The 56957-nt window shown below is 71.1% G+C and carries 47 protein-coding genes and 1 pseudogene (2 of these 48 only partly in view); 23 read left to right on the forward strand and 25 right to left on the reverse strand.

What is annotated here, in order from left to right; genetic code table 11:
• Together ACIPSJ_RS17505 and ACIPSJ_RS17510 are read left to right on the forward strand one after the other, a co-directional pair.
• Window positions 1-239, forward strand: partial view of a potassium channel family protein gene (locus ACIPSJ_RS17505; RefSeq protein WP_355714151.1) — the end only. 859 nt of this gene lie to the left of the window's left edge; 239 of the gene's 1098 nt are visible here — the last part of the coding sequence; its start codon lies beyond the left edge, outside the window; it ends in the stop codon at window positions 237-239.
• A 25-nt stretch (window positions 240-264) separates the two neighbouring features.
• Window positions 265-1245, forward strand: coding sequence for an NAD(P)H-quinone oxidoreductase (locus ACIPSJ_RS17510; protein WP_401346633.1), 981 nt, complete (start codon window positions 265-267; stop codon window positions 1243-1245).
• A gap of 60 nt (window positions 1246-1305) precedes the next feature.
• On the opposite strand, the gene ACIPSJ_RS17515 is transcribed toward ACIPSJ_RS17510, so the two are convergent.
• Complete coding sequence (locus ACIPSJ_RS17515) at window positions 1306-1800, reverse strand: hypothetical protein (protein WP_401346635.1); 495 nt, start codon at window positions 1798-1800, stop codon at window positions 1306-1308.
• Between the two features lie 185 nt (window positions 1801-1985).
• Here ACIPSJ_RS17515 and ACIPSJ_RS17520 point away from each other — a divergent pair, with 185 nt between their 5' ends.
• Entirely contained in the window at window positions 1986-2528 is a 543-nt protein-coding gene (locus tag ACIPSJ_RS17520; RefSeq protein ID WP_355714143.1) for a bacterial proteasome activator family protein, read from the forward strand.
• 77 nt (window positions 2529-2605) lie between these two features.
• Here ACIPSJ_RS17520 and ACIPSJ_RS17525 read toward each other — a convergent pair whose 3' ends face one another.
• Window positions 2606-4249, reverse strand: a complete 1644-nt coding sequence (locus ACIPSJ_RS17525) for a protein kinase (RefSeq protein ID WP_401346637.1) — start codon at window positions 4247-4249, stop codon at window positions 2606-2608.
• Between the two features lie 330 nt (window positions 4250-4579).
• On the opposite strand from ACIPSJ_RS17525, the gene ACIPSJ_RS17530 reads away from it, so the two are divergent.
• Entirely contained in the window at window positions 4580-6166 is a 1587-nt protein-coding gene (locus ACIPSJ_RS17530; RefSeq protein ID WP_401346639.1) for a protein kinase, read from the forward strand.
• A gap of 52 nt (window positions 6167-6218) precedes the next feature.
• Here ACIPSJ_RS17530 and ACIPSJ_RS17535 read toward each other — a convergent pair whose 3' ends face one another.
• The gene (locus tag ACIPSJ_RS17535; RefSeq protein WP_401346642.1) at window positions 6219-7262 is read right to left on the reverse strand and encodes a phosphotransferase; all 1044 of its coding nucleotides are present in this window, start codon (window positions 7260-7262) and stop codon (window positions 6219-6221) included.
• Window positions 7263-7772: 510 nt separating this feature from the next.
• Between ACIPSJ_RS17535 and pdhA the strand changes: the two genes are divergently transcribed.
• From pdhA to ACIPSJ_RS17550, 3 genes are read left to right on the forward strand one after another with little or no spacing between them, the layout of a single operon-like run.
• A complete protein-coding gene (gene pdhA / locus ACIPSJ_RS17540) occupies window positions 7773-8975 on the forward strand; it encodes a pyruvate dehydrogenase (acetyl-transferring) E1 component subunit alpha (RefSeq protein WP_401346644.1) in 1203 nt (400 codons plus the stop codon).
• Between the two features lie 2 nt (window positions 8976-8977).
• Window positions 8978-9955 carry an alpha-ketoacid dehydrogenase subunit beta gene (locus ACIPSJ_RS17545; protein ID WP_359211374.1) on the forward strand — a complete coding sequence of 326 codons (978 nt, stop codon included), beginning with the start codon at window positions 8978-8980 and terminating at the stop codon, window positions 9953-9955.
• Window positions 9956-9965: 10 nt separating this feature from the next.
• Window positions 9966-11378, forward strand: a complete 1413-nt coding sequence (locus ACIPSJ_RS17550; RefSeq protein ID WP_401346646.1) for a dihydrolipoamide acetyltransferase family protein — start codon at window positions 9966-9968, stop codon at window positions 11376-11378.
• Window positions 11379-11694: 316 nt separating this feature from the next.
• Here ACIPSJ_RS17550 and ACIPSJ_RS17555 read toward each other — a convergent pair.
• Both ACIPSJ_RS17555 and ACIPSJ_RS17560 read right to left on the reverse strand, forming a co-directional pair.
• Window positions 11695-11976: pseudogene (locus ACIPSJ_RS17555) on the reverse strand (DNA-binding protein); the annotation flags it as partial.
• Window positions 11977-12107: 131 nt separating this feature from the next.
• Complete coding sequence (locus tag ACIPSJ_RS17560; RefSeq protein WP_359211366.1) at window positions 12108-13007, reverse strand: D-alanyl-D-alanine carboxypeptidase; 900 nt, start codon at window positions 13005-13007, stop codon at window positions 12108-12110.
• 196 nt (window positions 13008-13203) lie between these two features.
• On the opposite strand from ACIPSJ_RS17560, the gene ACIPSJ_RS17565 reads away from it, so the two are divergent.
• Window positions 13204-13854 carry a GntR family transcriptional regulator gene (locus tag ACIPSJ_RS17565; protein WP_393794583.1) on the forward strand — a complete coding sequence of 217 codons (651 nt, stop codon included), beginning with the start codon at window positions 13204-13206 and terminating at the stop codon, window positions 13852-13854.
• Window positions 13851-15170, forward strand: coding sequence for a nitrate/nitrite transporter (locus ACIPSJ_RS17570; protein WP_401346650.1), 1320 nt, complete (start codon window positions 13851-13853; stop codon window positions 15168-15170). Before ACIPSJ_RS17565 ends, ACIPSJ_RS17570 begins: the two co-directional genes overlap by 4 nt.
• Window positions 15171-15328: 158 nt before the next feature.
• Here ACIPSJ_RS17570 and ACIPSJ_RS17575 read toward each other — a convergent pair whose 3' ends face one another.
• Entirely contained in the window at window positions 15329-16093 is a 765-nt protein-coding gene (locus ACIPSJ_RS17575) for an SAM-dependent methyltransferase (protein WP_401346653.1), read from the reverse strand.
• Between the two features lie 56 nt (window positions 16094-16149).
• Window positions 16150-16974, reverse strand: coding sequence for a maleylpyruvate isomerase family mycothiol-dependent enzyme (locus tag ACIPSJ_RS17580; RefSeq protein WP_359211354.1), 825 nt, complete (start codon window positions 16972-16974; stop codon window positions 16150-16152).
• A 182-nt stretch (window positions 16975-17156) separates the two neighbouring features.
• Here ACIPSJ_RS17580 and ACIPSJ_RS17585 point away from each other — a divergent pair, with 182 nt between their 5' ends.
• Window positions 17157-17978 (forward strand): carbon-nitrogen family hydrolase, encoded by an 822-nt coding sequence (locus ACIPSJ_RS17585; protein ID WP_359211351.1) that lies wholly within the window; start codon window positions 17157-17159, stop codon window positions 17976-17978.
• A 36-nt stretch (window positions 17979-18014) separates the two neighbouring features.
• On the opposite strand, the gene ACIPSJ_RS17590 is transcribed toward ACIPSJ_RS17585, so the two are convergent.
• Window positions 18015-18509, reverse strand: a complete 495-nt coding sequence (locus ACIPSJ_RS17590; protein WP_359211348.1) for an LURP-one-related family protein — start codon at window positions 18507-18509, stop codon at window positions 18015-18017.
• Window positions 18506-19504, reverse strand: a complete 999-nt coding sequence (locus tag ACIPSJ_RS17595) for a GlxA family transcriptional regulator (protein WP_401346657.1) — start codon at window positions 19502-19504, stop codon at window positions 18506-18508. The genes ACIPSJ_RS17590 and ACIPSJ_RS17595 overlap by 4 nt, the downstream gene beginning before the upstream one ends.
• Before the next feature lie 53 nt (window positions 19505-19557).
• Here ACIPSJ_RS17595 and ACIPSJ_RS17600 point away from each other — a divergent pair, with 53 nt between their 5' ends.
• Window positions 19558-19950: a cupin domain-containing protein gene (locus ACIPSJ_RS17600; protein ID WP_359211342.1), complete on the forward strand. Its 393-nt coding sequence runs from the start codon at window positions 19558-19560 to the stop codon at window positions 19948-19950.
• Between the two features lie 66 nt (window positions 19951-20016).
• Complete coding sequence (locus ACIPSJ_RS17605; protein WP_401346660.1) at window positions 20017-21879, forward strand: NHL domain-containing thioredoxin family protein; 1863 nt, start codon at window positions 20017-20019, stop codon at window positions 21877-21879.
• 92 nt (window positions 21880-21971) lie between these two features.
• On the opposite strand, the gene ACIPSJ_RS17610 is transcribed toward ACIPSJ_RS17605, so the two are convergent.
• The 5 genes from ACIPSJ_RS17610 to ACIPSJ_RS17630 all read right to left on the reverse strand — a co-directional run bounded on the left by ACIPSJ_RS17610 (window position 21972) and on the right by ACIPSJ_RS17630 (window position 26987).
• A complete protein-coding gene (locus ACIPSJ_RS17610) occupies window positions 21972-22130 on the reverse strand; it encodes a hypothetical protein (RefSeq protein ID WP_355714095.1) in 159 nt (52 codons plus the stop codon).
• Between the two features lie 42 nt (window positions 22131-22172).
• Window positions 22173-23279, reverse strand: coding sequence for a glycosyltransferase family 2 protein (locus tag ACIPSJ_RS17615; protein ID WP_359211335.1), 1107 nt, complete (start codon window positions 23277-23279; stop codon window positions 22173-22175).
• A gap of 167 nt (window positions 23280-23446) precedes the next feature.
• A complete protein-coding gene (locus ACIPSJ_RS17620; RefSeq protein WP_359211332.1) occupies window positions 23447-23695 on the reverse strand; it encodes a DUF6458 family protein in 249 nt (82 codons plus the stop codon).
• Between the two features lie 84 nt (window positions 23696-23779).
• A complete protein-coding gene (locus ACIPSJ_RS17625) occupies window positions 23780-25078 on the reverse strand; it encodes a M18 family aminopeptidase (protein ID WP_401346663.1) in 1299 nt (432 codons plus the stop codon).
• A gap of 82 nt (window positions 25079-25160) precedes the next feature.
• Window positions 25161-26987, reverse strand: coding sequence for an acyl-CoA dehydrogenase (locus tag ACIPSJ_RS17630; RefSeq protein ID WP_359211326.1), 1827 nt, complete (start codon window positions 26985-26987; stop codon window positions 25161-25163).
• 176 nt (window positions 26988-27163) lie between these two features.
• On the opposite strand from ACIPSJ_RS17630, the gene ACIPSJ_RS17635 reads away from it, so the two are divergent.
• The 4 genes from ACIPSJ_RS17635 to ACIPSJ_RS17650 all read left to right on the forward strand — a co-directional run bounded on the left by ACIPSJ_RS17635 (window position 27164) and on the right by ACIPSJ_RS17650 (window position 32143).
• Window positions 27164-27646, forward strand: a complete 483-nt coding sequence (locus tag ACIPSJ_RS17635; RefSeq protein ID WP_359211323.1) for an SseB family protein — start codon at window positions 27164-27166, stop codon at window positions 27644-27646.
• A 199-nt stretch (window positions 27647-27845) separates the two neighbouring features.
• Window positions 27846-29786, forward strand: a complete 1941-nt coding sequence (locus ACIPSJ_RS17640; RefSeq protein WP_401346665.1) for a YncE family protein — start codon at window positions 27846-27848, stop codon at window positions 29784-29786.
• Between the two features lie 113 nt (window positions 29787-29899).
• The gene (locus ACIPSJ_RS17645; RefSeq protein WP_359211317.1) at window positions 29900-30877 is read left to right on the forward strand and encodes a pirin family protein; all 978 of its coding nucleotides are present in this window, start codon (window positions 29900-29902) and stop codon (window positions 30875-30877) included.
• A 234-nt stretch (window positions 30878-31111) separates the two neighbouring features.
• Entirely contained in the window at window positions 31112-32143 is a 1032-nt protein-coding gene (locus tag ACIPSJ_RS17650) for an AI-2E family transporter (RefSeq protein ID WP_359211315.1), read from the forward strand.
• Here ACIPSJ_RS17650 and ACIPSJ_RS17655 read toward each other — a convergent pair.
• Window positions 32140-34266: a SpoIIE family protein phosphatase gene (locus ACIPSJ_RS17655; protein ID WP_401346668.1), complete on the reverse strand. Its 2127-nt coding sequence runs from the start codon at window positions 34264-34266 to the stop codon at window positions 32140-32142. The genes ACIPSJ_RS17650 and ACIPSJ_RS17655 overlap by 4 nt on opposite strands.
• Window positions 34267-34469: 203 nt before the next feature.
• On the opposite strand from ACIPSJ_RS17655, the gene aspS reads away from it, so the two are divergent.
• The 3 genes from aspS (at window position 34470) to ACIPSJ_RS17670 (ending at window position 38447) form a co-directional block, all read left to right on the forward strand.
• A complete protein-coding gene (gene aspS, locus ACIPSJ_RS17660) occupies window positions 34470-36233 on the forward strand; it encodes an aspartate--tRNA ligase (protein WP_359211309.1) in 1764 nt (587 codons plus the stop codon).
• Window positions 36234-36373: 140 nt separating this feature from the next.
• Window positions 36374-37315, forward strand: coding sequence for an intradiol ring-cleavage dioxygenase (locus ACIPSJ_RS17665; protein ID WP_401346670.1), 942 nt, complete (start codon window positions 36374-36376; stop codon window positions 37313-37315).
• A gap of 172 nt (window positions 37316-37487) precedes the next feature.
• On the forward strand, window positions 37488-38447 hold the full coding sequence (locus tag ACIPSJ_RS17670; protein ID WP_401346672.1) for an intradiol ring-cleavage dioxygenase: 960 nt from the start codon (window positions 37488-37490) through the stop codon (window positions 38445-38447).
• Window positions 38448-38519: 72 nt separating this feature from the next.
• Here ACIPSJ_RS17670 and ACIPSJ_RS17675 read toward each other — a convergent pair whose 3' ends face one another.
• Complete coding sequence (locus tag ACIPSJ_RS17675; RefSeq protein ID WP_393544542.1) at window positions 38520-38996, reverse strand: hypothetical protein; 477 nt, start codon at window positions 38994-38996, stop codon at window positions 38520-38522.
• Window positions 38997-39231: 235 nt separating this feature from the next.
• On the opposite strand from ACIPSJ_RS17675, the gene ACIPSJ_RS17680 reads away from it, so the two are divergent.
• Entirely contained in the window at window positions 39232-40575 is a 1344-nt protein-coding gene (locus tag ACIPSJ_RS17680) for a polysaccharide lyase family 1 protein (RefSeq protein ID WP_401346675.1), read from the forward strand.
• A gap of 13 nt (window positions 40576-40588) precedes the next feature.
• On the opposite strand, the gene ACIPSJ_RS17685 is transcribed toward ACIPSJ_RS17680, so the two are convergent.
• From ACIPSJ_RS17685 to ACIPSJ_RS17700, 4 genes are all read right to left on the reverse strand, one after another.
• On the reverse strand, window positions 40589-41512 hold the full coding sequence (locus ACIPSJ_RS17685; protein WP_401346677.1) for a hypothetical protein: 924 nt from the start codon (window positions 41510-41512) through the stop codon (window positions 40589-40591).
• A 73-nt stretch (window positions 41513-41585) separates the two neighbouring features.
• Entirely contained in the window at window positions 41586-43076 is a 1491-nt protein-coding gene (locus ACIPSJ_RS17690) for a polysaccharide pyruvyl transferase family protein (protein WP_359211291.1), read from the reverse strand.
• Between the two features lie 139 nt (window positions 43077-43215).
• Window positions 43216-44931, reverse strand: coding sequence for a methionine--tRNA ligase (gene metG, locus ACIPSJ_RS17695; protein ID WP_359211288.1), 1716 nt, complete (start codon window positions 44929-44931; stop codon window positions 43216-43218).
• A gap of 125 nt (window positions 44932-45056) precedes the next feature.
• Window positions 45057-46778 (reverse strand): VWA domain-containing protein, encoded by a 1722-nt coding sequence (locus ACIPSJ_RS17700; RefSeq protein WP_401346679.1) that lies wholly within the window; start codon window positions 46776-46778, stop codon window positions 45057-45059.
• A 254-nt stretch (window positions 46779-47032) separates the two neighbouring features.
• Between ACIPSJ_RS17700 and ACIPSJ_RS17705 the strand changes: the two genes are divergently transcribed.
• Window positions 47033-49096, forward strand: coding sequence for a PhoX family protein (locus tag ACIPSJ_RS17705; RefSeq protein WP_401346681.1), 2064 nt, complete (start codon window positions 47033-47035; stop codon window positions 49094-49096).
• 21 nt (window positions 49097-49117) lie between these two features.
• Here the strand turns inward: ACIPSJ_RS17705 and ACIPSJ_RS17710 are convergent, their stop codons facing one another.
• Together ACIPSJ_RS17710 and ACIPSJ_RS17715 are read right to left on the reverse strand one after the other, a co-directional pair.
• Window positions 49118-51073 carry an FUSC family protein gene (locus ACIPSJ_RS17710; RefSeq protein ID WP_401346684.1) on the reverse strand — a complete coding sequence of 652 codons (1956 nt, stop codon included), beginning with the start codon at window positions 51071-51073 and terminating at the stop codon, window positions 49118-49120.
• Window positions 51074-51187: 114 nt separating this feature from the next.
• Window positions 51188-51976 (reverse strand): alpha/beta fold hydrolase, encoded by a 789-nt coding sequence (locus ACIPSJ_RS17715; protein ID WP_401346685.1) that lies wholly within the window; start codon window positions 51974-51976, stop codon window positions 51188-51190.
• A gap of 92 nt (window positions 51977-52068) precedes the next feature.
• Here ACIPSJ_RS17715 and ACIPSJ_RS17720 point away from each other — a divergent pair, with 92 nt between their 5' ends.
• Window positions 52069-53667: a PLP-dependent aminotransferase family protein gene (locus tag ACIPSJ_RS17720; protein WP_401347427.1), complete on the forward strand. Its 1599-nt coding sequence runs from the start codon at window positions 52069-52071 to the stop codon at window positions 53665-53667.
• On the opposite strand, the gene ACIPSJ_RS17725 is transcribed toward ACIPSJ_RS17720, so the two are convergent.
• From ACIPSJ_RS17725 to ACIPSJ_RS17735, 3 genes are all read right to left on the reverse strand, one after another.
• Window positions 53646-54236 carry an HAD family acid phosphatase gene (locus ACIPSJ_RS17725; protein ID WP_401346688.1) on the reverse strand — a complete coding sequence of 197 codons (591 nt, stop codon included), beginning with the start codon at window positions 54234-54236 and terminating at the stop codon, window positions 53646-53648. The genes ACIPSJ_RS17720 and ACIPSJ_RS17725 overlap by 22 nt on opposite strands.
• 113 nt (window positions 54237-54349) lie before the next feature.
• The gene (locus tag ACIPSJ_RS17730) at window positions 54350-55318 is read right to left on the reverse strand and encodes a hypothetical protein (protein WP_359211633.1); all 969 of its coding nucleotides are present in this window, start codon (window positions 55316-55318) and stop codon (window positions 54350-54352) included.
• Between the two features lie 389 nt (window positions 55319-55707).
• Window positions 55708-56148: a hypothetical protein gene (locus ACIPSJ_RS17735; protein WP_355714029.1), complete on the reverse strand. Its 441-nt coding sequence runs from the start codon at window positions 56146-56148 to the stop codon at window positions 55708-55710.
• A 115-nt stretch (window positions 56149-56263) separates the two neighbouring features.
• Here ACIPSJ_RS17735 and ACIPSJ_RS17740 point away from each other — a divergent pair, with 115 nt between their 5' ends.
• Window positions 56264-56957, forward strand: partial view of a PP2C family protein-serine/threonine phosphatase gene (locus tag ACIPSJ_RS17740; protein ID WP_359211270.1) — the 5' portion only. 428 nt of this gene lie beyond the right edge of the window; only the first 694 of its 1122 coding nucleotides appear in the window; the start codon lies at window positions 56264-56266; its stop codon lies off the right edge, out of view.

Genomic DNA, 56957 nt, shown 5'->3' on the forward strand with positions numbered 1-56957 from the left:
TCATCCAGCAGGGCAGCGGCCTGGACCTGGTCGAACGCCCGGCGGTCAAGGCCGAGGTCGGCAAGAGCCCCCGCGAGACGTCCGACCTGGTGGTCAGCGTCATCCGCGGCCATCGGGTGCTCGGCTACGACGATCCGGCCCTCGGCACCATCCAGCTCACGGACCGCCTGATCACCATCGTGCGAGCCTCCCCGGGAAACCACGTCGCACCCGACCTTCGCCCGCTGCCCCGGGCCTGAACAGGCAGGGAGTAGCGTCGGCCGTATGCATGCGATCACGATTCCCGAACCTGGTGGGCCCGAGGCGCTGGTGTGGGGCGAGGTCCCCGATCCGGTGCCGGCCGAGGGCGAGGTGCTGGTCGAGGTGGTGGCCAGTGCGGTCAACCGCGCCGACATCATGCAACGGCAGGGCTTCTACGACCCGCCGCCGGGCGCGTCCCCCTATCCCGGTCTGGAGTGCTCCGGGCGGATCATCGCGGTCGGCTCCGGTGTCTCCGGCTGGTCCGTCGGCGACGAGGTGTGTGCCCTGCTCGCGGGCGGCGGCTACGCCGAGAAGGTCGCGGTCCCGGCCGGGCAGCTGCTGCCGGTGCCCGAGGGCGTGGACCTCAAGCAGGCCGCCGCGCTGCCCGAGGTGGTCTGCACGGTCTGGTCGAACGTCTTCATGATCTCCCATCTGCGCCCCGGGGAGACGCTGCTCGTGCACGGCGGCTCCAGTGGCATCGGCACCATGGCGATCCAGCTGGGCAAGGCGGTCGGCGCCCGGGTCGCGGTCACCGCGGGCACCAAGGAGAAGCTGGACTTCTGCGCCGAGCTCGGCGCGGACATCCTCGTCAACTACCGCGAGCAGGACTTCGTCGCCGAGCTGAAGCAGGCCACCGACGGCGCCGGCGCCGACGTCATCCTCGACAACATGGGCGCCAAGTACCTGGACCGGAACGTGCGGGCCCTCGCCGTCAACGGGCGGCTCGCGATCATCGGGTTGCAGGGCGGGGTCAAGGGCGAGCTGAACATCGGCGCGCTGCTCGGCAAGCGGGCCGCGATCAGCGCGACCTCGCTGCGGGCCCGTCCGCTCGCCGAGAAGGCGGCGATCGTCGCGGCGGCGCGGGAGCATGTGTGGCCGTTGATCGCCGCGGGCCATGTCCGCCCGGTCGTCGACCGGGAGCTGCCGATGGCCGAGGCGGCGCAGGCCCAGCGGACGGTGGAGGCCAGCGAGCACATCGGCAAGGTCCTGCTCGTCGCCTCCTGACCTGCCGCGCCCGTCAGCGTCTGCTGGGCCCGTCGGCGCCTGCCGAGCCTGCCGGGCCCGTCAGCTCCGCCGGACCCGCAGGCCCACGAAGGCGAGGCCGAGGCCCAGGCCGATCAGGACCAGGCCGCTGCCCAGCGGGAGGACGTGCGGTGCGGGCTCGGAGGCGTCCTCCTGGCTGTGGGCCGCGGCCTGGTGGGCGGTGGCCGACGGGGACGCGCTGGGCGGTGCCAGGCCGGCCTCCTGGGCGGGCGGCCGGGAGGAGGTGGCCGGGCTCTCGTCACCGGTCCGCCCCGGTTCCGGCGATGTCACCGTCTGCTCGTCGGGGTCGTCGTCCGCGTCCTGCCCCTCGACCTTCACCGCCGGTCCCTGTGGCCGCCCCGGCCGCAGCCTGCCCTCACCGGCCAGGGTTCCGGCCCGGGAGGGCTCGGGGGTGGCCGAGGCGCTGGCGGAGTCGGAGGGCAGGGGCTCGGGGTCGTACGCGACGGCCGTGCCGTAGGGCAGCAGGACCGCCGCGAGGACCAGCAGCAGCCGGACGGGCAGGCGGACGGGAGTCACGTCGGTGACCTCCTGGAGCACAGTCGTTCAAGCCGACGTACTCCAGCCTCACATTCGTCATCGAACCCGGCATTTCTGATTCGGCCGATGGGTCTACGGCCGGTCCGGGGCGGCTCCGGGCGGTGGATCAGCCTCAACGGGGGGCACCACGGTGGTGAGGTGTACGGGTGCGAGAGAATGGCGGCATGGAGATGCCGAGGAACGAACGGTCCCCCGAGAATCCGCAGATCCTGGTCGTGGGCCAGGACGGAATGGCGCTCGGTGGCGGCAACGGGGACGAGGACTCCCGCGAGATCCCGGTGACGGAGATGGTGGAGCAGCCCGCCAAGGTCATGCGGATCGGCAGCATGATCAAGCAGCTTCTGGAGGAGGTGCGCGCGGCTCCCCTCGACGAGGCCAGCCGGGTCCGGCTCAAGGAGATCCACGCCAGCTCCGTGAAGGAGCTGGAGGACGGTCTGGCGCCGGAGCTGGTGGAGGAGCTGGAGCGGCTCTCGCTGCCGTTCACCGAGAACTCGACCCCCTCCGACGCGGAGCTGCGCATCGCGCAGGCCCAGTTGGTGGGGTGGCTGGAGGGCCTCTTCCACGGGATCCAGACGACCCTGTTCGCCCAGCAGATGGCCGCCCGCGCCCAGCTGGAGCAGATGCGGCGCGCGCTGCCGCCGGGCGTCGGCGGCCACGAGGGCGACGAGCAGGGCCCGGCCGGCCGCTCCGGCGGGCCGTACCTCTAGATCTCCCGAGACGGCGAAGGGCCCGGCGGACGACCGCCGGGCCCTTACTACTGCTGCCGCGCGTAGGGCGACTCGCCTCAGCCGGTGGCCGGGTTGCCCGTCGACACCTTGAGCTCGATGGTCGGCATGTCCTGCGGGTCGACATCCGTGCCCGAGGACGGGAACTGCTCCATGACCGTGCCGTCGCCGTAGGTGTTCTCGTCCACGTCGACGATCTTCATCTGCCAGCCGGCGGCCTGGAAGCACTCCTTGACCGACTTGATGTACTTGAACTTGAAGTTCGGGACCTGGATCTTGTCCGGGTCGTCGTACGACTCCTGCGGCTCGGTGCACTCGGTCTTCTCGACGGTCTTCGCGGTGTCCGGCCCGCGGTAGCCCGAGGCGTGCGAGGCCGAGGCGCTCGCGGAACCGGTGCCGCCGCCCCCCTGGTCGTCGTCGCCCCCGCCGCCGTTGTTCAGCGCCAGGGCGACGACCAGCCCGACCACCGCGATCAGCGACACCGCGATCGACCCGACGACCACCGGGCGGCTGCCCTTCCCACCGCCGACGGCGGCGGAAGCGGCCGTGGGCGTGATGGTGTACGGCGGCGGGGTCGACGGCGCGGGCTGGGCGTATCCGGGCGGCGTCTGGTAGCCGGCCTGCTGCGGATAGCCGTAGGCCGGAGCGGGGCTGGGAGCGGGGGCCGGGGTGCCGTACGGGTTCGGGGTCGGCTGGTACGGCGTCCGGACCGGTCCCGGAGGCGCCGGGGTGGCCTGGCCGACCGGCGGGAACACCGCGGAGCCGACGCCCGAGCCGCTCTGCGCCTGCGGGACGCCCGGGACGATGCTGGGCGCGGCCGGCTGGAGCGAGGCGGCCACCCGCAGGCACTCGTCGCGCATGGACTCGGCGGTCGGGAAGCGCTCGTTCGGGTTCTTCTTCAGCGCGCGGGCGACCAGCGCGTCCACGGCCGGCGGAAGGGACCGGTTGATCGAGGAGGCGGCGACCGGCTCCTCCTGGACATGCGCGTAGGCGATCGCCAGCGGCGAGTCCGCGTCGAACGGCAGCCGCCCGGTGACCAGCTGGAACAGCATGATGCCGACCGAGTAGAGGTCGGAGCGGGCGTCCACGCCGCGGCCCAGCGCCTGTTCGGGGGAGAGGTACTGCGGGGTGCCGACGACCATGCCGGTCTGGGTCATCGAGGTGACCCCGGACTGCATGGCGCGGGCGATGCCGAAGTCCATCACCTTGACGACCCCGCGCTTGGTCATCATCACGTTGCCGGGCTTGATGTCGCGGTGGACCAGTCCCATCTCGTGGCTGATCTCCAGCGCGGCCAGCACATCGGCGGTGATCTTCAGCGCCTTGTCGGCGGGCATGGCGCCGTACTGCCGTATGTCCTCCTCCAGCACCGAGCCGAGCGGGCGGCCCTCGACGTACTCCATGACGATGTACGGCATCGTGGAGCCGTCGAGCGCGTCCTCGCCGGTGTCGAAGACGGAGACGATGTTGGTGTGCGTGAGCTTGGCCACTGCCTGGGCCTCGCGGCGGAAGCGCTCGCGGAAGGCCTGTTCCCGGCCGAGTTCGGTGTGCAGGGTCTTGATCGCGACCTGACGGTCCAGGACCGCGTCGTACGCCAGGTGCACGGAGGCCATGCCGCCCTCGCCGAGCAGGTCGCGCAGCTGGTAGCGGCCGCCGGCCAGAGCCCGCCCCGTATAACGGCCGTGAGCGCCGTCCTGGCTCATTTTCCCCGTCCCCCGTTGGGTACTCAGGCACCCTTGTTGATCGAATGTCCCATTCCTGGGAAAGTTCCCGGCCAAGTCTGCCCGAGGGCACTGACACGTCAAGCGCGGTGCCCGTTCCGTGACCGTACGCGAAGGAAGAGCCGCGGAAGCGTTACAGCGGCCGTACGTCCGGTACACAGAATTTGCACGCCGGCGCGTGGTACGGGTTTGATGGCCGGTCCGTCCACGGGACGGAACCCGGACCTGGGGCTTGCGCGGAGGCTGTAGCGTGGCCGACGGAGACCGTGACAACACCGCGCGCACCGCGGGCAGAAACGACGGCGAGGACCGATGGCACAGACGCACAGCGCCCAGGGCCCGTCCGACCCCGAGGCGACTGGCGGCGGCATGTCAGACGCGCCGGAGATGTGGGGCAACCACGGACTGGTCGGCGACGGCCGGTACCGGCTGACCCATCGGCTCGGGCGGGGCGGCATGGCCGAGGTGTTCGCGGCCGAGGACGTCCGCCTCGGGCGGACCGTGGCCGTGAAGCTGCTCCGCGCGGACCTCGCCGAGGACCCGGTCTCCAAGGCCCGTTTCACCCGCGAGGCACAGTCGGTCGCCGGCCTCAACCACCATGCGATCGTGGCGGTGTACGACTCCGGCGAGGACGTCGTCGGCGGCCAGTCCGTGCCGTACATCGTGATGGAGCTGGTCGAGGGCCACACCATCCGCGACCTGCTGATCAACGCGGAGGCGCCGGGCCCCGAGCAGGCCCTCATCATCGTCTCCGGTGTGCTTGAGGCGCTGGCCTACTCGCACCAGCACGGCATCGTGCACCGGGACATCAAACCGGCCAACGTGATCATCACCCAGACCGGTTCGGTCAAGGTGATGGACTTCGGCATCGCCCGCGCCCTGCACGGCGCGTCCACGACGATGACGCAGACCGGCATGGTCATGGGCACGCCCCAGTACCTCTCCCCGGAGCAGGCCCTCGGCAAGGCCGTCGACCACCGCTCCGACCTGTACGCCACCGGCTGCCTGCTCTACGAACTCCTCTCGCTGCGGCCCCCGTTCATCGGTGAGACCCCGCTGTCGGTGGTCTACCAGCACGTCCAGGACATCCCGGTGCCGCCGTCCCAGAGCTCCGAGGGCGCCGCCCCGCCGGAGCTGGACGGCCTGGTCATGCGCTCGCTCGCCAAGGAGCCCGACGACCGTTTCCAGACCGCCGAGGAGATGCGCGGCCTGGTCCAGTACGGCCTGCAGATGCTCTACGACCAGGGCGCCCACACCGGCACCTGGAACACCGGGCCGGTCACCGTGCACGACGGCCGCAACGCCCAGGCGGGCGGGTTCGCCGGTACGACCGTGATGCAGCACCCGACGGCCGCCTCCGGGACCACGCAGATCCCGCAGCCGATCCTGCCGTCCGGCTACGGAGGCGGCGACGACGGCGGTTTCGAGGGCCACGGCAACCGGGGCAGCGGCCGCGGCAAACTGTGGATCCTGGCCGTCCTCGCGGTGATCGCCATCGCGGCGGGCGTCGCGCTGGCGCTGAACGGCGGTGGTGGCGACGGCGGCGGCGGGGGCGCCAGCGAGTCGCCCACCACCTCGCAGACCACCAAGGACGAGACGCCCAGCGCGAGCCCCTCCGACGAGGCGAGCGACACCGCCACGGACACCGAGACCGACAGCAGCGGCTCGGGCACCGGCAACGACAACGGGTACACGCCGTCCTCGACCCCGTCGTACACCCAGTCCCAGACGCAGAGCAGCGAGCCGAGCGACGAGCCGAGCGACCCCGCGACCTCCTCGGAGCCGACCGACACCGAGAGCTCCCCGGACGCGCAGCCGTCCGACACGACCGGCACGGACGGCGGCACCGGCGACGACGGCGGCAACTCGATCGCCGGCACCGGCGTGGGCGGCGGTTGAAGGACGGCCACGCCCTTCGGCAACTGAGAGGCGTGTCCGAGAAGCGGCGTGGTCATGTCACGAACGCGTCGCACACCGCGTCGTACTCCCTGGTCCACCACACGGCGAGCGCCGAGGCGGCCGGGAACTGGGGGTCCGCGCGGGTGTCGCCGCGCTCGTAGTGCCAGCGCAGCATCCAGAAGTCGTTGAGCCGTTCCCACCACACCCGGTGCACGGCCGCCGCGAGTTCCGAGGGCGTGGCCCCGGCCGCGCGCCGATACGCCCGCGCGTACGCCCGCACCTTCCGTAGATCGAGCGCCCCCGCCGGGCGGACGAAGAAGATCGCGGCGGCGCGTACGGCCTCCTCCGCGCGGGGCTGCACGCCCAGCCGGTCCCAGTCCACGATCGCGGCCGGGGCGTCGCCCTTGTAGAGCAGGTTGAACGGGTGGAAGTCGCCGTGCACCCAGCCCACCGAGGCACCGCGCGGCGGACGCCGGCCGGCGTGCTGTTCGAGCAGGGCACGGCGCTCCAGCAGCCGGTGGCGGGCGAGTTCGTCGAAGGCGTCGGCGGGGTGGTGGCCGCTGATCCGGCCGAGCAGGTCGTCGATGAGGGCGAAGGTGTCGGCCGGGTCGGCGCTCTCCACGGGATGGGGGCTGGTGGCCGGACGGGTGCGCCCCTTGGGGGGCATCACCCGCTCCAGACAGGCGTGCACGGCGCCCAGGAGCGCACCGAGCCGCGCGCACTCCCCGCGCGTGAGCTGTCCGCCGTGCCGGTGCCGGCCGTCGATCCAGGGGTGCAGCGCGTAGGCGTGACCGCCGACGACGGCGACCGTACGGCCGTCGCGGCGGGCCAGCGGCGGGGCGACCGGGACGCCGAGGGCGGCCAGCCGCTGGGTGGCCAGATGACGGCGCTCGATGGCGGCCGGGTCGGCGGTGTCGGGGTCGAAGTGGTGCTTGAGGAAGTAGTGGCCGCGGGTGGTGCAGAGGCGGTAGCCGCGGTTGAGCAGACCCTGTTCGACGGGCTCGCAGGCGAGCGCGGAACCGGCGGCGTACAGCCGGAGCAGGGCGCCCAGAGGGGGCGCGTGGGAGACGGGGGGTGGTACACATAAGCGCGGCACGCGGCAGATGCTAGGGCACCGGACGAGGCTGTGAGCTGGGGGTTGTCACAGGCAGTCGCCGACGGTCGCATTCGGTCACGCGATGGACTGCGGCGAACGCAAGTACGAAAGATGGGCCCGGGGGCGCGCGCGGGGGCGTATGGTCCCGGCGGAGCGCTCGGTGTCGCCGGGCGCGTACCCGGACTCTTCCCGTGACGTGGCCCGGCGGGATACCGTGCCGTTGCTCCGGCCTCCTGCAAGGCTCTGACCAGCGACCTTCCGGCCTGCGACGATTTACTAGGAAACCCAAGCAAAAAGTACTTGGATTTCCAAGCAAAATCGCAGGTCAGGAGGGGTTTCACAGAAATGTGGAGCACTGGGTAACGTGCATGTTGCAGGGCGCTCGCCGGGGCACCTGTCACGCCTGTTCCCGGCCGAGTGGCACACACCCCGTGCCATGGGTGTCGGAAGCAGGTGAGCCGCACTGGTTCACCCGGCAACCCCGGGGGCCGGACCGACGGAGGAGCACACGTGAGCGTGGACAGCAGTGCCGCGGGCAGCCCGCGACGCAGCGCCGCAGGCAAGGCCGGTACCACCGGCAGCAAGACCGGCACCAAGCGCACCACCAGCCGCACCACCACGAAGAAGAGCACCGATCCCCAGCTCGTGCAGCTGCTGACCCCCGAGGGCAAGCGGGTCAAGAACGCCGAGTACGACGCCTACGTCGCCGGGATCACCCCCGACGACCTGCGCGGCCTGTACCGCGACATGGTGCTCACCCGCCGCTTCGACGCCGAGGCCACCGCCCTGCAGCGGCAGGGCGAACTGGGCCTGTGGGCGTCCCTGCTCGGCCAGGAGGCCGCCCAGATCGGCTCCGGACGCGCCACCCGCGAGGACGACTACGTCTTCCCGACCTACCGCGAGCACGGCGTCGCCTGGTGCCGCGGGGTCGACCCGACCAACCTGCTGGGCATGTTCCGCGGCGTCAACCACGGCGGCTGGGACCCCAACAGCAACAACTTCCACCTCTACACGATCGTCATCGGCTCCCAGACGCTGCACGCCACCGGCTACGCGATGGGCATCGCCAAGGACGGCGCGGACAGCGCGGTCATCGCCTACTTCGGCGACGGTGCGAGCAGCCAGGGCGACGTCGCCGAATCGTTCACCTTCTCCGCGGTCTACAACGCCCCCGTGGTGTTCTTCTGCCAGAACAACCAGTGGGCGATCTCCGAGCCGACCGAGAAGCAGACCCGCGTCCCGCTCTACCAGCGCGCCCAGGGCTACGGCTTCCCGGGCGTCCGCGTCGACGGCAACGACGTGCTGGCCTGCCTCGCGGTCACCAAGTGGGCGCTGGAGCGCGCCCGCAGCGGCGAGGGCCCGACGCTCGTCGAGGCGTACACCTACCGCATGGGCGCCCACACCACCTCCGACGACCCCTCCCGCTACCGGGGCGACGAGGAGCGGCTGGCCTGGGAGGCCAAGGACCCGATCCTGCGCCTCCGCCGGTACCTGGAGGCCTCAAACCACGCGGACGAGGGATTTTTCGCGGAACTAGAGGCCGAGTCCGAGGCGTTGGGCAGGCGAGTGCGCGAAGTGGTCCGAGCCATGCCGGACCCGGACAACTTCGCCGTCTTCGAGAACGTGTACGCGGACGGGCACGCGCTCGTCGACGAGGAACGAGCCCAGTTCGCCGCCTACCAGGCGTCGTTCGCGGACGTAGAGGGGGCCTGATCATGGCGGAGAAGATGGCTCTGGCCAAGGCGATCAACGAGTCGCTGCGCCGCGCCCTGGAGGCGGACCCCAAGGTCCTCATCATGGGTGAGGACGTCGGCAAGCTCGGCGGTGTCTTCCGCGTCACCGACGGCCTGCAGAAGGACTTCGGCGAGAGCCGCGTCATCGACACCCCGCTCGCCGAGTCCGGCATCGTCGGCACCGCGATCGGCCTCGCCCTGCGCGGCTACCGCCCGGTGGTGGAGATCCAGTTCGACGGCTTCGTCTTCCCGGCCTACGACCAGATCGTCACCCAGCTCGCGAAGATGCACGCCCGCTCGCTGGGCAAGGTCAAGATGCCGGTCGTCGTCCGCATCCCCTACGGCGGCGGCATCGGCGCGGTCGAGCACCACTCGGAGTCCCCCGAGGCGCTCTTCGCACACGTGGCCGGCCTGAAGGTGGTCAGCCCCTCCAACGCCTCCGACGCGTACTGGATGATGCAGCAGGCCATCCAGAGCGACGACCCGGTGATCTACTTCGAGCCCAAGCGCCGCTACTGGGACAAGGCCGAGGTCAGCACCGAGGCCATCCCCGGCCCGCTGCACAAGGCACGCGTGGTCCGCGAGGGCACCGACCTCACCCTGGCCGCCTACGGCCCGATGGTGAAGCTCTGCCAGGAGGCCGCCGACGCGGCCGCCGAGGAGGGCAAGTCCCTGGAGGTCCTGGACCTGCGCTCCATCTCCCCCCTCGACTTCGACTCGATCCAGGCCTCGGTGGAGAAGACCCGCCGCCTGGTCGTGGTCCACGAGGCGCCGGTGTTCCTCGGCTCGGGCGCGGAGATCGCCGCCCGCATCACCGAGCGCTGCTTCTACCACCTGGAGGCCCCGGTGCTCCGGGTGGGCGGCTACCACGCCCCCTACCCGCCGGCCCGTCTGGAGGAGGAGTACCTTCCGGGCCTGGACCGGGTGCTCGACACCGTCGACCGTGCCCTGGCGTACTGAGGAGAGGGTCGTGACGACGATGACGGAAGCGTCCGTACGCGAATTCAAGATGCCGGACGTGGGTGAGGGGCTCACCGAGGCCGAGATCCTCAAGTGGTACGTCCAGCCCGGCGACACGGTCACCGACGGCCAGGTGGTGTGCGAGGTCGAGACGGCGAAGGCGGCCGTCGAGCTGCCCATCCCCTACGACGGTGTGGTCCGCGAACTCCGCTTCGCCGAGGGCACCACGGTGGACGTGGGCACGGCCATCATCGCGGTGGACGTGGCGGGCGGCGCCCCCGGCGAAGCGCCGGCCGCGGTCCCGGCCCCGGCCCCGGAGCCGGAGCCGGAGAAGAAGCCGGAGGGCCGTCAGCCGGTCCTCGTCGGTTACGGCGTGGCCGCCTCCTCCACGAAGCGCCGCCCGCGCAAGGGCCCGGACGCCACGGTTGCCGAGGCGGTCGTCCAGGCGTCGATCCAGACCGAGCTGAACGGCCACGGCCCCACCACCGCTCCCGCGCCGGCCGCCCCGGAACAGACCCGTCCGCTGGCGAAGCCGCCGGTGCGCAAGCTGGCGAAGGACCTGGGCGTCGACCTGGCCACGGTGACCCCGTCCGGCCCCGACGGCATCATCACGCGCGACGACGTCCACGCGGCGGTGGCGGTGCCCGAACCGGTGGTGGCGGCTGCCGTACCGGCGGCCCCCGCCGCTCCCATTGCCCCTGCCACCACGTCGTACGACACGGCCCGCGAGACCCGCGTCCCCGTCAAGGGCGTCCGCAAGGCCACGGCGGCGGCGATGGTCGGCTCCGCGTTCACGGCACCGCATGTCACGGAGTTCGTGACGGTGGACGTGACCCGCACGATGAAGCTGGTGGAGGAGCTGAAGCAGGACAAGGACCTGCACGGCCTCCGGGTGAACCCCCTCCTGCTCATCGCCAAGGCCCTGCTGGTCGCCATCAAGCGCAACCCGGACATCAACGCGTCCTGGGACGAGGCGAACCAGGAGATCGTGCTCAAGCACTACGTCAACCTGGGCATCGCCGCGGCCACCCCGCGCGGCCTGATCGTCCCGAACATCAAGGACGCCCACGCCAAGACGCTCCCGCAACTCGCCGAGTCGCTGGGCGAACTGGTCACCACGGCCAGGGACGGCAAGACGTCACCCGCCGCCATGCAGGGCGGCACCGTGACCATCACCAACGTCGGCGTCTTCGGCATCGACACGGGCACGCCGATCCTCAACCCGGGCGAGGCGGCGATCCTCGCCGTCGGCGCCATCAAGCTCCAGCCCTGGGTCCACAAGGGCAAGGTGAAGCCCCGCCAGGTCACCACCCTCGCCCTCAGCTTCGACCACCGCCTGGTCGACGGCGAACTCGGCTCCAAGGTCCTCGCGGACATCGCGTCGATCCTGGAACAGCCGAAGCGGTTGATCACCTGGGGGTGAACCCCGGGCGAATCGAGAGAAGGGCGAGACCGTGACTTCCAGTCACGGTCTCGCCCTTCTTCGACCTGCGTAAATGCTGAGAGGGATAGGCTCTCGGCGGGCGGCCGCAACTACGGATTGCGACCGCCCACTCCCCTTCCTTGACAACTCCGAGGGCTGGTTCAGCACGTAGACCGGTGCTCCTTCCGCCGTCCCACCCCGCGAGTGAACGCAGGCGTGCTGTGGCCTTCTGCGTGGCCAGCAGCTCTCGCTGCAACTCGATCGACTCGCGCTGCCCGTTTGCGAGCTGTCGTCCAGCTGAAGGTTGTGTGCCTCACATGTCTCGACGCCAGTCCCGACCTGCGGGAACATTGAGACCGTAACCTCCAGTTACGGTCTCAATACACTGGAGGTGCTCTTCTGGAACGTGGTCGGCGAGAGCCTTCCGAGAGTTGGCGGACCTCAGTTCCTTGCACACATCCACCGCCGGAAACCGGTGTGTCCCGTCCGGCATGGTCAGCCGTTGTACCCGTGCTCCGGTCGCCGCGTACACGAAGTCGCTGATGTCGATGGCCTGGTGGCGGCCGGCGGGTTTGGCTTGTTTGTCGGGTTCGTTCATGTGAACCACCTCCGCCGCGGAACCGAGGGCGGAGGGAGAAGAACTCGCGTTCTGCCGCGGTGGGTCGTCCTGGTATGGCAAAAGCCCGCCGCGTGGCGTGCGGCGGGCCTTTGGTGGGTTGGTGCGGGGGATCAGATCGTCGCGAAGCCGTAGTTCAGGAGCTTCGTGGCGTCGGTGGCGCGCTGGGAGATGGAGGAGGAGGCGAGGACGGTGCCGATGACCGTCTTGCCGTTGCGGGTCGCGGCGAAGACGAGGCAGTACTTGGCCTCGGGGCCGGAGCCGGTCTTGATGCCGATGGCGCCGCTGTAGCTGGAGAGCAGCGTGTTGGTGTTGGTCCAGGCGCCCATGGTGCGGGTGGAACCGGTCTTGGTGATCGTCTTGGCGGTGTACTTCTTCGTCTTGACGACCGTGCGGAACGTGGAGTTCTTCATCGCGCTGCTGGCGATCTTCGTCAGGTCGCGCGGCGTCGAGTAGTTGTTGCCGTTGCCGATGCCGTCGAAGGAGTCGAAGTGGGTGTGGGTCAGGCCCAGGTTCTTCGCGGCGGTGTTCATCTTGGCGATGAAGTTGGCGACGCGCTTGGCGCGGGTGGTGCCCGAGCCGTAGGTGTCCGCGAGCGCGTAGGCGGCGTCGCAGCCGGAGGGCAGCATCAGCCCGTAGAGCAGCTGGCGGACGGTGACCTTGTCGCCGACGATCAGGTGCGCCTGGGAGGCGTTGTTGGCGACGACGTAGTCGCTGTACGCCTTCTGGATCGTGACCTTCTTGTCGAGGTTCAGGTTCGACTGAGCGAGCACGACCTTGGCGGTCATGACCTTCGTGGTCGAACCGGTGGACAGCTTGGTGTCCGCCGCCTTCGTGTAGAGCGTCTTCGCGTTCGCGTTGTTCATCACGAAGCCGCCCTTGGCCACGATCGAGGGCTTGGTGACGGCCTGCGCGGGCGCCGCGGTGAGGGCCCCGGTCGCGAGCATCGCGCCGGACGTGACGGCGACGGCGACGGCCTTGCGGAGGCGGGTGCCCTTAATACCGGTAATCAACTGAAATACCCCGAGTCGAGTCGAGTCGTAATGCCCCTGGCGTGCGGCCGAGTTGGGGGTGCCGAAGCGAGTGGGGCCGCACGTGTGTGACACGTAAGTAGCACAGATGGTTGTGCGGTTGCTGAGGGCGACTTATGTCACGTCCGCATGGTGGACGAGACGGGCCTTGCGTACGTGTTGTATCTATGCTGTGGGCATGAGCCTGGCCGTCAAACAGCCCCCCGCCGCCGACCGTGTGTACTCCCATGTCAAGCAAGGTGTCCTGGACCGCCACTACGAGGGCGGCACCCTCCTCACCGAAGGCGAACTGGCCGAGGCCGTAGGGGTCTCCCGTACCCCGGTCCGCGAGGCGCTGCTGCGTCTGGAGGTCGAGGGCCTGATCCGGCTCTACCCGAAGAAGGGTGCCATGGTGCTGCCCGTCTCCGCCCAGGAGATCGCGGACGTGGTGGAGACCCGGATGCTGGTCGAGGAGCACGCGGTGCGCAAGGCCGTACCCGCGTCGGCGGCGCTGGTGGCGCGGCTGCAGGACCTGCTCGACCGGCAGAAGGCCGAGGCCGCCGCCGGCGACCTGGCCGCCGCGGCCGTCACGGACCGCTGCTTCCACGCCGAGATCGTCCGCGACGGCGGCAACGAGATCCTCTCCCGCCTCTACGACCAGCTGCGCGACCGCCAGCTGCGGATGGGCGTCGCGATCATGCACGCGCACCCGGACCGGATCGCCAAGTCGCTGACCGAGCACGAGGAGATCCTGGCCGCGCTGCGCGCCGGGGACGCCGACGGCGCGGTGGCGCTGGTGCACCGGCACGTCGACTGGTTCGCGCACCTGGCGCGGGGTGAGGTCCGATGAGCCGCAGCGGCACCTCGCTGCCCGGTGATCCTCCCCCAAAGGGGGCACCCCCAGGCGGCCGCCGGGCCGTCGCGGTCTGGGGCATCGGCGTCTCGGTCTACTTCGTCGCCGTCATCTTCCGTACGTCCCTCGGTGTCGCCGGTCTCGACGCGGCCGACCGCTTCCACGTGGGCGCCTCGGCCCTGTCGACGTTCTCCATCCTCCAGCTGCTGGTCTACGCCGGTATGCAGATACCCGTCGGCCTGCTGGTCGACCGGCTCGGCACGAAGAAGGTGCTGAGCATCGGCGCGGTGCTGTTCACGGCGGGGCAGCTGGGCTTCGCCTTCTCGCCGTCGTACGGCACCGCGCTCGCCTCGCGCGCGCTGCTCGGCTGCGGGGACGCGATGACGTTCATCAGCGTGCTGCGGCTCGGCACCCGCTGGTTCCCGGTGCGGCGCGGGCCGATGGTCGCCCAGCTCGCCGGTCTGGTCGGCATGGCGGGCAACCTCGTCTCCACCCTGGTGCTGGCCCGGCTGCTGCACGGCATCGGCTGGACCCCGGCGTTCGCCGGCAGCGCGCTGGCCGGCGCGGTCGTCCTGGTCCTCGTCCTGGTCTTCCTGAAGGACCACCCCGAGGGGTACGAGCCCGAGCCCTTCCCGCACCAGGGGGCGGCGTACGTACGGAAGCAGATCGCCGCGTCCTGGCGGGAGCCGGGGACCCGGCTCGGGCTGTGGGTGCACTTCACCACCCAGTTCCCGGCGATGGTGTTCCTGCTGCTGTGGGGGCTGCCGTTCCTGGTCCAGGCGCAGGGGCTGTCCCGGGCCACGGCAGGCGAACTGCTGACCCTGGTCGTGCTCTCCAACATGGTGATCGGGCTGGTCTACGGCCAGATCGTCGCCCGGCACCACACGGCGCGGCTGCCGATCGCGCTGGGGACGGTCGGGGCGACGGCGACGGTGTGGGCGGTGACGCTGGTGTATCCGGCGGAGCATGCGCCGATGTGGCTGCTGGTGGTGTTGTGCGCGGTGCTGGGGGCGTGCGGGCCGGCGTCGATGATCGGGTTCGACTTCGCGCGGCCCGCGAATCCGCCGGAGCGGCAGGGGACGGCGTCGGGGATCACCAACATGGGTGGATTCGTGGCGTCGATGACGACGTTGTTCCTGGTGGGTGTGTTGCTGGACGCGACCGGTGACAACTACTCGGTGGCGTTCTCGTGTGTGTTCGTGCTGCAGGCACTGGGGGTGAGTCAGATCCTGCGGTTGCGGGGGCGGGCGGTTCGGCGGGAGCGGGAGCGGTTGGTGGCGAGCCGGGTGGAGACGGTGCACGTGCCCGCGTGAGGTTTCTCTCCCATCCGCGCACCACCCGTTTCCAGTCGGCAGAGAGGCTGGGCGACCTGTGGGGGCGGGTCGCCGTCGGCGGCCTGCCGTGCGCGGTCGGGTTCTTTCCCGCCGCCCGCCGCCCGCCGCCCGGCGGCTTGCGGCGCGTGGTCGGGTGGTCAGGGGTTCGTCGGTATCAGGGTCAGGTAGGCCAGGCCCAGTACGCCTCGGTAGGTCAGCCAGGCGGAGCGGTGGGTGTCCAGGCGGGCGCGGGTCTCGGGGGCCAACGGGTGAGCGGGGTTGGCGGCCAGCCAGACCTCGGTGTCGGCCTGGTAGGCGGACTCGAACTCCTCCCACTCGTCCGGGCTCGCCGTCTCGGTCCACTCCGGACGGAAGCCGGCGGACACCGCGAGGTCGGTCAGGGTGGCCAGGTCGTGGTGGTCGGCGACCGTGGCGCCCGGCCACATCCGGGCCAGCTCCGCCTCCGTCGGGGTGCGCTGCCAGAAGCCCTCGCCGAGCAGGACGCGCCCGCCGTCGGCCACCAGCCGCCGCAGCTCCCGCAGGGCCGGCACGAGATCGTCGCCCAGCGCCTGCCGCGCCCCGAGGCACAGCACCACGTCGGCCGGGCCGCGCCGGGTGTCCACGGCGGACTCCCGGACGAACCGCACCCGCTCCGTGAGCCCCCGTGCCTTCGCGTTGCGCCGCCCGCGCCGTAGATCCTCCTCCCGCAGATCCACCCCGAGCCCCTGTGCCCGCGGCAGCGCGTCCAGCAGCCGGAGCATCAGCTCGCCCCAGCCGCAGCCGATGTCCAGCACGGTGGACGGACGGGTCGCGGCGAGGCGCCGGACCATCCCGGTCGCGCGAGCCTCGGAGAGGGGACCGTGGAAGGTGAGACGGGTGAGCCGGGGCGGGAGGTCGTCATGGGGTGCGGAGGCGACTGTCATGGCGGGCACGGTAGGTCCCGGGGGCCGGCCCGGAACACCGATTTACCGCGCCCCCGCTACTGCGTGACCGCGAAGTGACGCAGGATCGCCGCCGTCAGCTTCTGGTCGCCCTCCGCCTTCACCCGGTCCGCGACCGCGTCCGGGGTGGTGCGGCCGCAGGCCAGACGGACGTAGGTCTCCCAGTCGAGGGTGAAGATGGCGGCGGGGCCGAGAGCCGGGGTGGTCTCCAGGGTGCCGCGGCCCTGGATGTCGATGCGGATGGTGCGCAGGAACTCGACCGGTCCGTGCACATCGAAGATCACGGCCGAACTGCGCGGCGCGTCGGCGTCGTTGGCGACCACCCTCGGCAGCTCGGCGAGCAGCACGTCCCGGGCGACCTGCGCGCCCGGCGAGTCGAGGTTGCCGGGCCGGGCCAGTGCCGCCCGCAGGTCCTGCTCGTGCACCCACACGTCGAACGCGCGGTTGCGCATCGCCACTTCGAGGGTGATCTCCTTGCCCATCGGCCCGCGTACCAGGTGCCCCGGCTCGCGCGACTCGTTGCGCAGCTGGCGGTTGCGGCGGATGACCGTGTACTCCAGCTCGGACGTCATCTCGGGCGCCGTGTGGTGGCGGCGGGCGTCGACCTGCATCTCCATGTAGCGCTGGTGCTCGTTGGTGATGTGGAAGAGGTCGCGCGGCAGCGTGTGGATGGGGCGCGGGTCGCCGAGCATCTCGCAGTCCATGCCGATGACATGGGAGACGACATCGCGCACCGACCAGCCCGGGCATGGCGTCCGCCGGTTCCACTCGCCCTCGACAAGGGGCGTCACCAGCTCCGATATCGCTTCGATGGAATGGGTCCAGGCGTCGGCGTAGGGCTGGAGGGTGGGATGCAGACTCACGGAACGGGACCCCTCGGCGGTCGGTACTCGGGCAGGTTGTGGCGGCGCTGCCAGCGGGAGGTGGCTGCTGTCGGCGGGTGTCTTGAGACGCTAAGTTACGCTGCTGTGAGGCACCCCGGCAGTGCTTTCGTGTGACGATCGTAGGCCCGTATGGACGGCTCGAATGCCAGGACGGTGGTAGTGTGCGCGCCTCGCTGCTCCAGATCGATGTAAAAGACGACGAATCGGTCGAATCTCGTCGGCGGCGGGTGACCGCACTGGTGCGCGAACAGGCGGGCGCCGACCTCGTCGTCCTGCCGGAGCTGTGGACGACCGGGGCGTTCGCCTACGAGGAGTTCGCCACCGAGGCCGAACCGCTGGAAGGCCCGACGTACGAGGCGATGGCCAAGGCGGCGAGCGACGCGGGCGTCTGGCTGCACGCGGGCTCCATCCCCGAACGCACGCCATCCGACAGCGGCTCCGCCGCGGGCGAGGGCTCTCTTTACAACACGGCTCTCGTCTTCTCCCCCTCCGGTGAGCTGGCCGCGGCCTACCGCAAGATCCACCGCTTCGGCTTCGACAAGGGCGAGGCGGTGCTGATGGGCGCCGGGCAGGAACTGGTGACCGTCCGGCTCCCGGAGACCACGCTGGGCGTGGCCACCTGCTACGACCTCCGTTTCCCCGAACTCTTCCGCGGACTCGTCGACGCCGGCGCCGAGACGATGGTCCTCTCGGCGGGCTGGCCCGAACGGCGACGCGCGCACTGGACGCTGCTGGCCCAGGCACGGGCGGTCGAGAACCAGGCGTTCGTGCTCGCGTGTGGAACGGCCGGGACACACGCCGGGGTTCCGCAGGCGGGTCACTCGATCGTGGTCGATCCCTGGGGCGAGGTACTCGCCGAGGCCGGCCCGGGCGAGGAGATCCTCACCGTCGACTTCGATCCGGCCAGGGTCGCCGCGACCCGTGAACAGTTCCCGGCCCTCAAGGACCGCCTGCTGGGCCTGGAACCCCCGCACCGCCACTAGCACTTCGCAGGCCCCTGGCGCTCCGCAGGCCCTCCGTCAGTCCTCCTCCCGCTCCTTGTCGGCGAGGTGGATCACGCACACCGCCACCGCGATCAGCAGCGCCGGGTCCGCGTCGTCCCGTACGACGTCCACGCCGTAGGTCTCCCGCACGTGCAGCCAGCGCCGGGAGACCACGGCCAGCAGCTCACCGTCGTACTCGACGGCGAACTCGCGGTCGAGGATCTTGCCGCTGACGTCCAGCTCGGTGCCGTCGACCAGGCGCACGCGGTAGTGGTTGCGCAGCAGGGAGAGCCGCTTGCGCCGGATGGTCGCCAGGGGCTCGCCGTCCCGTTCGAGCACCATGGTGTCGCGCAGGGCGAACATCTTCTGGTGGATGTCGACGAGCACCCGCCCGCGGGTGTCCTTCAGCTCGAACGTGTCGCGCAGCCGCATGGCCTTGCCGTCGACGAGGAACACCTTGGTGCCGTGCTCGTCCTCGATCCAGTAGTCCTCGCCGAAGCCGAGGAGCCGGTCGCGTACCAGGAATCTCATGTCTGTACCCCTTCCCGGGCCACCGGTCCGAAACGCCGGCGGTAGTCCGAGGGGCTGAGTCCGGTCTCACGACGTAGACGCGCGCGCAGGTTCGCGGACGTACCGAGCCCGCTGCGCGCCGCCACCACGTCGACGCGCTCCTCCCCGCGCTCGATGAGCCGGCAGGCCAGCGCCACCCTTTCGCCGGTGAGCCAGGCCAGCGGGGTGGTGCCCAGCTGGGCGCGGAACCGGCGGTGCAGGGTGGCGGGGGAGACGGCGGCCCGCGCGGCCAGGTCCGCCACGGTCAGCGTTTCGTCCAGCCGCTCCTGCGCCCAGGCCAGCAGCGGCCCGAGCGACTCGTCCGGCACCTCGGGCACCGGCCGCTCCACGAACTGCCGCTGCCCGCCGTCCCGGTGCGAGGCGAACACCAGCCGCCGGGACACCGCGTTGGCGATCTCGGCTCCGTGGTCCTGCCGCCAGATGTGCAGCCCCAGATCGAGCGCGGCCGCGCTGCCGGAGGCGGTGAGCAGGTCGCCGTCGTCCACGAAGAGCACGTCCGGCCGGAGCAGCACCCGCGGATGCAGCTCCCGGAAGACGTCCGCCCAGCGCCAGTGGGTGGTGGCCGGCCGCCCGTCCAGCAGCCCGGCCTCGGCCAGCGCGAAGGTCCCGGTGCAGAAGCTCACCACCCGCGCGCCCCGCGCGTGCGCGCGCCGGACGGCGTCGAGGACGTCGGCCCCGCGCGGGACGACGTTGTCGGGCCGGCCGGGCACGACGAGCGTGTCCGCCGCGTCCACGGCCTCCAGACCGGGCACCCCGGTCAGCGTGAAGAAGCCGTGGTTCATGCGCACCTCGCGCGTGGGCGCGCACAGCGTCACCTCGTACGGCGGCACGGTCAGCCCCAGCTCGGGCCGCGGCAGCCCGAACAGCTCGGTGGCCACCCCCACCTCGAACGGATTGGTGCCCGCGTCGACGATCACGGCCACCCGATGGGTCGATTGCGAGGATCCTTGCGCCATATGCGATTTCTAGCACTCACGCCGGCGCCGGGCCACGGCCCAGGATGACCGACATGAGCAGCGAACCCGTCTCCCTCGCCCACGCCCTCGGCTCCTTCGAGGAGCTGTGGAGCCCCCGTATCGTCACCGCCGTCAACGACTACGACGTCCGCGTCGCCAAGGTCGAGGGCGAGCACCTCTGGCACGTCCACGACCACACCGACGAGTTCTTCCTGGTCCTGGAGGGCGAGCTGCACATCGCCCTGCGGGAGCCGGCCGGCGAGCGCACGGTCGTCCTGCCCAGGGGCTCGGTCTTCACCGTCCCCCGCGGCACCGAGCACAAGCCGACGGCGCCGTCCGCGGCCTCGATCCTCCTCTTCGAGCCGACCGGCACCTCCACGGTCGGCGACCGCCACGACGAGATCCCGGACCACGTGGACGCGACGACGGGCCACGCACTGCGCTGACCAGGGATTCGTCGAGTTGTCCACAGGCGAAATCGCACGGTCGGCGGTGAGTGGCACTCTTGATCCATGAGCGACACATCCCCGGCCCCCACCCGGCGCCGTGCCCGCGTCCGTGCCCCCGAGCTGGTCGGCAAGGGCGGCTGGCTGAACACCGGCGACCGCCAGTACACCCTCGCGGACCTGCGCGGACGCATCGTCGTCCTGGACTTCTGGACCTTCTGCTGCATCAACTGCCTGCACGTCCTGGACGAGCTGCGGGAGCTGGAGGAGCGGCACCGGGACACGGTGGTGATCATCGGGGTGCACTCGCCGAAGTTCGTGCACGAGGCGGAGCACCGGGCGGTCGTGGACGCCGTGGAGCGGTACGGCGTGGAGCACCCGGTGCTCGACGATCCGGAGCTCGCCACCTGGAAGCAGTACGCGGTCCGGGCCTGGCCGACGCTGGTGGTGATCGACCCCGAGGGGTATGTCGTCGCCCAGCACGCCGGCGAGGGGCACGCGCACGCGATCGCCCGGCTGGTCGAGGAGCTGGAGGCGGAGCACGAGGCGAAGGGCACCCTGCGGCGCGGCGACGGCCCGTACGTGCCGCCGGAGCCCGAGCCGACCGCCCTGCGCTTCCCCGGCAAGGCGCTGCTGCTGCCCTCCAGGACCTTCCTGGTCAGCGACACCACCCGGCACCAGCTGGTGGAGCTGGCCGAGGACGCCGAGACGGTCCTGCGGCGGATCGGCTCCGGCACGCGCGGTTTCACCGACGGCCCGGCGGCCGAGGCCTCCTTCAGCGAGCCGCAGGGCCTCGCGCTCCTCGACGACGGCTCGGTGGTCGTCGCCGACACCGTGAACCACGCGCTACGGCGCCTCGACCCCGCCACCGGCGAGGTCACCACGCTCGCCGGCACCGGCCGCCAGTGGTGGCAGGGCTCCCCGACCTCCGGCCCGGCCCGCGAGATCGACCTGTCCTCGCCCTGGGACGTGGCGGTCTTCGGCGGCAAGGTGTGGATCGCCATGGCGGGCGTGCACCAGCTGTGGGCGTACGACCCGCAGGACCGGACGGTCGCCGTCGCCGCCGGCACCACCAACGAGGGGCTGGTCGACGGCCCGGCCGCCGAGGCCTGGTTCGCCCAGCCGTCCGGACTCGCGGCCACCCCGGACCGCCTCTGGCTGGCCGACTCCGAGACGAGCGCCCTGCGCTGGGTCGACCCGGACGGACACGTCCACACCGCCGTCGGCACCGGCCTCTTCGACTTCGGCCACCGCGACGGCGCCGCCGGACAGGCCCTGCTCCAGCACCCGTTGGGCGTCACGGCGCTCCCCGACGGCTCGGTCGCCGTCAGCGACACCTACAACCAGGCGCTGCGCCGCTACGACCCCGCGACCGGCGAGGTCACCACGCTGGCCACGGACCTGAGAGAGCCGAGCGACGCGGTACTGGCCGGCGACGACATCGTGGTCGTCGAGTCGGCCCGGCACCGCCTGACCCGGCTCCGGCTGCCCGAGGAGGCCGTCCGGGTGGAGTCGGTCGCCCACCGCACCCAGCGGGCGGCGACCGAGGTGACCCCCGGCCGCCTCCGCCTGGACGTGATCTTCCAGGCCCCGGCGGGCCAGAAACTGGACACGAGGTACGGCCCGTCGACGCGCCTGCTCGTGTCCTCGACCCCGCCGGAACTCCTGCTCAAGGGCGAGGGTGCCGACACCGACCTGTCGAGAGACCTGGACCTGAACCCGGCCGTCGCGGAAGGCGTCCTGCACGTCTCGGCGATGGCAGCGAGCTGCGACGACGACCAGGCTGGGGGCACCTCCCGGTCGAAGACTGGGGGAGAATACCCCGCCTGCCATGTGCACCAGCAGGACTGGGGAGTTCCGGTGCGGATCACGGAGGGTGGGGCGAACCGGCTTCCACTCATCCTCGCCGGTATGGATCAGCGCCCCTGAAAGGGGCGCGGGGCTGTGTCGATTTGCGGCTACCGCCGCGTGGGCGCGACCAGCCCCCGCGCACCCGCAGCCGGCAAACGACCGGCCAACCGCTACCGCCGTCGCGGAACCAACTTGAACACCGCCACCCCGGCCGCCACCAGCGTCGTCGCCGCCACCACCAGCGCCATGCTGTTGATCCAGAGGCCGGTGGCGGCCAGGGTCGCACCGCCCGCGCCCGCCGTGCCCGCGCCAATCACTCTGCCGTACATCGCTTTTCTCCTAGGAGGGTCGATACGAGGGTTGAGGGAATCTCACGTCGCCACCCACTTCTCCTCGCTGCGGCGCACCAGCCCCCACAGCGAGGTGAAGTAGACGGCGTGCTGGAAGAGGTCGTAGAGCATCTCGGGGACCATCAGCGCGGCGACCAGGACGGCCTTCGGCCCCGCCCGCCGTACGGAGACGGTCTTCTCGACGACGAAGATCAGGCCGATCGCCGTCCAGAACGGCGAGAAGCCCGGCCAGCCGTACAGCGAGGTGTACGCGGCCATGTAGGTCAGGTAGATCAGGAAGGAGAGCGCGCCGAAGCCCATCAGGAACTGCTGCATGAAGTAGCGGGCGGTGACCCGGGTCCAGCCGTAGTCGCGGAGGTTCTCCAGGGCGCCGCGCTGCCAGCGCAGCCGCTGGTGCCACAGCTTGGGCAGGGACGGCATGACCTCGGTGGTGACCGAGCAGCCCGCCGGGGACATGGCCCGGTAGCCGAGGGTCTTGACCGCCTTGGTCATCTCGTCGTCCTCGGTGAGCGAGGCGAGGCTGTAGTAGCCGGTGCCGCCGCCGAGTTCACCGGCCCGGCGGGCCGCGCGGACCTCGCGCAGCACCCGGGCGCGGAACATCGTGCCGGTGCCGGTGAGGACCTGGGCCTTGCCGCCGGTGCGCTCCAGCTCCCAGGCGTAGCGGTGGAACTCCATGCGCTGCAGCAGGCCGAGGAAGCCGCCGCCGTCCTCGCCGTAGAAGACGCCGCCGACCGCGCCGACCTTGCGGTTGAAGGTGCCGAGCGCGGTCTCGACGAACCAGGGGTTGAGGACGGTGTCGGCGTCCTGCACGAGCAGCAGGTCGCGGTCGTCCATGTGCGGCAGCACCCAGGCGATGGCCTGGTTGAGGGCGCCGGCCTTCTTGTGGGTGTTGTCCTGGGTGTGGAAGACCTGGGCGCCGTGCGCGGTGGCGATGGCCGCGGTGTCGTCGGTGCAGTTGTCGGCGACGACGATGATCAGGTCGGGGCGCCGGGTCTGCTCCCAGAGGCCGTCGATCGCGTCGGCGATACGTTCCTGCTCGTTGTGGGCCGGGATCAGGACGGCGAGCCGGTGTCTGTCACCGGGCTCTTCCGGGGCGGCGTGCGCGCGGCGCGCGGCGTGACGGCGCACGGCTCGTACCCCCCGTTCGTGAAAGCCGCGGTGGGCCCGGAAGGCGATATTCCGGACCCGTCAGTGATCGCCAGTCTTCACGAAACCCCTACAAGCGCGGTAGTTGAATCCTGTAACGGATTGCTCACGGTTGCCTGTGATGACCCTGTGGGTGACGCTGTGTCCGTTTACGCGCCGTACCCACCGCCGTATCCGTCACGGTGGTGATGGTGCCGTTCGTCCTCGACGACGGCCGCCGGCGGTACGACGACCCGCCGGCGCCGGGCGATGCTGCTGAACGTGGTGACCCCGATGATCCCGACGGCCATCAGGATCAGGCCGACGACATCGAGGTTGACGCCCTTCATGTGCCAGTCGGTCGCGAACGTGAGGATGGCCCCCACGGCGATGAGAATGATGCACCCGCCGAGCCCCATGGCGTTGCCTCCCCTTCAGGTCCGGTGGTTCCGGTCCGGTCCGGGTACCCAGGAGCGGGCGGGGCATGTGCGGCTCCCGTACGGCTAGCCCTCCAGGAACGCCACCAGCGCGTTCGCGAGGAGGAACGGGTCGTCGGTGCCGCACAGTTCGCGGGCGCTGTGCATGGAGAGGATGGCGGCGCCGATGTCGACGGTCCGGATGCCGTGGCGGGCCGCGGTGATCGGGCCGATGGTGGTGCCGCAGGGCATGGAGTTGTTGGAGACGAAGGTCTGGAAGGGCACCCCGGCCCGCTCGCAGGCGGCGGCGAAGAGCGCGCGGCCCGAACCGTCCGTGGCGTAGCGGTTGTTGACGTTGACCTTGAGGATCGGGCCGCCGTTGACGCGCGGGTGGTGCGTCGGGTCGTGCCGCTCGGCGTAGTTGGGGTGGACGGCGTGACCGGTGTCGGAGGAGAGACAGACGGTGCCCGCGAAGGCTCTCGCCCGGTCCTCGTACGACCCGCCGCGCGCCAGCACCGAACGCTCCAGGACGGTGCCGAGCAGCGGTCCGTCCGCGCCGGTGTCCGACTGGGAGCCGGTCTCCTCGTGGTCGAACGCGGCGAGCACCGGGATGTGGGCCGGCTCCGTGCCGCTCGTCGCCACGGCCGCGAGGGCCGCCGTACCGGCGTGTACGGAGAGGAGGTTGTCCATCCGGGGCCCGGCCAGCAGCTCCTGGTCGCGGCCCAGGTAGGCCGGCGGTTCGACGGCGTAGGTCATCAGGTCCCAGCCGGTGACCGAACCGGCCGGCAGGCCCGCCTCCTGCTCCAGGAAGGCGATGAGGTCGCCGTCGCGGACGTCGTCGCCGAGTCCCCAGATCGGCTGGAGATGGCGCTGCTTGTCGAGCTTGAGGCCGTCGCTGCTGACCGAACGGTCCAGGTGGATGGCGAGCTGGGGGACGCGCAGCAGCGGCCGGTGCACGTCGACCAGGCGGGTGGAGCCGTCCCGCAGGCTGAGCCGGCCGGCCAGGCCCAGGTCCCGGTCGAGCCAGGAGTTCATGAGCGGTCCGCCGTAGATCTCCACGGCGACCTGGCGGAAGCCGTGCGCCCCGGTGTCCGGACGGGGCTTGACCCGCAGGTTCGGGGAGTCCGTGTGCGCGCCGACGATCCGGAACGGCGTGTGGGGCGCGGCGCCCTCCGGGACGTACCAGGCGATGATCGCGCCGCCGCGCAGCACGTACCGGCCGCCCGTCGTCCCGTCCCAGGCGTCCGTCTCGGCGACCTGCCGGAACCCGGCCTTCTCCAGCCGCTCGGCGCTGTTGGCGACGGCGTGGTACGGCGTCGGGCTCGCCGCGAGGAAGGTCATCAGGTCGTCGGTGTGGCCGCGGTCGAAGCGGGGGGATTCGCTCATGTTGTTCACCTTAACGACGTACGGAGGCCCGCTCCCCCCAGCGGGGAGCGGGCCTCCACGGACACTCGGTCGGTCGGGACGATCAGAAAGCGGCCTCGTCCAGCTCCATCAGGTCGAGGTCGACATCGGCCGCGACCTTGCGGGCCAGGGTGACGCCCGGCAGCACGTTCGCCGCGAAGAACTTCGCCGCCGCGATCTTGCCGGTGTAGAACGGCTTGTCCTTGTTCGAGGCCGTCTCCAGCTTCTCGGCGGCGATCGCGGCGCCCTTGAGCAGCAGGTAGCCGACGATCACGTCGCCGGAGGCGAGCAGCAGGCGGCTTGTGTTGAGGCCGACCTTGTAGATGTTCTTGACGTCCTGCTCGGTGGCCGCGAGGTCGGTCAGCATCAGGCCGACGATCGCCTCCAGCTCGACGGCCGCCTTCGCGAGGTGCTCGCGGGCGCCCGCCAGGTCCTCGCCGCCGGTGCCGAGCGCGAGGAACTTCTTGATGTCCTCGGCGAGGGAGTTGAGGGCCGCGCCCTGGTTGCGGACGATCTTCCGGAAGAAGAAGTCCTGGCCCTGGATCGCGGTGGTGCCCTCGTACAGGGTGTCGATCTTGGCGTCGCGGATGTACTGCTCGATCGGGTACTCCTGCAGGAAGCCGGAGCCGCCGAAGGTCTGCAGCGACTGGGCGAGCTGCTCGTAGCCCTTCTCGGAGCCGTAGCCCTTGACGACCGGCAGGAGCAGGTCGTTCAGTGCGTGCTCGGCGGAGGCGTCCTCGCCGGTCGCCTCCTTGACCGCGATCGCGTCCTGGACGGAGGCGGTGTAGAGGACGAGGGCGCGCATGCCCTCGGCGTACGCCTTCTGCGTGATCAGCGAGCGGCGCACGTCGGGGTGGTGGGTGATGGTGACCTTGGGCGCGGACTTGTCGCCGAAGGCCGCGAGGTCGGAACCCTGGACGCGCTCCTTGGCGTACTCAAGGGCGTTGAGGTAGCCGGTCGAGAGCGTGGAGATGGCCTTCGTGCCGACCATCATGCGGGCGAACTCGATGATCCGGAACATCTGGCGGATGCCCTCGTGCTTGTCGCCGATCAGCCAGCCCTTGGCCGGGTGGCGGTCGCCGAAGGTCATCTCGCAGGTGTTGGAGGCCTTCAGGCCCATCTTGTGCTCGACGTTGGTGGCGTAGACGCCGTTGCGCTCGCCCAGCTCGCCGGTCTCGAAGTCGAAGAGGTACTTGGGGACCAGGAAGAGGGAGAGGCCCTTGGTGCCGGGGCCGGCACCCTCGGGACGCGCCAGCACGTAGTGGAGGATGTTCTCCTCCATGTCGTGCTCACCCGAGGTGATGAAGCGCTTCACGCCCTCGATGTGCCAGGAGCCGTCCTCCTGCCGGACCGCCTTGGTGCGGCCGGCGCCGACGTCCGAGCCCGCGTCGGGCTCGGTGAGCACCATGGTCGAACCCCAGGTCCGGTCCACGGCGAGCTGCGCCCACTTCTTCTGCTCCTCGGTGCCCTCGTCGAAGAGGATCCGGGCGAACGCCGGGCCGGAGGAGTACATCCACACGGCCGGGTTGGCGCCGAGCACCAGCTCCGCGTACGCCCAGATGAGCGACGGCGGGGCGGTGGTGCCGCCGATCTCCTCGGGCAGGCCGAGGCGCCAGTACTCGGAGTCCATGAAGGCCTTGTAGCTCTTCTTGAAGGACGCCGGGACCGGTGCGGTGTTGGTCTCCGGGTCGAAGACCGGCGGGTTGCGGTCGGCGTCGGCGAAGGACTCCGCGAGCTCGTTCTCGGCGAGCCGGGTCAGCTCCTCCAGGACGCTCTTCGCGGTGTCGGTGTCCATCTCGCCGAACGGGCCGGTGCCGTACAGCTTGTCGCGACCGAGCACTTCGAACAGGTTGAATTCGATGTCGCGGAGGTTGGACTTGTAGTGCCCCATGGTGACGGCTCCGTATCCGGATCGGCGAGGCACTGAATCCTCGCGCAAGCGTTCACATACCAACGAGTAGCTCCGATGATGCTACCCGTCGGTAATAAGATGCAACCCCGATCGGCTGAAGTGTGAGAAGGGTCTACCTTCTCGCAGCCGCCGCGTGTCTCGGTAGGCTTGCGCCCATGTATGGATACGGCCAGCCCATGGACGGGAGCGCCGCTCAGCAGCAGTACGCCTCGCCGCAGCAGCCCATGGGCGGCGGCCTCGGCGGATACGGCCAGCAGCCCCCGCTCTACCCCGAGCCGTCCCCGCCGTCGCTGGCGGACGCGGTGCGCGCGTTCACCACGGGGCAGGTGACCGCCGAGGACTTCCAGCAGGTCTTCGCCACGTCGAAGGTCTACTGCCCGCGCGGTGACAACCCCGGCTTCCTCGCGCTGCACAACACCCAGCAGCCGGTGATCCCGATGTTCACCTCGCTGAAGGAACTGCGCCGGTACGCGGGCAAGGAGTCCAAGTACTTCGTGATCACGGGCTCGGAGGTCATCGACCTGCTGCCGACCGGATACGGCTTCGTCCTGGACATGGAGGGCGAGCACCGGATGGTCTTCGACTCGAAGGCCGTCGAGCAGATGGTCGACTTCGCGATGCGCCGGATGTACGGCTAGAGATCCAGAGGTCATGTACGGCTAGAGGCCGCCGTCCCCGGGAAAACCGCTCCCGGGTTGTCACAGCCATGCCATAGGGTTCCCTCAGGCAGCCGCGCCCCGCGCGCCACCGCTCTTCCGCGGTCGCGTCCGGGTGCCGCGCGGCGCTCTCATCCACCCGGCGACCCCGGGTTCTCAGTGGGGGTTCATCACTGTGCGCATGCGCAGCACTTCGGTCGCGACGGCGCTCGCGGTCCTCTTCAGCTCGGCGGCGCTGAGCGTCGTGGCGGCGGGGACCGCCTCGGCCGCCTCTGCCGTCCTCACCACGCCCGTCGGTCTGGTCGTGGACGGTGCCGTGAAGCGTGTCTTCGTCGCCGACGAGGCCAACGGCCGGATCGTGGCCACCGACTACAACGGAACCGTCGTCGACGTGAACGTCGGCTTCGGCGACGTCAGCGGCCTGGCGGTGTCGGACGACGGTGCCACCCTGTACGCGGCCCAGGCGACCGGTCACGCGATCCTGGCGCTGGACGCGGCCACCCTGGAGGTCAGGAACACCTACGACATCGGCGCCGGGGCCACCCCGCACGAGATCGCCTTCGCGGGCGGCCGGGTCTGGTTCTCCTACCGGACCGACGACGCGGACGGCATGCACGGCAACCTGGGTTCCGTGGACCCGGCCGCCGCCGATCCGGCCGCCGCGGTGACGCTGGGGCAACTGCCGGCGGCGGTCGCCCCGTACTACAACTCGGGTGTGCTCGACGCGAGCACGGCCGTCCCCGGCCTGCTGACCTACACCGACAGCGGGACCACTCCGGGCGCGATCAACCTCCTCGACGTCTCCGGCGCCACCCCCCGACTGGTCGCCAAGACCGACGACGGGCGCTACGCCAACGACGTAGACCTCGTGCCCGGCACCTCCGAGGTGCTGTGGAGCGGCCACCAGAGGCTGGGCTACGCCGACGGCACCTTCACGGAGGGCACGAACCTCAGTGAGGACGGCTGGTACGCCGACGTCTCGCCGGCCGGCCTGATCGCCCAGGTCTACGACCGCCACCTGAACATCTACAAGGCGGGCTCCGACACCCCGGTGCGCCGCTTCGACGCCGGGAACTCCACCATGGGCGCCGCCGCCTGGGCTCCCGACTCCTCCCGGGTGTTCGCCCTGGCCGGCAACTACGACAACACGTACACCCTGAAGGCGTTCGCGGCCCCGGCGCTGAGTGCGCCGACCCTCACCGTCGACGCGCCGGCGTCCGCGCCCCGCGCCAAGAAGCTCACCGTCACCGGAAAGATCACGGCCACCGTCCCGTTCCCGGCGGGCACCCGGCTCTCGGTCACCCGGACCGACCTGGAGTCGCCGAACGGCAAGGCGCTCGCCGCCGTCACCGTCAAGGCGGACGGCACCTACTCGTTCGCCGACACCCCGCCGGCCGGCGGCACGGTCACCTACAAGGTGAGCTACGCGGGCGACGCCGACCACACCACGGCCACCGCCTCCGGCAAGGTCGCGGTGGACCGGGCGGCGACGAGCCTGAGCCTGAACAACAACGGCAAGCTGTACAACTACGGCACCGACGTCAAGTTCACCGCGCACCTGGGGACGACGTACAAGAACCGCTCGGTCAAGATCTACTCGGACCCCTTCGGGGCCGACAAGCCGAAGAAGCTGGTCAAGACCGGCCGGGTGGACTCCCACGGGAACATCGCCGCCTGGGTGGACATGACCCGCGACACGGCCGTCACCGCGGTCTTCGACGGGGACGCCCGCTACACGGCGAAGACCGTGAAGGCCACGGCGTACGCGCGGGTCAAGGTCTCCACCGCGGTCTCCAAGCACTACAGGACGGCGAAGATCGGCTCGACCTCGTACTACTGGTTCCACAAGAACACCGACCCGGTGCTCACCACGACCATGACCTACTACAAGGGCCGCGAGTTCCGCTTCGACCTGCAGGTCTACTACCAGGGCTCGTGGTACTCGTCGGACTCCGAGTACTTCGCGCTCGGCACGAACGGCAAGACGGCCGTCCGGCTCGGGGCACCGGGCGAGTCCGGTATCCGGGCGCGGGTGCGGTCGGTGTACGTCAACGGATCGTCCGGCGACACCGTGAACTCCACGACGTACGGCGCCTGGAAGTACCTGTACTTCAGCAACTGATCCACCGTTCGGAGGCGACCGGGGCCCGGAGGGAATGTCCTCCGGGCTTTCTCCGTTAGGGGTGGCAGAAAGTTCAACGCTCAACTAAAGTGGGCGCACAAGGAGGAGCCAACATGCCTGCAGTGACCGTCGAGAACCCGTTGACCCTGCCCCGAGTGGCCGCACCGGCCGACGCCGTGGCCCGTCCCGTGCTCGCCGTCACGACCGCGCCCAGCGGTTTCGAGGGCGAGGGCTTCCCGGTGCGCCGGGCCTTCGCGGGGATCAACTACCGCCATCTCGACCCGTTCATCATGATGGACCAGATGGGTGAGGTGGAGTACGCGCCGGGCGAGCCCAAGGGCACCCCCTGGCACCCGCACCGCGGCTTCGAGACCGTCACCTACATCATCGACGGCATCTTCGACCACCAGGACAGCCAGGGCGGCGGCGGCACCATCACCAACGGCGACACCCAGTGGATGACGGCCGGCTCCGGTCTCCTCCACATCGAGGCCCCGCCGGAGTCCCTGGTCATGTCCGGCGGTCTCTTCCACGGCCTCCAGCTGTGGGTGAACCTCCCGGCCAAGGACAAGATGATGGCGCCGAGGTACCAGGACATCCGCGGCGGCCAGGTGCAGCTGCTGACGTCCCCGGACGGCGGCGCGCTGCTCCGCGTCATCGCGGGCGAGCTGGACGGCCACGCCGGTCCCGGCATCACCCACACCCCGATCACGATGATCCACGCGACCCTCGCCCCCGGCGCGGAGATCACGCTGCCGTGGCGCGAGGACTTCAACGGCCTCGCCTACGTGCTGGCCGGCAAGGGCTCGGTGGGCACCGAGCGCCGACCGGTCCACATGGGCCAGACGGCGGTCTTCGGCACCGGCTCCTCCCTCACCGTCCGCGCGGACGAGAAGCAGGACTCGCACACGCCGGACCTGGAGGTCGTGCTCCTCGGCGGACAGCCGATCCGTGAGCCCATGGCCCACTACGGCCCGTTCGTCATGAACACCAAGGACGAGCTCATGCAGGCCTTCGAGGACTTCCAGAAGGGCCGCCTGGGCACGATCCCCGCCGTGCACGGCATGACGGAGAGCGGCCCGCAGGAGTAACAGGGACGAACCGCACACGAGGCGAGGCCTGACGTGACCACTGCGTCAGGCCTCGCCCCGTTTCCCCACAGCCTCCCGGCATCCCGAGCACCCTCCGGCTGCCGGCCGCGCTTTTCGGTCGCCCGAGTCGCCGCCGGCCGTCGGCGGGTGGAGGCGTCGGGGGTGGAGGGGCGGTTCACTCGGTAGGGGGTTCAGCGCAGGGCGGTGGGAGGGGTGGTGTGATCCGCTGGACGCGTGTCCCTGTTGCCCGAGCCCGTGCGTCGGTTCGCCGCCTGGTGTGCGGTGATTCTGCTGGCGTCCGCGGTGGGGTACGTCGGGATCCGGTTGTGCGTGGAGTTCCGGACAGCTGTCACGTCGGTGCTGCTGGCGCTGCTCGGCACCGCCCTGCTCGGGCCCCTGTACCGGCGCCTCGTGCGGGTCGGCGTGCAGCGGTCGATCGCCGCCGGGCTGACGTGCGTCGCGGTGGTGGCCGTCGTCGGCGGTGCCGTCTACATCGTCGTCGCCGCGCTCATCGACACCGGCGACGAGATCGTCGCCTCGCTCAAGCACGCCGCGAAGTCGCTCGCCGCTCACTTCGGGGCGGCCGGCACCTCGGTCGGCGACCTGGCCGGGAACGCGAAGGAACTGCTCGGCAAGTTCGGCGGGACCGCGGCCTCCAACGTCATCAGCGGGGTGAGCGTGGCCGGTGAGTTCCTCGCCATCGCGGTGCTCGCGCTGCTGCTCGTCTTCTTCTTCCTGCGGGACTCGGACCGGGTCGTCGGCACCCTCAGGGCCCTGGCCCCCGGCGCCAGCGCCGACATGGTCGAGGCCATGGCCCGCCGTGCCTTCGAGGGCGTCGAGGGGTTCATGCGCGGCACCACCGTCATCGCCCTCATCGACGCCACCTGTATCGCCGTCGGCCTGCTGATCCTCCGGGTGCCGGGGGCGGTCGGGCTCGCCGCGCTCGTCTTCGTCGGCGCCTACATCCCCTACCTCGGCGCCTTCATCTCCGGGGCCGTCGCCGTGCTGGTCGCCCTCGCCGACCGCGGCTTCGTCATCGCCCTGTGGGCGCTCGGCGTGGTGCTCGCCGTGCAGGTGCTGGAGGGGCATGTGCTGCAGCCCATGATCCAGAGCCGGACCGTGCAGATGCACCCGGCGGTGGTGATGCTGACGATCACGGCCGGCGCCTCGGTCGCGGGGATCCTCGGCATGCTCCTGGCCGTACCGCTCACCGCGGCCGCCTTCGGGGTCGTACACGAGCTGCGGACCCGGTACGCGACCGGCTAGGGCGCGTCGGCCTCGGCCTCGTACAGCTCGAACCAGATGCTCTTGCCCTGGCCGCGCGGGTCGACGCCCCAGGCGTCCGCGAGGAGCTCGATGAGGACCAGGCCCCGCCCGGAGGAGGCCAGCTCGCCGGGGCGGCGCTTGTGCGGGAGGTCGTCGCCCGCGTCGGTGACCTCGACGCGGAGCCGGCGCCGCGCCTCCCGGCCGGAGACCTCGGCGAGCAGCAGGGCGTCCGTGTCGGTGTGGACGAGGACGTTCGTGAGCATCTCGGAGACCAGCAGCACCGCCGAGTCGAGCTGGTCGGGCGAGCCCCAGTCGTGCAGCAGCTCGCGCAGGTGCTGACGGGCCTCGGCGACCCGCTCGGGCTCGTCCTGGGCCACCGAGAGCAGGGTGCGGCGCACCCGGGGCCGTACGGCGAGCGGCTCGCCGCCGCGGCCGGTGCCCGGCCGGGAGAGCAGCAGGACCGCTATGTCGTCCTCGCGGCGGTCGGCCAGCGGCCCGGTGGTGTGGTGGGAGAAGGGCCCGTGCACGGCCTGGACCAGCGCGTCGGCCAGTTTCTCCAGGTCGCCGTCGTGCTCCTCCATGATCGCCCGGACCCGCTGCCAGCCGCTCTCGATGTCATGGCCGCCGGTCTCGATCAGGCCGTCGGTGCAGAGCATCATCGTCTCGCCGGGTTCCAGGGCGAACCGCGTCGTCGGGTAGTCGGCGTCGGGGTCGATGCCGAGCGGCAGCCCGCCCGCCGTCGGCCGCCGCAGCACCGTGCCGTCGGCCATCCGGATCGCCGGGTCCAGATGTCCCGCGCGGGCGATCTCCAGGACCCCGGTCGCCGGATCCGCCTCGACGTACAGGCAGGTCGCGAAGCGCAGGTCGGCGCCCTCTTCGTCGTAGGCGATGTCATAGGTGATGCCGTGCAGGAAGCGGGAGGCCCGGGAGAGGACCGCGTCCGGGCGGTGGCCCTCGGAGGCGTAGGCGCGCAGCGCGATCCGGAGCTGGCCCATCAGGCCCGCCGCGCGGACGTCGTGCCCCTGGACGTCGCCGATGACGAGGGCGTAGCGGCCGGAGGGCAGCGGGATCATGTCGTACCAGTCGCCCCCCACCTGGAGGCCGCCGCCGGTCGGTATGTAGCGGGCGGCCGCGTCCATGCCGGGGATCTCCGGGCCCAGCGTGGGCAGCATGGAGCGCTGCAGGCCGTCGGTCAGCTCCCGCTCCGAGTCGGCGATCCCGGCCCGGGACAGGGCCTGCGCCAGCATCCGGGCCACCGTGGTGAGCACGGACCGTTCGTCGGGGGTGAACGACACCGGGTGGGTGAAGCCCGCCATCCAGGCGCCCATGGTCCGCCCGGCCACGGTCAGCGGCAGAAAGGCCCAGGACCGGCGGCCGAACCGCTCGGCCAGCGGCCAGGTCACCGGATAGCGGGACTGGTACTGCTCGGGGGAGGAGAGATACACGGCCTGGCCGGTCCGCACCACCTCCGCCGCCGGGTAGTCCGTCTCCAGCGGCATGCTGGTGAAGGGGCTGTCCTCGTCGATCTGCTGGCCGTGGTGGCCGAGTATCTGCAGCCGGTCGCCCTTGGCGCCGTAGAGGACCAGCCCGTCCGGCGAGAACCCGGGCATCGACAGACCGGCCGCGACCCGCAGCACCTCCTCCGTGGACCGCGCCTCCGCCAGCGCCCGGCCCGCGTCCAGCAGGAACGCCTCCCGGGAGCGCCGCCAGTCACCGGTGACCGGATGCCGGGCGGCGGAGCCGGGGGACGGCTCCGAGACCTCCTGGATGGTGCCCGTCACCCGGTACACGCGCTCCTCGGAGTCGTACACCGGTCGGAAACGGCTGCGCACGGTACGGATCAGCCGGCCCCGCTCGTCCATGACCCGCAGCCGTACCTCGCCGAGCGTGCCCTCGATGGCGGCCAGCCGGGTGATGCTGGTGTTCTCGTTCCAGTCGACGGGGTGGAAACGGGACCTGACCAGGGCCTCCGAGAGGATGGACGGCTCGGCCGGCAGCCCGATGAGCCGGGCCGCCTCCGCGTCCGCGGTGACCAGCCCGGTGGCGGTGTCCCAGTGCCACAGCCCGGTCGCGAGGGCGGCGAGGACGTCCTCCACGGCGGGCAGGGGCTCGCCAGTTCGCATTGCCCCACTTTAAGAAGATGAGATCGAAGAGTGCCACTGTTTCGTGAGGAGATTAGTGGGACCGAGACCATCGCCTCCGGCCGGGGTTAATGGTGGGGAGGCGATCCTGGGGTGCCCGGTACCCTTGACGGGTCCGGGCACCACGACCCGTCACCGCCGAGGAGAGCACCTCGGCAGACCACGAAGAAGAGGAACACCCGACGATGCATCGGTACAGGTCCCACACCTGCGGCCAGCTCCGCGCCTCTGACGTCGGCACCGACGTCCGGCTGAGCGGCTGGCTGCACAATCGGCGCGACCTGGGCGGCATCCTCTTCATCGATCTGCGCGACCACTACGGCATCACGCAGCTCGTCGCCCGCCCGGGCACCCCGGCGTACGAGGCCCTGGACAAGCTCTCCAAGGAGTCCACGGTCCGGATCGACGGCCGCGTTGTTTCACGTGGAACCGAGAACATCAACGCCGACCTGCCCACCGGCGAGGTCGAGGTCGAGGTGAGCGAGGTCGAGCTGCTCGGCGCGGCCGCCCCGCTGCCGTTCACGATCAACACCGAGGACGGGGTCAACGAGGAGCGGCGTCTGGAGTACCGCTTCCTGGACCTGCGCCGCGAGCGCATGCACCGCAACATCCTGCTGCGTACGGCCGTGATCTCGGCCATCCGCCACAAGATGACGGCGCTGGGCTTCAACGAGATGGCGACCCCGATCCTGTCGGCGACCTCCCCCGAGGGCGCCCGTGACTTCGTGGTGCCCTCCCGGCTGAACCCGGGCAAGTTCTACGCCCTGCCGCAGGCCCCGCAGCAGTTCAAGCAGCTGCTGATGATCTCCGGCTTCGACCGCTACTTCCAGATCGCGCCCTGCTTCCGCGACGAGGACGCCCGCGCCGACCGCTCGCCCGGCGAGTTCTACCAGCTCGACGTCGAGATGAGCTTCGTCGAGCAGGAGGACGTCTTCCAGCCCATCGAGCAGCTGATGACCGAGCTGTTCGAGGAGTTCGGCGGCGGTCGCCATGTGACGTCGCCGTTCCCGCGGATCCCGTTCCGCGAGGCGATGCTGAAGTACGGCTCCGACAAGCCGGACCTCCGCGCCCAGCTGGAACTCGTCGACATCACCGACATCTTCGAGGGCTCGGAGTTCAAGGCCTTCGCCGGCAAGCACGTGCGCGCGCTCCCGGTGCCGGACGTCTCCGCGCAGCCCCGCAAGTTCTTCGACCAGCTCGGCGACTTCGCGGTCTCGCAGGGCGCCAAGGGCCTGGCCTGGGTCCGCGTCGCCGAGGACGGCTCGCTGTCCGGCCCGATCGCCAAGTTCCTCACCGAGGACAACGTCGCCGAGCTGACCAAGCGGCTCCAGCTGGCCGCCGGGCACGCCGTGTTCTTCGGCGCCGGTGAGTTCGACGAGGTCTCGAAGATCATGGGCGCGGTGCGGGTCGAGGCCGCCAAGCGTGCCGGGCACTTCGAGGAGAACGTCTTCCGGTTCTGCTGGATCGTCGACTTCCCGATGTACGAGAAGGACGAGGACACCGGCGCGATCGACTTCTCGCACAACCCGTTCTCCATGCCGCAGGGCGGTCTGGAGGCCCTGGAGACCCAGGACCCGCTGGACATCCTCGGCTGGCAGTACGACATCGTCTGCAACGGCGTCGAGCTGTCCTCCGGCGCCATCCGGAACCACGAGCCCGAGATCATGCTCAAGGCCTTCGAGATCGCCGGCTACGACCGGGAGACCGTCGAGGACAAGTTCGCCGGCATGCTCCGCGCGTTCCGCTTCGGCGCCCCGCCGCACGGCGGTATCGCCCCCGGCGTGGACCGCATCGTGATGCTCCTCGCCGACGAGCCGAACATCCGCGAGACCATCGCCTTCCCGCTCAACGGCAACGCCCAGGACCTGATGATGGGCGCGCCGACCGAGCTGGAGGAGACCCGGCTGCGCGAGCTGCACCTGACCGTCAGGAAGCCGCAGCCGAAGTAGACCGAAACATGGATGAGGGCCGGAAATCGCCGTAGATTTCCGGCCCTCTTCTTTTTATGCGTGCCGGTGTCTTCAGATTTCTTGGTCTGCCACAGGTCATTCCCATGGCCCGGACAGTGTTCTTACCTAGCGTCCCGATCATGACGGGAACACAGAAGCCGGCACACAAACGGGATCTCACGCGGCGCAAGGTCGTCGTGGCGGGCGGCGCGGCCGTGGCCGTCGCGGGCGTCGGCGGCACCCTCGCCGCCAACGCCTTCGCGGACGGGACGACGACCGCCACCGCGTCGAGCAGCGCGGCGGAGACCTGCTACAAGCTGACCTCGGAGACCACCGAGGGCCCCTACTACATCGACGCGGACAAGCTCCGCCAGGACATCACCGAGGACAAGGAGGGCATCCCGCTCACCCTGAGCCTGCGGGTGATCGACTCCGAGACCTGCCGCCCGGTGCGCAACGCGGCGGTGGACATCTGGCACTGCGACGCCCTCGGCATCTACTCGGGCTACGAGAGCCTCTCCACGGGCAGCGGCTCCGCCCCCTCGGACGCCCCCTCCGGCACCCCCACGGGTGAGCCCCCGTCCGGCGCGCCCTCCGGCGGCACCGGTGGTGGCGGCCAGCACGAGGACCCCACCAGCGACACCCGCTACCTGCGCGGCACCTGGAAGACCGACAAGCACGGCCGGGTGACCTTCAAGACCATCTTCCCGGGCTGGTACCAGGGCCGCTGCGTGCACATCCACGTCAAGGTGCACGTCGACGGCGAGTGGACCGACGCCGGTTACGAGGGCGGGCGCACCTGCCACACCGGCCAGTTCTTCTTCGACGAGAAGTCGGTCATCGCCTCGGCCGCCGTCGAGCCGTACTCCACCAGCACCACCACCCGCACCACGCTCACCGAGGACACCATCTACGACCAGTCCGGCACCCAGGGCGGTCTCCTCAAGCTGGAGTACCACAAGAAGGACATCGCCAAGGGCGTCCACGGGTCCATCACGGTCGGCGTCGAGCCCGACGCGACGCACGACGGCACGGACGACGCGGTCCAGCCGGGCGCCTCGGCCTCGGCCACGTCCAGCTGACACACCGTGCTCCCGGAAAAGGCGTCGTACTCGGTTACGGCGCCTTTTCCGCTGCTTTTCCGAGACTTGTCCGACGGGTCGGGCGGTGGTTTCCGGCCTTAATTCCCCGTCCTGGAAAAAGAGCGCCTCTTTCTCAGCTCGCTCCCAGCTTTCCTGCCTAACTTCCAGCCGCATGACAGACAACGGAAAGCTCAGTCAGAGGAATCCGGACGACCCGACCCGGCGCAAGGTCGTCGTCGTGGGCGCGGGCACGGCCGCGGCGGTGGGTCTGGGCGGGGCGTTCGCCGTGAACGCCGTCGCCGGCGAGAGAAAAGGCCCGGGGCGCGGGCGCCGGCCGGAACCGCCGGCGGACTGCTACCAGCTGACCTCGGAGACCACCGAGGGCCCGTACTACATCGACGCGGACAAGATCCGCCAGGACATCACCGAGGACCGGACGGGCATCCCGCTGACCCTTGCCCTCCGGGTGATCGACACCGAGACCTGCCGCCCGGTGCGCAACGCGGCGGTGGACATCTGGCACTGCGACGCCATCGGCTACTACTCGGGTTACGAGGCGTCCAGCGGTGGCGGCGGCGGTGGCGGTCCCGCGCCGACCGACTCCCCGACCGGTACGCCCACGGACACCCCGACCGGACCCCCGCCCGGCGGTGGCGGCGGCCACCAGGACCCCACCGACGACAAGCGCTACCTGCGCGGCACCTGGCGCACCGACCGGCACGGCCATGTCACCTTCAAGACGGTCTTCCCGGGCTGGTACCGCGGCCGCTGTGTGCACATCCACGTCAAGGTGCACGTCGACGGCGAGTGGACCGACGCCGGTTACGAGGGCGGGCACACCTGCCACACCGGCCAGTTCTTCTTCGACGAGGACTCGGTCATCGCCACGACCACCCTCGACCCGTACGTCACCAACACCACCGAGCGCACCACGCTCACCGAGGACACCATCTACGACCAGTCCGGCACCCAGGGCGGCCTGCTGAAGCTCCGTTACCGCAAGGACGACATCGCCAAGGGCGTCCTGGGCTCGATCACCGTGACCGTGGACTCCGACGCCACCAACGACGGCGAGGACGGCGGCGGCCCGGCCCCGTCCGCCTCCGCGTCACCGTCCGCCTCGGCGAGCTGATCCCAGGGGACGGCCGGTACGTCAGGCGCCGCACCGGCCGTCCTCCGAGCAGTGGGCACGTGGACGCACCGCTCAGGTGTCGTACCGGCCGTCCCAGGGTTCGCTGAAGCCCAGGTGGTCCGGGTAGAGCTCGGCCCACGGGCCGTCGTCGTCCTCCTTCGCGACCAGGCCGAAGAAGACGCCGTCCACGGTGAGCTGGAACGGGCGGATCGCTATGTCCGTGTACGTCCGCCGGGGCAGGCTGCGCAGCATCGTCGCGAGGCGCGCCCGCGCCCGGGACAGCACCGAGTCGGCGCCGTCCGGGTCGAGTTGCTGCTCGGCCCAGCTGCCCGCGCACCAGATCTGCGAGTCGCGGTAGTGGCCCTCGGCGTCGAAGAGATGGAGCACCGCGTAGAGCCGTTTCTGCTCCTCCCAGCCCTCGTCGAGCCGGAACCCCTCGGGGAACGCGTAGGTGACCGACGCCAGGAACTGGCCGCCGGTGTAGTGACCGATGGCCTCGGTACGGCCGTGGGGCTCGTAGGCGATCGGGATGAGCTCAGGGGGTGCCATGGCGAAACCATACGGATGTGTCGTGGGCATGGAGGAATCGGGGGCGGCCCGGTGCCACCGGTCTGTCCGGCGGAAAACGGCTGCCCGGGTCAACTTTCGCCGCCCGCCCGCGAGGCGGGCACCGTACGGCGGAAAAATTCACGGCAACCTTTTGGATCTCCACAACCACAGAGGAGTCGGAAGCCCGTTCACGCGGGCTCGCCCCCAACACCCCGAAGCACGTAAGGACTCCCCCGTGGCCTCTGCCTCTCATCGCCGGTCCCTTCGCAAGCGTCGTACTCTCGTCGTCTCCGCCGCCGTGGTGGCGGCGGGGGTCGGGGCCGGTGCGGTTGTGCTGAGCGCGAACGCGTCCGGTACGGATCTGTATCACCAGACGCCGGCCGCGAAGGACGGCTGGGCGTCGTCGGGTACGGGTACGACCGGGGGTGCGAAGGCCGATGCCGCGCACACCTTCACGGTGTCCACCCGCGCCCAGCTGGTGAAGGCGCTGGGGTCGGTGAGCGACACCACCGCGCGCATCATCAAGGTCAAGGGCACCATCGACGCCAACACCGACGACAGCGGCAAGAAGCTGACCTGCGCGGACTACGCGGCGGGTACCGGGTACGCGCTGACGTCGTACCTGAAGGCCTTCGACCCGTCGACGTACGGCCGTTCCAAGCTGCCTTCCGGGACGCAGGAGAGCGCCCGGGCCGCCGCGCAGAAGAAGCAGGCGGCGAACATCGTCTTCAAGGTGCCGGCCAACACCACGATCATCGGTGTCCCCGGCACCAAGGCCGGCATCACCGGCGGCATGCTGCAGATCCAGAAGGTCGACAACGTCATCGTGCGCAACCTGACGTTCTCCGACACCGAGGACTGCTTCCCGCAGTGGGACCCGACCGACGGCGACAGCGGCAACTGGAACTCCGAGTACGACGCGGTCACCCTGCGCGGCGCCACCCACGTCTGGGCCGACCACAACACGTTCACCGACGCCGGGCACTTCGACAGCCTCAACCCGAAGTACTACGGCCGTGAGTACCAGGTCCACGACGGCGAACTCGACATCACCAAGAGCTCGGACCTGGTGACCGTCGAGCAGAACCGATTCACCAGCCACGACAAGACGATGCTGATCGGCAGCAGCGACAGCGAGCCCGGCGGCAAGCTGCGCGTCACCCTGCACCACAACGTCTGGAAGGGCATCGTCCAGCGCGCCCCGCTGACCCGCGTGGGCCAGGTCCACCTCTACAACAACGTCTACGACGTCACGACGCTCAACGGCTACGCGCTGCAGTACAGCATCAACTCCCGCGCCAAGGCGCAGGTCGTGGCCCAGAACAACTACTGGACCGTGCCCAGCTCCATCAAGGTCTCCAAGCTGCTCAGCGGCGACGGCACCGGCTCGATCGCGGGCAGCGGCAACCTCGTCAACGGCACCACGACCGACCTGGTCGCCGCCTACAACGCCGCGAACTCCAAGAAGATCAAGACGACGGTGAACTGGACCCCGGCCCTGACGGCCGGCCTGGAGAGCAGCGCGAAGAACCTGCCGGCGGAGCTGGCGAAGTCGGCGGGGGCGGGGGTGCTTTCCTGAGGCGGACGAGCCCCTAGGCGCCGTACGGCACCGGGCGGCCGGTGAGGGCGTCGAGGAGGATGCGACGGCCGAGGGGTTCGCGCAGCTTCACGGTGACGTCCTGGGCGAGCATCTCGGCGGTGCAGGAGCCGCTGCGGGCCCCCGCGACCGAGGCGTACAGCACGACGCTCCCGGCCGTCTCCAGTGCCCGGACGACCGGGCCGTCGTCGCAGGCGCCATGGGTGGCCCGGACGGTGACGGAACGGCCGTCCTTCGCCACGGCGGTGAGGCCGGGGATGCCGTTGAGGCCGTCGGCGGATCCCTGCGGAGCCTCCGCGACGGGAGCGCGCGGCAGCGGTGACGGGGCTACGGCGACCCGCTTGAGCGGGGTGTCGTAGCCCTTCAGCGTGAACAGCCACGCGGGCACGGTGGCCGGTCCCCGGCTGGTGGCGATCGTGGTGCTGCCGAGCCTGGCTCCGGTCACGGTCAGCCGGGGGCCGTCCATGTCGTTGAGCGCGAACGAGCGGTACGCCTTCCGCGCTCCCCACAGGGGGCGGGCCAGTGTGCCGCCCGTCGCCCACTCCACCTTCCCCTGGTCGGGGGCGGCGGTGGGCAGGTCGGCCCGCAGGAGGAAGTTCCTGGTCCTGTACGCCTGTTCGTCCGCCTTGGTGTGCCAGCCGGACTCCGGAATCCGTACCGCGTCGGCCATCGGGTGGTATCCCCGGTTCCATGCCGTGGCCGCCGCGGATCCCCGCCAGGCGTCGGCCACCTGGCGGGCCCGCTGTTCCTGTTCGGGCGACGAGTGGGCAGGGCCGTCGTCGGTCGGCGAACCGCTGTCGCAGCCGGCGAGGAGACAGGCGCCCAGGACGGGCGTGAGGAGCAGACCGGTGAGGCGTCTGGCCCGGGCGGTGCGGGTGGCTCGGGCGGTGTGGGTGGTGTGGGACTTTCGGGTGGTCATGGCGGTCCCCGGGACGAAGGTGGACGAGGACGGAGTCCGTTCCTTCGACGCCGGAGAGGGCCCGCGCGTTCGGTCAGTGTTTGCGGGATCTGGCCTTCGAGCGGCGCAGGCGGCGGCGCAGGGCCGGGCCGATGCGGACCAGGACGCGCCTGTCGATGCCGGAGAGCTGGCGTTCCACGGCGGACAGATGCTTGGTGGTGGCCTTCAGCTCCTTGCGGAGGGCTTCGAGCTGGCGGGTGGTCTCGGTGGCGCGCTTCTCGGCGGTGGTCAGCCGGCCGCGCAGTTCCCTGTTCTCCCTGGCGTGCCGGGTGGCCCTGGCGTCGGCCGCGGTGATGCGCTCGCGCAGCCGGCTGAGCCGGTAGCGCATCTGGCCGTCGTCCCCGCCGTCCCAGACCGGCATCGACGCGGGCAGGTCGAGGGCGGCCAGCCGGGCGTCGAAGGCGGCGCCGCCGTCGCCGTGGGTGTAGGTGTTCTGGAGGTCGTTGCGGTCGAGGAACGCGGTGATCCGCTCGAAGCGCTCACCGTGGCCCTTGATCATCGCGGAGAAGTCGGCGTCCTCGTACAGGTCCCGCGGGTCGGTGTCGGCTCTCAGCTCGGTGAGCGAGCGGTGCGGGATGTCGAAGTAGCGGCACAGTTCGAGGGTGCGCGAGTCGTGGGTGAGGACCACGCTCGGGGTGCCGGCCAGCAGGGCGGCGACGTTGCCGTGGATCCGGGTGCCGTAGGCGAAGTCGTAGTCGCGCAGCTCGTCGATCCAGGTGGCCGGGTCCAGCGGCATGCGGACCTTGTTCTCCTGGAGCAGGGCGTGGCTGAGCTGGAGCGGGAAGGGGTCCTGGTGGCCGGACTCGGGGGTGGTGTCGCCCCACAGCAGCAGTTCCGCGTCGACGGTGTTCTGCGCGTAGTAGGTGAGGTGGGGGTAGCGCTCCCACGCGTGCCGGGCGATGCCCGATATCTCGCCGACGGGTATCGCGTCCGGGGAGAGGTTGAGGGCGATGCGGGAGTCGGCGGTCAGCTCCGTGGCCCGGATCTCCGGGAAGGTGTCGCCGTACAGGAACATCGACGGGCAGCCGATGATGTCGATGTCCTTGAAGCCGAGGCCCTTGAGGTAGTCCGAGGTCAGCTCGCCGCGGACGCCGATGGAGGCGGAGCGGTCCAGGACCGCGCGGGCGAACCGGCGGACCGAGTCGGCCATGGGGTTCAGCCACGCGGTGTCGTAGTCCGCGGGGGCCTGGGCGCCCACGCCGAAGACCACGACCGGGATGGTGAGCTGCTCGATGAGCGTCGAGAGCCGGTCCAGGGAGGCCTGGAAGGCGGGGCGGAAGGCGTTGGCGAGCGGGACGACGAAGACGTCGTACCGCTCGTTGATCTCCGCGGCACGAGTGGCCGAGGGGTCGGTGCGGATGCCGTTGGACGTCACCTCGGTGTCCGGGGTGGTCAGCATCTTGTGCGCCGAGTCGCTGAAGATGAGATTGCCCGTGTTCGTCCCGATCAGGTCCTGATGAATGAACTCCGCCGGAGTGGCGACACGGAACGGGCTCTTTCCGGAACGGATCAGGATGCGTTTCACGAACGGCACACTAACCCGCGGGTAAATGCGAGGTGAAGGAGAGGTAAGAGAATGATTTGGTCTCTTGCCTGAGATTTACCCCACGCCGGGCCTCTGGCTCGGCGTGGGGCGGGTGGCGTGGGTGGGGCGGGGTGTGGGCTCAGGCGTCCGTGCCGCCGAAGCGCTCCTTGTACGTCTCCAGGTCCTCGTCCGTCAGCTTGGCGAAGAGGACCGGGGGGACCGTGAAGGGGGTGCCCGCCGGGACGGAGGTCAGCGCGCGGGCCTCGTCCGCGGTGACCCAGGGGGCGGTGTCGTCGGCCAGGGCGAACGCCTCGCGCATGGTCTTCGCCGTCGCCGGGATGAAGGGCTCCGAGACCACCGAGTAGAGGTGGATCAGGTTCATCGCCGTGCGGAGGGTGAGGGCCGCGCCGTCCTTGTCGGTCTTGATCTCCAGCCAGGGGGCCTTCTCCTCCAGGTAGGAGTTGCCGGCCGACCACAGGGCGCGCAGGGCGGCGGCGGCCTTGCGGAACTGCAGGGCCTCCATCTGCGCCTCGTACTCGGCGAGGAGGCCCGCGATCTGCTCGCCCAGCTTCGTCTCCGCCTCGCCGGGCTCGCCGCCGGCCGGGACGTCGTCGCCGAAGCGCTTCCTGGAGAACGACAGGACGCGGTTGACGAAGTTGCCGAGGGTGTCGGCCAGGTCCTTGTTCACCGTCGCCGTGAAGTGCTCCCAGGTGAAGGACGAGTCGTCCGACTCCGGGGCGTTGGCGATGAGGAAGTAGCGCCAGTAGTCGGCGGGCAGGATGTCCAGGGCCTGGTCGGTGAAGACACCGCGCTTCTGGGACGTGGAGAACTTGCCGCCGTAGTACGTCAGCCAGTTGAAGGCCTTGACGTAGTCGACCTTCTTCCACGGCTCGCGGACGCCGAGCTCGGTGGCCGGGAACATCACCGTGTGGAAGGGGACGTTGTCCTTCGCCATGAACTCCGTGTAGCGGACGGTGGTGTCCACGTCGTACCACCACGACTTCCAGTCGCGGGTCGACGGGTCCTGGTCCGACCATTCCTTCGTCGCGCCGATGTACTCGATCGGGGCGTCGAACCAGACGTAGAAGACCTTGCCCTCCGCCGCCAGCTCCGGCCAGGTGTCGGCGGGGACCGGGACGCCCCAGTCGAGGTCACGGGTGATGGCGCGGTCGTGCAGGCCCTCCGTCAGCCACTTGTGGGCGATGGAGGAGGCCAGCTGCGGCCAGTCCTTGTCGTGCTTGGCGACCCACTCGCGGACCTCGTTCTCCAGCTTGGACTGGAGGAGGAAGAGGTGCTTGGTCTCGCGGATCTCCAGGTCGGTGGAGCCGGAGATCGCGGAACGCGGGTTGATCAGGTCGGTCGGGTCCAGGACGCGGGTGCAGTTCTCGCACTGGTCGCCGCGGGCCTTGTCGTAGCCGCAGTGCGGGCAGGTGCCCTCGACGTAGCGGTCCGGGAGGAAGCGGCCGTCGACCGGGCTGTAGACCTGGCGGATCGCGCGCTCCTCGATGAAGCCGTTCTCGTTCAGGCGGCGGGCGAAGTGCTGGGTGATCTCGCGGTTCTCGGGGGAGGAGCTCCGGCCGAAGTAGTCGAACGCGAGTGCGAAGCCGTCGTAGACCGCCTTCTGCGCGTCGTGCGCCTGCGCGCAGAAGTCCGCTACGGGGATGCCCTGCTCCTTCGCCGCGAGTTCGGCGGGGGTGCCGTGCTCGTCGGTCGCGCAGATGTAGAGGACGTCGTGGCCGCGCTGGCGGAGGTACCGGGAGTACACGTCCGCCGGGAGCATGGACCCCACCATGTTGCCCAGGTGCTTGATCCCGTTGATGTACGGAAGGGCGCTGGTGATGAGGTGTCGAGCCATCGGGGGCTGCTCCCAGGTCGGTCTGTTGCTGCTATTGCGAACCTTGAAATCGTAGCCGACATGTGTATGCCGCCCGCTTCTCGTTTTATTGGGTGAGAAGCGGGCGGCATGGGGTGGGGAGACGGTTACGGGCGCCAGTCGATCAGGAGGCCGTCGTAGAGCTCCGCGTCCGTGAGCTCCAGGGGGGTCGGGCCCGCGTGGAAGAAGGCCGTGTTGTCGGTCTTCAGCTTGCGGAGGTAGTCGAAGGCCTTGTTCTCGTGCTCGCCGAACGCGACGAAGGAGAAGAAGAGGGAGGGGTGGGACTTCGCGGCGTCCGTGAGGGACTGGGTGGCGGGGGTCTTCGCGTCCGGGGCGCCGTCGGTCTGGAAGACGACCAGGGCGGGGGTGGCCGGGGTCGCGTCCTTGTCGTGGTGCTTGTCGTAGTGGGCGAGTACGGCCTCGACGGCGGCGTGGTAGCTGGTACGGCCCATGCGGCCGAGGCCGGCGTGCGCCTCGTCGACCGCGTTCTCGGGGGAGGCGGGGGTGAGGTCGGTGGTGCCGTCGACCTCGGTGGAGAAGAAGACGACGTGCACGGTGGGGGTCTCGCCGGCCGGGGTGAGGTGGGTGGCGAGGGCGAGGGTCTGGTCGGCGAGGGCCTGCGCGGAGCCGTCCTTGTAGTACGGGCGCATGCTCGCGGAGCGGTCGAGGACGAGGTAGGTGGTGGCGCGGGCGGAGGCGAGGCCGGCCTTGGCGAGGGCGGTGGCGGCGGCGTCGTCGCCCACCGCGGCCTCGGCTTCGCCTTCGGCCGGGTCGTTCCCACCCGCACCACCCGTGACGGTTTCGTTGTCGGGTGCGGGTGGCCCCTGTGGGGCGGACTCGCCGTCGGCGGCCGCGGCAACCAGTTCCGGCTCCAGCTCCGGGGTGTCCGTCTCGGCTGCCGCCTCGACGGGCTCGGGAGCGGTTTCGGGCGCCGGCTCGGTTTCGGCCGTCGGTTCCGGTGCGGCTTCCGGCGCGGTGTCGGCCTCCGGCTCGACAGCGGTGGTGGACTCCGCCGCCGCGACCGGCTCGGGGTCGGCCTCCGGCTCCGGCGCCGGCTCGGTTTTGGCTTCGGCTTCGGTTTCGACGGTCGGCTCCGCAGCCGCCTCGGGCTCCGCGACCGGCTCGGCCTCGGGCTCCGCAGCCGCCTCGACCACGGCCTCCGGCTCCGCCTCGACCACGGCCTCCGGCTCGGCCGCCGGCTCGACAACCGCCTCGGCTTCGGCTTCAGCCACGACCTCGGCTTCCGGCTCGGTCTCGGCTTCAGCCGCGACCTCAGCCTCAGCCGCGACCTCGGCTTCAGCCGTCGTCTCGGCCTCCGGCTCGACAGCCGCCTCAGCCTCAGCTTCTGCCTCGGCCGCGACCTCGGTCTCAGCCTTGGCTTCATCGGCTTCGGCCGCCACCTCGACCTCGGCCACCGGCTCGACCTCGGCCTCGACGACCTCGGCCGCCACCTCGACCTCGGCCACCGGCTCGACCTCGACCTCAGCCTCGACGACCTCGGCCACCGGCTCGGTCTCAGCCGCCGGCTCAGGCTCGGCCTCGGTCGGCGGAGGCGTCGGCTCCGGCCTGAGTTCGAGGTCGGGCTCGATCGTGCGGGTTGCCTGCTTCGGCACGGTGACGTTGTCGAAGGCGGCCGAGACCAGGTCGTGCTCGTCGTTCTCTTCGTTCGTTGCCGGGCGGGGTTCGGGAACCACCGTCGGCGTCTCCGGGGTCGGAGCCGGCGCTTCCTGCTGCGGCTGCGAGGGGAGCTGGTCTGCACCCTCTGCCTCGGCGGGGCGCGGCTTTCGCGACCGGCCGAATGCGTTCCGCAGGAGAGTGAGAATGCCCATGTGCGCAACCCTTCGCGTGAGTTGATACCCGTCAACCGCTGGCCAGGACGGACACGTAAGGTTAGCGGCCCCAGGTTGCGATCTTGGGGAGGGTCGATGACTCCTGTCGGGCGTACGGCGGTCGAGTTCCGGTCGGCCGTCAACTCCCCCTAGGTCCCCTTCAGTTCATCATTCGTTCATTCGGTGGCCCCTCCTGTGCACAACCACACCCCTAACGTCACGCTTAAACCAAGAGATCGCAAGGGGAGAGTAAAGTGCGCAAACTGCTGCCGATCGTCGGTACGCCCGCCCAGTCGCATCCGGGCGGGCGGTCCTCCCTCACCTGTCGGTTCCGATGCGGTGACGCCTGCTTCCACGAGGTACCCAACGCCAGCTCCAACGCCTACGTCGGTGATGTCATCGCCGATGCCGTGAGCCGTCGTAGCGTGGTGCGGGCGGCGGCCGTGGTGGCCGTGGTCGCGGGTGGGGTGAGCGTAGGTGAGGCGCGGCCCGCGGCGGCCGCACCGGCGGCGGGAGCGGGGGTGGCGAAACCCGTCGGCGGTGCCCGTGGGCTACGGTTCGCCTCCGTCGCCCCCAACACCGCCGACGCCGTGACCGTCCCCGACGGCTACGGCCAGAACGTCGTGGTCCGGTGGGGCGAGCCCATCCTGCGGGGTGCGCCGGCCTTCGACCCGGAGCACCAGACCGCCGCCGCGCAGGCCGGGCAGTTCGGCTACAACAACGACTTCCTGGCGCTGCTGCCGCTGCCCGGCGAGCACCGGCGGCAGATCCTCGTCGCCAACCACGAGTACACCGATGAAGTGCTGATGTTCCGTGGGTACGACGCGGCCAACCCCACCCGGCAGCAGGTCGAGGTGGCCTGGGCCGCGCACGGGCTCGGTGTCGTCGTGGTCGAGGAGGACCGGCGGACGGGGGCGCTGACCGCCGTCCCCCGGCATCCGCTCAACCGGCGGGTCACCGCCACGACCGAGTTCCGGCTGACCGGCCCCGCCGCCGGGTCCGCGCTGCTCAGGACCGCCGCCGATCCGACCGGGCGCAAGGTCCTCGGCACGCTCAACAACTGCTCCGGCGGCACCACCCCGTGGGGCACCACGCTGCACGGCGAGGAGAACTTCAACCAGTACTTCGCGAACGGGACGCGGACGGCCGACAAGCGGTACGGGCTGGGGACCGGGGCCACGGAGCGGAAGTGGGAGCGGTTCGACCCGCGGTTCGACGTCGCCCAGGAGCCCAATGAGTCGCACCGGTTCGGGTACGTGGTGGAGCTGGACCCGTACGACCCCGAGTCGACCCCGCGCAAGCGGACCGCGCTCGGGCGGTTCAAGCACGAAGGGGCCACCGTCCGGCTGACGGACGACGGGCGGCCGGTCGTGTACTCCGGGGACGACGAGCGGTTCGACTACTTCTACAAGTTCGTCGGCAGCAAGAAGATGCGGAAGGGCGGCGGGCGGGCCGCGCGGGAGCACAACGGCACGCTGCTCGACGAGGGGACGCTGTACGTCGCCCGGCTCACCGGGGACTCCCCGACGACGGAGATCGACGGCACCGGCAAGCTCCCGGCCGACGGCGAGTTCGACGGCAGCGGGGAGTGGATCCCGCTGGCCACCGCCACCGCGAAGGGCGCCGTCTCGCATGTCGAGGGGATGACCGCCGAGGAGGTCTACGTCTTCACCCGGCTCGCCGGTGACAAGGTCGGCGCGACCAAGATGGACCGGCCCGAGGACATCGAGCCCAGCCCCGCCACCGGCAAGGTGTACGTCGCGCTCACCAACAACACCAACCGGGGTGTCGGTGCGAACGCCGCCGCCGACGAGGCCAACCCGCGCAACGCCAACAAGCACGGGCACATCCTGGAGCTGACCGAGCGCTGGAACCGCGCCGAGAGCACGTCGTTCGCCTGGACGCTGTTCCTCGTCGCCGGTGACCCGGACGACCCGGCGACCTACTTCGCCGGATTCCCGAAGGACGAGGTCAGCTCGATCTCCTGCCCGGACAACGTGGCCTTCGACCCGCACGGCAACCTGTGGATCTCCACCGACGGCAACCAGCTCGGTTCGCACGACGGGTTGTTCGGTGTGGCCACGCGCGGTTCCCGGCGCGGTGAGCTCAAGCAGTTCCTGACCGTGCCGACCGGCGCCGAGACCTGCGGTCCGCTGGTGCAGGACCGGCGGGTGCTGGTCGCCGTGCAGCACCCCGGCGAGATCACCGGCGCGAGCGTGGAGAACCCCGCGAGCAGCTGGCCCGACGGGCCGGGGAAGATCGTGCGTCCCGCCGTCGTCGCGGTGTGGCGCAAGGACGGCTGCGACATCGGGGTCTGACGGGCGGAGGCGGTCGGGCGGTCAGTGGGGGGACGCGATCGCCCGGGCCGCCGCCACCTCCTGGCGCAGGGGTTCCAGGACGCTGTCCGGCGGGCCCGTGAGGTCGGTGCGGACGGCGACCAGGGTCTCCGCCTCGCGGACGCCCTCCGCCAGCTCGCGCAGTTGCAGGGCGACCTGGTCCACCTCGGCCCGGGCCGGGGGCGGCGCTCCGTGCCGTACCCGGACCCGGGCCGCCGTCGTGGCGTCGACGATGCGTTCCACGGCGACGACCAGCGGCCACCAGGCGGCGGCCCGGCGGCCGGTGGGCGGGGGTTCGGACAGGGCGCGCTGGAACTCCGTGCGGATGGTGGACAGGTCGCGGTAGAGGCGGCGGCGCATCCGGGCGCGGGCGGCGGGGTCCGTGCCGTTCGCGACGTCCTTGAACGCCAGCTCCACGTACGCGGCCGTGTCCGCCACCGCGTCGGCGAGGCGGTCTCCGACGCGGGTGTGCCAGCTCTCCGGCCACAGGAGATAGCCCGCGACCAGCGCGATCGCGCAGCCCATGAGGGAGTCGAGCAGGCGGGGCAGGAGCAGCGCCGTGCCCTGGTGGTTGAGGAGGTCGGAGAGCAGCAGGATCACCGGGGTGATGACGGCGGTCTGGAAGCCGTAGCCGCGCGGGGTCAGGGCCGGGATCAGCGGGGCCAGGACCATCATCACCGGTACGTCCCACCAGCCGCGCGGCACCACGGTGAGGACCGTCGCCGCCAGCACCAGGCCGGCCACCGTGCCCAGCGCGCGCAGCAGGGCGCGGGAGAAGACCGAGCCGAAGTCGGGCTTGAGGACGAAGGTGATGGTGAGGGCGACCCAGTAGGAGCGGGGGACCGGGACGAGGGAGACCAGGGCCTGCGCGATGCCGATGCACAGGGCGAGGCGGATGCCGTAGCGCCAGGAGTTGGCGGACAGGACGACGTTGCGGGCGGCGCGGGCGGTGCGGATGCCGAGGGCGGCGGGGCGGCCGAGGCGGTCGTCGATGCCGCGCGGGTCGACGTCCGGGGAGGTGGCGACCTCGGCGACGTGCCGCAGGGCGTGGTCGACGGCCCGCCCGGTCTCGCCGTGCGGCTCGGGCAGGTCGAGCCCTGTCGGGCCGGTGTAGCCGGTCTCGATGGCGTCGGCGATGTGCAGTACCGCCGCCGGGATCTCGGGCGGCATCGGCTTCCCGGCGAGCCGGACGGCGGGGGCGGCCTCCACCACCGGGGTGATCGCGTTCAACTGGGCGAGCATGCGGGTGAGTTCGCGGCTCTGGCCCCGGTAGCGGGCGCGCCGGGCCAGGATCAGGTCGTACGACTGGTTCAGCGACTGGGTGACGGTGTGCCGGGCGCGGTCGTACTCCTCGCCGTCGCCCGAGTCGCTCACGGCGAGCAGGTCGGCGACCGTGCGGTAGCTGGCGGCGACCGCCGCGCGTTCCGGGACGCCCGAGCGCAACGGCCAGGCCAGCAGGGCGAGGAGCAGGACCAGCAGGCCGCCGCCGGTCATCAGCACCGGGGTGAGCCACCAGGCGCCGGGCAGCGGCAGGCCCGCGCCGATCACGGAGTTGAGCAGCAGGAGCAGGCCGGAGACGGAGGACACCGCGCCGATCGTCGAGATCATCCCGGAGAGCAGCGCGATGCCGGTGACGACGGCGACCGTCAGCCAGCCCTGGCCGTAGACCAGGGAGCCGACGGTGACGCCGACGGCGCCGAAGAGCTGGGGGACCGCGATGTTGAGGATCCGCATGCGGTAGGCGTCGGCGGTGTCGCCGATCACCCCGGAGAGGGCGCCCATCGACGCGAGCGCGCCGTACGCGGGCTGACCCACCGCGAGACCGACGGCGAGCGGGAGCGCCATACCGAGGGCGGCGCGGGCCAGGGCCGCCCAGTTGAGGGGGGCCGCCTGCTGGGGCCGGAGGTTCCTTACCAGCCAGTCGGGAGGAGTGAGGCCGATGGGGAACTCGCGGGACATGCGCCCATTATCGGCTCCCGTGCCGGTGGAGCGTGAGATCCACGACCGGGGCCCGGTGGCCGGGGGCGCCGTGGCCGGGTTCCGTGGTCGGGCGCCGTCGTCGCCTGTCCGGGATCAGGGTCCTTCGTCCACCCGTGTCAGGAACTCCCCCAGCGCCCGGTTGAACTCCTGGGGCCGTTCCAGGTTGGGCAGGTGGGCGGCCGCGTCGATGATCCGCAGGGTGGCGTCGGGGAGGAGGGCGTGCAGTGCCTCGGCGTCGGAGACGGGGGTGTACTCGTCGTCCGTGCCGACCACGACCAGGGCGGGAACGGCGGCCTTCGCCAGCAGGGGGCGGTAGTCGGGGCGTTCGGCGCGGCCGCGCAGGGCGGCCGCCGCGCCCTCGGGGTCGGTGGCCGTCATCATGCGGTGGACATGGGCCTTCACGTCCGGGTGGGCGTAGGGGGCGACCATCTTCTCCAGGACCTCGTCGGCGTAGCCGCGCATGCCCTCGCGCAGGAGCCGGTCGGCCATGGCGTTCCGGGCCCGTTTCCCCTCCGGGGTCTCCGGGGCGGCGAAGGTGTCGGCCAGGACCAGTCCCCGGACCCGCCCGGGGCCGAGGCGGTCGTAGCACTCCATCGCGATCTGGCCGCCCATGGAGAGGCCGGCGACGACGCAGGTCCGCACGTCCAGCGCGTCCAGGAGGTCCGCCAGGTCCGCCGCGAAGCGGGCGAGCGGGGTGCTGCCGGAGGTGACCGGGGAGGCGCCGTAGCCGCGCAGGTCGGGGGCGATGACACGGCGGGTGGCGGCGAAGGCCGTCAGCTGGGGGTGCCACATGGTGCGGTCGAAGGGGTGGCCGTGGACGAGGAGGAGGGGAGTGCGGGAGGTATGCGGGTCTTTGTCGTCGTATGCGAGGAAGGGGGGCATGTGGTCGACCCTAGGCGGCCCCAACTCATCGGTGCAATAAGATCTTTGCTCTCGGTGCAATGAGGATGGCAAGGGTGACGAGGGTGGGGGCCGTGGACGACTTCCGGGGGATCGCGGACCGGATCGCGCTGGACATCGCGCGGGGGCGGCTGCGGACGGGGCAACGGCTGCCTCCGCAGCGGGCGTTCGCGCGGCGGCACGGGATCGCCGCCTCGACCGCCGGGCGGGTGTACGCCGAACTCGTGCGGCGCGGGCTGGTGGTGGGCGAGGTCGGGCGGGGCACCTTCGTGCGGGCCGCCGAGGTCACGGGTCCGGGGCGGTCGCTGGTGGAGGACGCCGGGGCCCGGGTGAACCTGGAGCTCAACTACCCGTCCGTGCCGGGCCAGTCGGAGCTGCTGGCCCCCGCCCTCGCTCCCCTGCTCCGGCCCGACGTGCTCACCGACGCCCTGCGGCCCGGCGCCGCCGACGGCACTCCGGAGGCCCGGGAGGCGGTGGCCGCGCTGCTCGCCACCGGCGACTGGCGGCCCGGCCCCGGCCGGATCCTGTTCACCGGCAACGCCCGGCAGGCGATCGCCGCCGCGCTGGCGTCCCTGGTCCGGCCGGGCGGCCGGGTCGGCGTGGAGCCGCTGACGTATCCCCTGGTCAAGGAGGTCGCGGGGCGGCTGGCCGTCACCCTCGTCCCGGTGGAGACGGACGAGGAGGGGCCCGTGATCGAGTCCCTCCTGGCCGCCCACCGGTCCGCCCCGCTCTCCGCCCTCTACCTCCAGCCGACTCTGCACAATCCGACCTCCGCGACGATCACCACCGGGCGGCGCCTGGAACTGGCCCGGGCGGTGAGCGACCTGGGCCTCCCGGTCGTCGAGGACCGGGTCTGGTCGTTCCTCCACACCGGCCCCGAGCCCCCGCTCGCCGCCCTCGCACCCCACCTCGTCCACGTCGTCGACTCCCTCTCCAAGCGGGTCGCACCCGGACTCACCGTGGGGTTCGTCGTCGTACCGGAGGGACCGGGGGGACCGGGAGGGCTGGGGGCACCGGGAGGGCTGGGGAGGCTCGGGGGACCGGGGGGACCGGGGGGACCGGGAGGGCCGGGAGGACCGGGGGGACCGGGAGAGCCGGGGGGACCGGGAGGGCTGGGGGGACCGGGAGGGCTGGGGAGGCTCGGGGGACCGGGGGGACCCGGAAGACCGGCGGGGTCGGCGGGGTCGGCGGGGTCAGCAAGGTCGGCGGGGTCGGTGGACCCGGCCGGTGCGGTGGCTGCTGCTGTGCGGTCCGGGGGGTGGGGGCCGGGGGCGTTCGCGGTGGAGGCGGCTGTGCGGTGGATCGGGGACGGGACCGTGGCGCGGCTGGTCGCGGCCAAGCGGGAGCAGGCCGTAGGGCGGCAGGGGCTGGTCCGCGAGGCGCTCGGCGGGTTCGACGTACGGGCCGATCCGCGCGGGTACTTCGCCTGGTGGCGGCTGCCCGCGCCATGGCGGGCGGACAGCTTCACGGCGGCCGCGGCGGAACTCGGCATCGCGATCACCCCGGGCACCGCCTTCCGCGTCGACCCCAAGCGGACGCCGGACGCGGTGCGGATCGGGCTCGCGTCGGCGGGCGAGCCGGAACTGGCGGGGGCACTGCGGACGCTGGCCGCCCTCGCGGCGCGCGGTCCGGAGCACCCCCGCCGGGAAGGTCAGTCCAGCAGGCCGTCGTAGTCCGGCAGCTTGTAGGTGGTGTCGGCGTAACCGCCGGTCAGGTCGGTCGTGTTGTTGCCGATGTTGGCGACGATGTCGTAGCCGCTGGCCTCGATCGTCTTGCGCGAGGAGGTCTTGAAGTCGGCGACGGACTCGGTCAGCAGCTGTGCGACCGTGCGCGCGTAGAGGCCGTCGACCGTGTAGCCGACCGACGTCAGGTTGGACTTGGTGATCGCGTTGAACAGGTTGCTGCGGGCGCTGACGAAGAACACGCTGACCCCCTTGGCGTGCGCGTCCTGGGCCAGGGCGAGCACGGGCGGGGTGGCGGGGGTGCTGGTGCCGGCGCCCTCGAAGTAGGTCTCCAGCGAGGTGTTGTCGATGTCGAGGACGATCGCGAGCTTGGCACCGGAGGTGTTGGCGGCGACGCGGCCGTCGATGTAGGTCTGCGCGGGGCCGGTGACGGCGGCGACGTCGGACAGCCACTGGGCCTCGGTCACGGTCGCGGCCTGCGCGGGCAGGGCGGCGGCGAACGACAGGGCGAGGCCGGCCGTCACGGCAACGGCGGCGCGGCGCGCGGTGAGACGGTTCATCGGTGGGGGCTCCTCAGCTCACGTCGGCCACCGGTGTTCCGTACCGGTGGCCGTCGTTCCGCCACGGTGCTGGGCCGGGGCGCCCGCCGCGTGACCGCAGGCGGAGCGCACGGTTACAGGACTGTCATGTTCTGGCCAGAAGCCTGTGAATCCGCCCTGAGCGACGGGGAATCGGGCGTGTCGGGGTCCGGTTCGTGCACCGCGGGCCGGCGCCGGCGGACGTACCCGCTCAGCCAGGTCAGCGCGGCCACCGCGAGGCCCAGGGCGAGCAGCAGCCAGGAGACCGTGCGCAGGGTGGACGTCAGGGCGTCGTAGACGGCCGCCGCGGCCGGGTGGGAGACGTCGGACGGCAGGTCGGCCAGGGTCAGCGCGCGGCCGACGGTGAGGGCGACGCCGAGCAGGGCGCCGCCCAGGGCCGTGCCCAGCGCGGTCGCGGTGACGGCGCGGCGGCGCCGGACGGCCAGCGCGATGCCGCCGGCCGCGAAGACGACGGCCGAGACGGGAAGCCAGAAGCCGGCGACTTCGAGCACGTGGAACCCCTTCCGGAGCCGGTCCAGTTCGGCCGCCGGGAGCACCGCGACGGCCGTGTGCTGGACCGGGATACGGGCCGCGAGCGGCACATGGTCCTGGGTGAGCTGGTCCTTGACCTGGGCGGTGACCGGGGCCAGGTCCACGGTCACCGCCTCCTCGCGCTCGTCCTGGAGCGCGCGCAGGATCGCGTCGTGCGTGGCCCGGTTGCCCGCGTCCCAGGCCAGCCGGAACGCCCGGGTCTGGGTGAAGGAGCGGACCGCCTCGCGCACGAAGGGCGCCACCGTGCCCTGCATCGGCGGGCCGATGTCCACCTCGCGCATGATGCCGTCGCCGACCGTGTCCGCGACGGCGTCCCGGACGTCCGGGTCGTCGGCGAGCGGCGCCATCGTGCTGACGTACTGTCCGGTGTCCGCCAGCCCGTACGCGGCCCAGGCCGCCAGCGCGCCGAACGGCAGCAGCAGGCAGGACAGCGCGATCAGCAGGGCCGACAGGGCGCGCCGAAGACGTACGGGCCGGGGCGGCCGTACCGGCCGCGCGGGCCCGGTGGGCACTGGGGGCACGCTTCCAGGCAAGCCCCTGAGCGCCGGTCAGGCGAGCGGTGCGCCTGCATTCGGGGGCCTCATCGGGACAAGTCGAGCCGAACGGTCGAGTCGAACGGTGGTACGGCGGCCCCCCGGGTCGCCGGGGACCCTCGTCCCTCCTCCGGAAACCCTTGGGGCGCCGCGCTCCGGTGGAGGGCTGACCCGAACGGGTGTTTCCTGGTCTCTGGGAGAAGTCCCCGCCCGGCGCCGCGGCCCGAGAGGCCGCGCACAGACGTCGCCGAGGGCCCGCGAGCGCTCTCGGCGACGGGTGGAGGGACAAGGGGAATGTGTGGGCCCCGGCCGCGGTGGCCGGGGCCCATGCGTGCCGCTCCGGGGCCGGCCCCGAAGCTCCGGAGCCGCTACCGGATCCGGTTCCCGGCCGCGTCCTCGTGCGTGTAGAACCGGTAGAACATCAGGATGAAGGTCACCGCCGCGACCGCGAGCGAGATGGCGATGGACGTGAGGATCGAGTCCCCGCTCTGGCTGAACAGGAAGCCGAACGCGATTCCCACGAAGGCCGTCCACACCACCGCGTGCAGCTCCCGCCGCAGCCGTGGGGCCCAGGTCAGCACGGCGAACAGCACCACCGCGAAGACGAGCGCCGTCAGGAAGCCGAACAGCAGGTTCCAGCCGGTGATGGGCCCGCCGCTGCGCCGGTTGGCCGCGGCCCAGTAGCCGTAGATCAGGCCGGTCACCACGGGGATGGCGACCCGGGACCTGGCGTGCGCCTGCGCGCTGAACACGTCGGGCGTACGGCCGCTCCGGGGCATGCCGCCGGACGTGGGTGCCGCTTGAGCCATGAGCGTGCTCCTCTCTCCTCGCCCCCACCCTCCAGAGCACACCTGCGGGTACCCCGTGGCAAGTCGGCCGCCCCTACGAAATGCGCGGGGTCCCCGCCCGTGTTTCCCTGGCCACGTGATCGACCACCAGGCCCCGCGGCGGTGGAAGGAGCTGCTGCGGGCCCAGGGCAGGAGCTTCGCCTGGGTGGCACCGTTGCTGCTGCTGGCCGGGATCACGGCGGTCGACCTCAACACCACGGAGCGGTTCCGGATCATCTCCTGGATCGTGCTGGTGCCCGGTACAGCGGCGGCGATCTGCGGGGTCTGGGCGACGGCGGTCCTCGCGGTGCTGGCGGTGCTCGACTACATCGCCGTGGACCACGCCTGGCCGCACCAGTACCAGGCCGGGCTGCCCGACTTCATCCTGGTCGCCCTCGCCGGTCTGCTGGCCATCCTGGCCTGCGCGGTCCGCAAGAACGGCGAACGGCGGATGCTGCACATGCGGGACATCGCCGAGACGACCCGCCGTACCGTGCTGCGCCCGCTGCCGCCGGGGTGGGCGGGGCTGGAGCACGCGGCGGTGTATCTCGCCGCCGACACGGAGGCCCGGGTGGGCGGCGACTTCTACGACATCCAGCCGGGCCGGTACGGCACCCGGGTGCTGGTCGGCGACGTGCAGGGCAAGGGGCTGGGCGCGGTGGAGACGGCGGCGGCGCTGCTGGGCACGTTCCGGGAGGCGGGCTACCACGAGCGGGACCTCGCGACGGTGGCCGACCGGCTGGAGACCCGGATGGTCCGGCACCGGAGCCATGCGGTGGCCCTGGGCCACG

It is taken from the genome of Streptomyces sp. NPDC090088 (assembly GCF_044747345.1).
In the GTDB taxonomy this organism is placed as follows: domain Bacteria; phylum Actinomycetota; class Actinomycetes; order Streptomycetales; family Streptomycetaceae; genus Streptomyces.

Bases quoted from the DNA above. Each gene is read 5' to 3' on its own strand.
- ACIPSJ_RS17670 (WP_401346672.1), top strand. From the start codon at position 37,488: ATGACAGACAACGGAAAGCTCAGTCAGAGGAATCCGGACGACCCGACC.
- ACIPSJ_RS17520 (WP_355714143.1), top strand. From the start codon at position 1,986: ATGGAGATGCCGAGGAACGAACGGTCCCCCGAGAATCCGCAGATCCTG.
- aspS (WP_359211309.1), top strand. From the start codon at position 34,470: ATGCATCGGTACAGGTCCCACACCTGCGGCCAGCTCCGCGCCTCTGAC.
- ACIPSJ_RS17715 (WP_401346685.1), bottom strand. From the start codon at position 51,976: ATGCCCCCCTTCCTCGCATACGACGACAAAGACCCGCATACCTCCCGC.
- ACIPSJ_RS17645 (WP_359211317.1), top strand. From the start codon at position 29,900: ATGCCTGCAGTGACCGTCGAGAACCCGTTGACCCTGCCCCGAGTGGCC.
- ACIPSJ_RS17570 (WP_401346650.1), top strand. From the start codon at position 13,851: ATGAGCCGCAGCGGCACCTCGCTGCCCGGTGATCCTCCCCCAAAGGGG.
- ACIPSJ_RS17525 (WP_401346637.1), bottom strand. From the start codon at position 4,249: ATGAGCCAGGACGGCGCTCACGGCCGTTATACGGGGCGGGCTCTGGCC.
- ACIPSJ_RS17620 (WP_359211332.1), bottom strand. From the start codon at position 23,695: ATGGGGCTCGGCGGGTGCATCATTCTCATCGCCGTGGGGGCCATCCTC.
- ACIPSJ_RS17655 (WP_401346668.1), bottom strand. From the start codon at position 34,266: ATGCGAACTGGCGAGCCCCTGCCCGCCGTGGAGGACGTCCTCGCCGCC.
- ACIPSJ_RS17685 (WP_401346677.1), bottom strand. From the start codon at position 41,512: ATGACCACCCGAAAGTCCCACACCACCCACACCGCCCGAGCCACCCGC.
- ACIPSJ_RS17575 (WP_401346653.1), bottom strand. From the start codon at position 16,093: ATGACAGTCGCCTCCGCACCCCATGACGACCTCCCGCCCCGGCTCACC.
- ACIPSJ_RS17590 (WP_359211348.1), bottom strand. From the start codon at position 18,509: ATGAGATTCCTGGTACGCGACCGGCTCCTCGGCTTCGGCGAGGACTAC.
- ACIPSJ_RS17700 (WP_401346679.1), bottom strand. From the start codon at position 46,778: ATGGGCATTCTCACTCTCCTGCGGAACGCATTCGGCCGGTCGCGAAAG.
- metG (WP_359211288.1), bottom strand. From the start codon at position 44,931: ATGGCTCGACACCTCATCACCAGCGCCCTTCCGTACATCAACGGGATC.
- ACIPSJ_RS17725 (WP_401346688.1), bottom strand. From the start codon at position 54,236: ATGAACCGTCTCACCGCGCGCCGCGCCGCCGTTGCCGTGACGGCCGGC.
- ACIPSJ_RS17565 (WP_393794583.1), top strand. From the start codon at position 13,204: ATGAGCCTGGCCGTCAAACAGCCCCCCGCCGCCGACCGTGTGTACTCC.
- ACIPSJ_RS17595 (WP_401346657.1), bottom strand. From the start codon at position 19,504: ATGGCGCAAGGATCCTCGCAATCGACCCATCGGGTGGCCGTGATCGTC.
- ACIPSJ_RS17630 (WP_359211326.1), bottom strand. From the start codon at position 26,987: ATGGGGCACTACAAGTCCAACCTCCGCGACATCGAATTCAACCTGTTC.
- ACIPSJ_RS17625 (WP_401346663.1), bottom strand. From the start codon at position 25,078: ATGAGCGAATCCCCCCGCTTCGACCGCGGCCACACCGACGACCTGATG.
- ACIPSJ_RS17735 (WP_355714029.1), bottom strand. From the start codon at position 56,148: ATGGCTCAAGCGGCACCCACGTCCGGCGGCATGCCCCGGAGCGGCCGT.
- ACIPSJ_RS17530 (WP_401346639.1), top strand. From the start codon at position 4,580: ATGGCACAGACGCACAGCGCCCAGGGCCCGTCCGACCCCGAGGCGACT.
- ACIPSJ_RS17665 (WP_401346670.1), top strand. From the start codon at position 36,374: ATGACGGGAACACAGAAGCCGGCACACAAACGGGATCTCACGCGGCGC.
- ACIPSJ_RS17545 (WP_359211374.1), top strand. From the start codon at position 8,978: ATGGCGGAGAAGATGGCTCTGGCCAAGGCGATCAACGAGTCGCTGCGC.
- ACIPSJ_RS17600 (WP_359211342.1), top strand. From the start codon at position 19,558: ATGAGCAGCGAACCCGTCTCCCTCGCCCACGCCCTCGGCTCCTTCGAG.
- ACIPSJ_RS17675 (WP_393544542.1), bottom strand. From the start codon at position 38,996: ATGGCACCCCCTGAGCTCATCCCGATCGCCTACGAGCCCCACGGCCGT.
- ACIPSJ_RS17610 (WP_355714095.1), bottom strand. From the start codon at position 22,130: ATGTACGGCAGAGTGATTGGCGCGGGCACGGCGGGCGCGGGCGGTGCG.
- ACIPSJ_RS17635 (WP_359211323.1), top strand. From the start codon at position 27,164: ATGTATGGATACGGCCAGCCCATGGACGGGAGCGCCGCTCAGCAGCAG.
- ACIPSJ_RS17640 (WP_401346665.1), top strand. From the start codon at position 27,846: ATGCGCAGCACTTCGGTCGCGACGGCGCTCGCGGTCCTCTTCAGCTCG.
- ACIPSJ_RS17605 (WP_401346660.1), top strand. From the start codon at position 20,017: ATGAGCGACACATCCCCGGCCCCCACCCGGCGCCGTGCCCGCGTCCGT.
- ACIPSJ_RS17510 (WP_401346633.1), top strand. From the start codon at position 265: ATGCATGCGATCACGATTCCCGAACCTGGTGGGCCCGAGGCGCTGGTG.
- ACIPSJ_RS17710 (WP_401346684.1), bottom strand. From the start codon at position 51,073: ATGTCCCGCGAGTTCCCCATCGGCCTCACTCCTCCCGACTGGCTGGTA.